General features: G+C 67.0%; 51 protein-coding genes, 1 tRNA gene and 1 pseudogene (1 of these 53 cut by a window edge). 27 read left to right on the top strand and 26 right to left on the bottom strand.

All coding sequences use genetic code 11. The features are described 5' to 3' along the window. The 4 genes from DBZ45_RS01045 to DBZ45_RS01030 form a co-directional block, all read right to left on the bottom strand. Positions 1-117, bottom strand: the beginning of a protein-coding gene (locus DBZ45_RS01045; protein ID WP_111902130.1) for a Ppx/GppA phosphatase family protein. Its footprint begins 876 nt before the window's first position; only the first 117 of its 993 coding nucleotides appear in the window; its start codon is at positions 115-117; its stop codon lies off the left edge, out of view. 84 nt (positions 118-201) lie between these two features. Beyond that, a complete protein-coding gene (locus DBZ45_RS01040) occupies positions 202-651 on the bottom strand; it encodes an SseB family protein (protein ID WP_111902129.1) in 450 nt (149 codons plus the stop codon). 50 nt (positions 652-701) lie between these two features. Continuing rightward, entirely contained in the window at positions 702-3,425 is a 2,724-nt protein-coding gene (gene topA / locus DBZ45_RS01035) for a type I DNA topoisomerase (protein WP_111902128.1), read from the bottom strand. 174 nt (positions 3,426-3,599) lie between these two features. Continuing rightward, a complete protein-coding gene (locus DBZ45_RS01030; RefSeq protein ID WP_111902127.1) occupies positions 3,600-4,268 on the bottom strand; it encodes an ArsR/SmtB family transcription factor in 669 nt (222 codons plus the stop codon). A gap of 185 nt (positions 4,269-4,453) precedes the next feature. Here DBZ45_RS01030 and DBZ45_RS01025 point away from each other — a divergent pair, with 185 nt between their 5' ends. Next, on the top strand, positions 4,454-4,771 hold the full coding sequence (locus tag DBZ45_RS01025) for a hypothetical protein (protein WP_111902126.1): 318 nt from the start codon (positions 4,454-4,456) through the stop codon (positions 4,769-4,771). A 110-nt stretch (positions 4,772-4,881) separates the two neighbouring features. Here the strand turns inward: DBZ45_RS01025 and DBZ45_RS01020 are convergent, their stop codons facing one another. Continuing rightward, positions 4,882-6,501: a DUF7059 domain-containing protein gene (locus DBZ45_RS01020; protein ID WP_111902125.1), complete on the bottom strand. Its 1,620-nt coding sequence runs from the start codon at positions 6,499-6,501 to the stop codon at positions 4,882-4,884. Between the two features lie 146 nt (positions 6,502-6,647). On the opposite strand from DBZ45_RS01020, the gene DBZ45_RS01015 reads away from it, so the two are divergent. The 3 genes from DBZ45_RS01015 to DBZ45_RS01005 all read left to right on the top strand — a co-directional run bounded on the left by DBZ45_RS01015 (position 6,648) and on the right by DBZ45_RS01005 (position 8,378). Beyond that, complete coding sequence (locus DBZ45_RS01015) at positions 6,648-7,238, top strand: hypothetical protein (protein WP_111902124.1); 591 nt, start codon at positions 6,648-6,650, stop codon at positions 7,236-7,238. 10 nt (positions 7,239-7,248) lie between these two features. Then, complete coding sequence (locus DBZ45_RS01010) at positions 7,249-7,692, top strand: hypothetical protein (protein ID WP_111902123.1); 444 nt, start codon at positions 7,249-7,251, stop codon at positions 7,690-7,692. Positions 7,693-7,814: 122 nt separating this feature from the next. Further along, positions 7,815-8,378, top strand: a complete 564-nt coding sequence (locus tag DBZ45_RS01005; protein ID WP_111902122.1) for a hypothetical protein — start codon at positions 7,815-7,817, stop codon at positions 8,376-8,378. Positions 8,379-8,407: 29 nt separating this feature from the next. Here the strand turns inward: DBZ45_RS01005 and trhO are convergent, their stop codons facing one another. Next, positions 8,408-9,301 (bottom strand): oxygen-dependent tRNA uridine(34) hydroxylase TrhO, encoded by an 894-nt coding sequence (gene trhO / locus DBZ45_RS01000; RefSeq protein ID WP_111902121.1) that lies wholly within the window; start codon positions 9,299-9,301, stop codon positions 8,408-8,410. A gap of 124 nt (positions 9,302-9,425) precedes the next feature. On the opposite strand from trhO, the gene DBZ45_RS00995 reads away from it, so the two are divergent. Both DBZ45_RS00995 and DBZ45_RS00990 read left to right on the top strand, forming a co-directional pair. Next, positions 9,426-10,118 (top strand): GNAT family N-acetyltransferase, encoded by a 693-nt coding sequence (locus DBZ45_RS00995; RefSeq protein ID WP_111902120.1) that lies wholly within the window; start codon positions 9,426-9,428, stop codon positions 10,116-10,118. Between the two features lie 142 nt (positions 10,119-10,260). Continuing rightward, positions 10,261-12,657, top strand: coding sequence for a DEAD/DEAH box helicase (locus tag DBZ45_RS00990; protein WP_111902119.1), 2,397 nt, complete (start codon positions 10,261-10,263; stop codon positions 12,655-12,657). A gap of 37 nt (positions 12,658-12,694) precedes the next feature. Here DBZ45_RS00990 and DBZ45_RS00985 read toward each other — a convergent pair whose 3' ends face one another. The 7 genes from DBZ45_RS00985 to ssd all read right to left on the bottom strand — a co-directional run bounded on the left by DBZ45_RS00985 (position 12,695) and on the right by ssd (position 18,283). Beyond that, positions 12,695-13,099, bottom strand: a complete 405-nt coding sequence (locus DBZ45_RS00985) for an Rv3654c family TadE-like protein (RefSeq protein WP_440130484.1) — start codon at positions 13,097-13,099, stop codon at positions 12,695-12,697. Continuing rightward, complete coding sequence (locus tag DBZ45_RS00980; RefSeq protein ID WP_223256862.1) at positions 13,087-13,494, bottom strand: TadE family type IV pilus minor pilin; 408 nt, start codon at positions 13,492-13,494, stop codon at positions 13,087-13,089. The genes DBZ45_RS00985 and DBZ45_RS00980 overlap by 13 nt, the downstream gene beginning before the upstream one ends. A 110-nt stretch (positions 13,495-13,604) precedes the next feature. After that, positions 13,605-13,892 carry a DUF4244 domain-containing protein gene (locus DBZ45_RS00975; protein ID WP_111902117.1) on the bottom strand — a complete coding sequence of 96 codons (288 nt, stop codon included), beginning with the start codon at positions 13,890-13,892 and terminating at the stop codon, positions 13,605-13,607. 264 nt (positions 13,893-14,156) lie between these two features. Continuing rightward, the gene (locus tag DBZ45_RS00970; protein WP_111902116.1) at positions 14,157-14,771 is read right to left on the bottom strand and encodes a type II secretion system F family protein; all 615 of its coding nucleotides are present in this window, start codon (positions 14,769-14,771) and stop codon (positions 14,157-14,159) included. A gap of 43 nt (positions 14,772-14,814) precedes the next feature. Further along, a complete protein-coding gene (locus DBZ45_RS00965; protein ID WP_440130483.1) occupies positions 14,815-15,420 on the bottom strand; it encodes a hypothetical protein in 606 nt (201 codons plus the stop codon). A 194-nt stretch (positions 15,421-15,614) separates the two neighbouring features. Continuing rightward, positions 15,615-16,976 (bottom strand): TadA family conjugal transfer-associated ATPase, encoded by a 1,362-nt coding sequence (locus DBZ45_RS00960; protein ID WP_111902114.1) that lies wholly within the window; start codon positions 16,974-16,976, stop codon positions 15,615-15,617. Beyond that, complete coding sequence (ssd, locus tag DBZ45_RS00955; RefSeq protein ID WP_317616938.1) at positions 16,973-18,283, bottom strand: septum site-determining protein Ssd; 1,311 nt, start codon at positions 18,281-18,283, stop codon at positions 16,973-16,975. Before ssd ends, DBZ45_RS00960 begins: the two co-directional genes overlap by 4 nt. 206 nt (positions 18,284-18,489) lie before the next feature. On the opposite strand from ssd, the gene DBZ45_RS00950 reads away from it, so the two are divergent. Both DBZ45_RS00950 and DBZ45_RS00945 read left to right on the top strand, forming a co-directional pair. After that, entirely contained in the window at positions 18,490-20,307 is a 1,818-nt protein-coding gene (locus DBZ45_RS00950) for a bifunctional 3'-5' exonuclease/DNA polymerase (protein WP_111902113.1), read from the top strand. 343 nt (positions 20,308-20,650) lie between these two features. Beyond that, positions 20,651-20,842, top strand: coding sequence for a YegP family protein (locus DBZ45_RS00945; protein ID WP_111902112.1), 192 nt, complete (start codon positions 20,651-20,653; stop codon positions 20,840-20,842). A gap of 14 nt (positions 20,843-20,856) precedes the next feature. Here DBZ45_RS00945 and DBZ45_RS00940 read toward each other — a convergent pair whose 3' ends face one another. Genes DBZ45_RS00940 through DBZ45_RS00930 form a run of 3 tightly spaced genes read right to left on the bottom strand, consistent with a single transcriptional unit; the run spans position 20,857 to position 24,113 of the window. Next, positions 20,857-21,534: an NUDIX hydrolase gene (locus tag DBZ45_RS00940; protein WP_111902111.1), complete on the bottom strand. Its 678-nt coding sequence runs from the start codon at positions 21,532-21,534 to the stop codon at positions 20,857-20,859. After that, complete coding sequence (nth, locus tag DBZ45_RS00935; protein WP_223256861.1) at positions 21,531-22,508, bottom strand: endonuclease III; 978 nt, start codon at positions 22,506-22,508, stop codon at positions 21,531-21,533. The genes DBZ45_RS00940 and nth overlap by 4 nt, the downstream gene beginning before the upstream one ends. A 9-nt stretch (positions 22,509-22,517) precedes the next feature. Further along, positions 22,518-24,113 (bottom strand): hypothetical protein, encoded by a 1,596-nt coding sequence (locus DBZ45_RS00930; RefSeq protein WP_111902110.1) that lies wholly within the window; start codon positions 24,111-24,113, stop codon positions 22,518-22,520. 403 nt (positions 24,114-24,516) lie between these two features. On the opposite strand from DBZ45_RS00930, the gene acs reads away from it, so the two are divergent. The 5 genes from acs to DBZ45_RS00905 all read left to right on the top strand — a co-directional run bounded on the left by acs (position 24,517) and on the right by DBZ45_RS00905 (position 30,744). Further along, positions 24,517-26,529 (top strand): acetate--CoA ligase, encoded by a 2,013-nt coding sequence (gene acs, locus DBZ45_RS00925; RefSeq protein ID WP_111902174.1) that lies wholly within the window; start codon positions 24,517-24,519, stop codon positions 26,527-26,529. A 185-nt stretch (positions 26,530-26,714) separates the two neighbouring features. Next, complete coding sequence (locus tag DBZ45_RS00920; protein ID WP_111902173.1) at positions 26,715-28,025, top strand: ABC transporter substrate-binding protein; 1,311 nt, start codon at positions 26,715-26,717, stop codon at positions 28,023-28,025. A gap of 15 nt (positions 28,026-28,040) precedes the next feature. Next, positions 28,041-29,012: a carbohydrate ABC transporter permease gene (locus DBZ45_RS00915; protein WP_111902109.1), complete on the top strand. Its 972-nt coding sequence runs from the start codon at positions 28,041-28,043 to the stop codon at positions 29,010-29,012. Further along, positions 29,009-29,920, top strand: coding sequence for a carbohydrate ABC transporter permease (locus DBZ45_RS00910; protein WP_111902108.1), 912 nt, complete (start codon positions 29,009-29,011; stop codon positions 29,918-29,920). The genes DBZ45_RS00915 and DBZ45_RS00910 overlap by 4 nt, the downstream gene beginning before the upstream one ends. A 44-nt stretch (positions 29,921-29,964) precedes the next feature. Further along, positions 29,965-30,744 carry a DeoR/GlpR family DNA-binding transcription regulator gene (locus DBZ45_RS00905; RefSeq protein ID WP_111902107.1) on the top strand — a complete coding sequence of 260 codons (780 nt, stop codon included), beginning with the start codon at positions 29,965-29,967 and terminating at the stop codon, positions 30,742-30,744. Between the two features lie 11 nt (positions 30,745-30,755). On the opposite strand, the gene DBZ45_RS00900 is transcribed toward DBZ45_RS00905, so the two are convergent. Both DBZ45_RS00900 and DBZ45_RS00895 read right to left on the bottom strand, forming a co-directional pair. After that, positions 30,756-31,775 (bottom strand): LacI family DNA-binding transcriptional regulator, encoded by a 1,020-nt coding sequence (locus DBZ45_RS00900; RefSeq protein WP_111902106.1) that lies wholly within the window; start codon positions 31,773-31,775, stop codon positions 30,756-30,758. 14 nt (positions 31,776-31,789) lie between these two features. Next, complete coding sequence (locus DBZ45_RS00895) at positions 31,790-33,004, bottom strand: Gfo/Idh/MocA family protein (protein WP_111902105.1); 1,215 nt, start codon at positions 33,002-33,004, stop codon at positions 31,790-31,792. Positions 33,005-33,219: 215 nt separating this feature from the next. Here DBZ45_RS00895 and DBZ45_RS00890 point away from each other — a divergent pair, with 215 nt between their 5' ends. The 6 genes from DBZ45_RS00890 (at position 33,220) to DBZ45_RS00865 (ending at position 40,553) form a co-directional block, all read left to right on the top strand. Then, positions 33,220-34,170, top strand: coding sequence for a carbohydrate ABC transporter permease (locus tag DBZ45_RS00890; RefSeq protein ID WP_111902172.1), 951 nt, complete (start codon positions 33,220-33,222; stop codon positions 34,168-34,170). A gap of 10 nt (positions 34,171-34,180) precedes the next feature. Next, complete coding sequence (locus DBZ45_RS00885) at positions 34,181-35,122, top strand: carbohydrate ABC transporter permease (protein WP_111902104.1); 942 nt, start codon at positions 34,181-34,183, stop codon at positions 35,120-35,122. 47 nt (positions 35,123-35,169) lie between these two features. Further along, positions 35,170-36,510: an ABC transporter substrate-binding protein gene (locus DBZ45_RS00880; RefSeq protein WP_111902103.1), complete on the top strand. Its 1,341-nt coding sequence runs from the start codon at positions 35,170-35,172 to the stop codon at positions 36,508-36,510. 133 nt (positions 36,511-36,643) lie between these two features. Further along, positions 36,644-38,851, top strand: coding sequence for an alpha-galactosidase (locus DBZ45_RS00875; protein WP_111902102.1), 2,208 nt, complete (start codon positions 36,644-36,646; stop codon positions 38,849-38,851). A gap of 155 nt (positions 38,852-39,006) precedes the next feature. Continuing rightward, on the top strand, positions 39,007-39,483 hold the full coding sequence (gene aroQ / locus DBZ45_RS00870) for a type II 3-dehydroquinate dehydratase (protein ID WP_111902101.1): 477 nt from the start codon (positions 39,007-39,009) through the stop codon (positions 39,481-39,483). A gap of 2 nt (positions 39,484-39,485) precedes the next feature. Beyond that, on the top strand, positions 39,486-40,553 hold the full coding sequence (locus tag DBZ45_RS00865) for a DUF2332 domain-containing protein (RefSeq protein ID WP_111902100.1): 1,068 nt from the start codon (positions 39,486-39,488) through the stop codon (positions 40,551-40,553). A 56-nt stretch (positions 40,554-40,609) separates the two neighbouring features. Here DBZ45_RS00865 and DBZ45_RS00860 read toward each other — a convergent pair whose 3' ends face one another. Then, positions 40,610-41,797: a MarP family serine protease gene (locus DBZ45_RS00860; RefSeq protein ID WP_111902099.1), complete on the bottom strand. Its 1,188-nt coding sequence runs from the start codon at positions 41,795-41,797 to the stop codon at positions 40,610-40,612. Between the two features lie 192 nt (positions 41,798-41,989). On the opposite strand from DBZ45_RS00860, the gene DBZ45_RS00855 reads away from it, so the two are divergent. Beyond that, the gene (locus DBZ45_RS00855; RefSeq protein WP_003797871.1) at positions 41,990-42,667 is read left to right on the top strand and encodes a Crp/Fnr family transcriptional regulator; all 678 of its coding nucleotides are present in this window, start codon (positions 41,990-41,992) and stop codon (positions 42,665-42,667) included. A gap of 357 nt (positions 42,668-43,024) precedes the next feature. On the opposite strand, the gene DBZ45_RS00850 is transcribed toward DBZ45_RS00855, so the two are convergent. The 3 genes from DBZ45_RS00850 to DBZ45_RS00840 are packed head-to-tail and all read right to left on the bottom strand — an operon-like array spanning position 43,025 to position 44,642. Beyond that, entirely contained in the window at positions 43,025-43,936 is a 912-nt protein-coding gene (locus DBZ45_RS00850; RefSeq protein WP_111902098.1) for an NUDIX hydrolase, read from the bottom strand. Between the two features lie 15 nt (positions 43,937-43,951). Further along, positions 43,952-44,485, bottom strand: a complete 534-nt coding sequence (locus tag DBZ45_RS00845) for a RidA family protein (protein WP_111902097.1) — start codon at positions 44,483-44,485, stop codon at positions 43,952-43,954. A 1-nt stretch (position 44,486) separates the two neighbouring features. Continuing rightward, the gene (locus DBZ45_RS00840; protein WP_003797879.1) at positions 44,487-44,642 is read right to left on the bottom strand and encodes a DUF4177 domain-containing protein; all 156 of its coding nucleotides are present in this window, start codon (positions 44,640-44,642) and stop codon (positions 44,487-44,489) included. 37 nt (positions 44,643-44,679) lie between these two features. Here DBZ45_RS00840 and DBZ45_RS00835 point away from each other — a divergent pair, with 37 nt between their 5' ends. The 5 genes from DBZ45_RS00835 (at position 44,680) to DBZ45_RS00815 (ending at position 51,921) form a co-directional block, all read left to right on the top strand. Beyond that, on the top strand, positions 44,680-47,025 hold the full coding sequence (locus DBZ45_RS00835; RefSeq protein WP_111902096.1) for a transglycosylase domain-containing protein: 2,346 nt from the start codon (positions 44,680-44,682) through the stop codon (positions 47,023-47,025). A 2-nt stretch (positions 47,026-47,027) separates the two neighbouring features. Next, complete coding sequence (locus DBZ45_RS00830; RefSeq protein ID WP_111902095.1) at positions 47,028-47,975, top strand: metallophosphoesterase; 948 nt, start codon at positions 47,028-47,030, stop codon at positions 47,973-47,975. Between the two features lie 94 nt (positions 47,976-48,069). After that, positions 48,070-49,887: an ABC transporter ATP-binding protein gene (locus tag DBZ45_RS00825; protein WP_111902094.1), complete on the top strand. Its 1,818-nt coding sequence runs from the start codon at positions 48,070-48,072 to the stop codon at positions 49,885-49,887. Next, positions 49,884-51,761, top strand: a complete 1,878-nt coding sequence (locus tag DBZ45_RS00820; protein WP_111902093.1) for an ABC transporter ATP-binding protein — start codon at positions 49,884-49,886, stop codon at positions 51,759-51,761. The genes DBZ45_RS00825 and DBZ45_RS00820 overlap by 4 nt, the downstream gene beginning before the upstream one ends. Before the next feature lie 83 nt (positions 51,762-51,844). Beyond that, a tRNA-Pro gene (locus DBZ45_RS00815) sits at positions 51,845-51,921 on the top strand. 77 nt (positions 51,922-51,998) lie between these two features. On the opposite strand, the gene DBZ45_RS00810 is transcribed toward DBZ45_RS00815, so the two are convergent. Together DBZ45_RS00810 and DBZ45_RS00805 are read right to left on the bottom strand one after the other, a co-directional pair. Further along, positions 51,999-52,352 carry a hypothetical protein gene (locus DBZ45_RS00810; RefSeq protein ID WP_111902092.1) on the bottom strand — a complete coding sequence of 118 codons (354 nt, stop codon included), beginning with the start codon at positions 52,350-52,352 and terminating at the stop codon, positions 51,999-52,001. Positions 52,353-52,469: 117 nt separating this feature from the next. After that, a complete protein-coding gene (locus DBZ45_RS00805) occupies positions 52,470-52,703 on the bottom strand; it encodes a hypothetical protein (RefSeq protein WP_111902091.1) in 234 nt (77 codons plus the stop codon). 133 nt (positions 52,704-52,836) lie between these two features. Between DBZ45_RS00805 and DBZ45_RS00800 the strand changes: the two genes are divergently transcribed. Then, positions 52,837-54,099, top strand: coding sequence for a helix-turn-helix domain-containing protein (locus DBZ45_RS00800; protein WP_111902090.1), 1,263 nt, complete (start codon positions 52,837-52,839; stop codon positions 54,097-54,099). Between the two features lie 70 nt (positions 54,100-54,169). On the opposite strand, the gene DBZ45_RS00795 is transcribed toward DBZ45_RS00800, so the two are convergent. Beyond that, positions 54,170-55,108 (bottom strand): phosphoribosylaminoimidazolesuccinocarboxamide synthase, encoded by a 939-nt coding sequence (locus tag DBZ45_RS00795; protein WP_111902089.1) that lies wholly within the window; start codon positions 55,106-55,108, stop codon positions 54,170-54,172. Between the two features lie 3 nt (positions 55,109-55,111). Next, entirely contained in the window at positions 55,112-56,446 is a 1,335-nt protein-coding gene (purD, locus tag DBZ45_RS00790; RefSeq protein WP_111902088.1) for a phosphoribosylamine--glycine ligase, read from the bottom strand. Positions 56,447-56,551: 105 nt separating this feature from the next. Here purD and DBZ45_RS00785 point away from each other — a divergent pair. Continuing rightward, a pseudogene (locus tag DBZ45_RS00785) lies at positions 56,552-57,178 on the top strand (molybdopterin-dependent oxidoreductase); the annotation flags it as partial.

Genomic DNA, 57,178 nt, shown 5'->3' with positions numbered 1-57,178 from the left:
CACCAGCGAGAGGGGGCGCTTGTGCGAGGCGAAAGGCACAGGCCGCGCGCCGGGGTGGGCATCCACCAACAGGAGGTGGACAGTGTTGGAACCGATATCGAGGACGCCTAGCCGCATCCTGCCATTATTCCTCCCGCCGGCGCAGCGGACGCAACCCGCCGCCTACATTGCGGGCTTGAGTCCGCGGACGGCCGCGCGGGGTTACTCGCCCTCAAGGCCCGCGGGGTTGGGGTCCACTTCGTCGGCGCGCTTGAAGTCGCGCTTGATGTTGGCGATGCCCTCGGGATTGATCTCGAAGCCGTAGGCCGCACCCGGGTTAATGACCATTCCCAGCTCATCGCCAATGTTGGCGATGATTGCGGCGCCCTGCGTGCCCAGCACGTTCGGAGCCGCCTCCAGGTACTGCGAGTCCACGCGGCTGGGGTGCGAGAACACCGCCAGGACCGGCTGGCCGTCAGCGTTGCCCAGCACCAGCGGCTCAACCTGGGAATCCTCGCCCTCGAGCGCGTCGGAACTGACGATGTAGACCTCGTTGTTGAGGAACGACAGGATGACGTCCACCGGATCGGCGTCCGGCTGGCCGCCCTGGGCCAGCTTTTCCTCAAGGTCGTTCAGCGGGGTGGTGTCTGCGGGTTCCGGCTGTTCAGTCATGCATCTACTCGACCACGTTGCACGGCACGGCGCAATTCCCGCAGGTCCCCCTACTTCTTCGCTGCAGCCTTCCTCGCCGGGGCCTTGCGCGTGGTGGCGCGTTTGACCGGGCCCTTTGCCCGCTTTTCGGCGAGGAGTTCGACGGCGCGTTCCCGGGTCAGTTCCTCCAGCGACGTGTCGCGGGGGACGGTGATGTTCGTGATGCCGTCGGTGATGTACGGACCGAAGCGGCCCTCCTTCACCACGATGTTCTTCTCCGACACCGGATCCGGACCGAACTCGGCCAGCGGCGGCACGGCGGCGCGGGCACCGCGCTGCTTGGGCTGGGAGTAGATCTCCAGCGCCTGCTCCAGCGTGATGGTGAAGATTTCCTCTTCGGAGCCGATGGACCGTGAGTCCGTGCCCTTCTTCAGGTACGGGCCGAAGCGGCCGTTCTGCACCGTGACTGGGTTGCCCTCGGCATCCTCTCCGAGCACCCGGGGAAGGCTCATGAGCTGCAGCGCCTCGTCGAGCGTGACAGAGTCCACGGTCATGGACTTGAACAGCGATCCGGTCCGCGGCTTGGCCTTGACGGGCTTCTTCGGCGGCTTGGGCTTGCCGTTCTTGTAGTACTCCACGGGCTGGTTGGCCAGCTGTTCCTCGGTCATCTCCGGGATGACCTCGGTGACGTAGGCGCCGTACCGGCCATTCTTGGCAACAACCGTGTGGCCGGTGTGGGGATCGGCGCCCAGGACCCGTTCCTCAGGGGCGGCCGTTTCCATGAGCTCCACTGCCTTCTGCGCAGTGAGCTCATCCGGAGCGAGGTCTTCCGGCACGTTGGCGCGGGCGGACTCCACCACTTCGCCGGTCTTCGGGTCGACCGTGGGCAGGGAGCTCTCCAGGTACGGACCGAATTTGCCGACGCGCAGCGTGATGCCGTCTGCGATGGGCACGGAATTGATCTCGCGGGCGTCGATCTCGCCCAGGTTGTTCACGATGCTCAGCAGGCCGGGGTCGGCGTCTTCACCGTAGTAGAAGTGCTTGAGCCAGGCGGCACCCACGGCCTGGCCGTTGGCGATCTTGTCCAGGTCGCCTTCCATGTCGGCCGTGAACTCGTAGTCCACATAGTCCGTGAAGTGCTGTTCAAGGAGCCGCACCACGGAGAACGCGATCCAGCTCGGCACCAGCGCCGAGCCCTGTTTCCGCACGTAGCCGCGGTCCTGGATGGTGGAGATGGTGGAGGCATAAGTGGACGGGCGTCCGATGCCCTTCTTTTCCAGCTCGGCGGTCAGGGAAGCTTCCGTGTAGCGCGGCGGCGGCGAGGTCTCGTGGCCGACGGCGATGATCTCCGAGGCGGTCAGGCCGTCACCCTTGGCGACGTTCGGAAGGCGCCGGGCCTCGTCGGAGTCGTCGTCGCCGCGGCTTTCGTCCTTGCCCTCTTCATAGGCGGCCAGGAAGCCGGGGAACGTGATGACCGTACCGGAGGCGGAGAACTCGGCGTCGCGGCCGTCGGCGGCCACTGCGCCCAGCCGGATGGTGGCGGTGGATCCCTTGGCGTCGCCCATCTGGGAGGCGACGGTGCGCTTCCAGATCAGCTCATACAGGCGGAATTCGTCGCCGCTGAGCTGCTTGGCCACCTGGGCCGGAGTGCGGAACGAGTCACCGGCGGGACGGATGGCCTCGTGGGCCTCCTGCGCGTTGGCGGCCTTGCTGGTGTAGACCCGCGGTGACTGCGGAACGTATTCAGGACCGTACAGCTCGGCAGCCTGCCGGCGCGCGGCCGTGACGGCCTCGTCGCTCAGGGCCGAGGAGTCCGTACGCATATAGGTGATGTAGCCGTTCTCATACAGCCGCTGGGCGATCTGCATGGTGCTCTTGGACGAGAACCGCAGCTTGCGGCCGGCCTCCTGCTGCAGCGTGGAGGTGGTGAAGGGCGCGGCGGGGCGGCGCGTGTACGGTTTGGTGTCCACGGAGCGGACCCTGAAGTCGGCGTCCTGCAGGGCGGCGGCCAGCGAGGTGGCTAGCTCCTCGTTGAGGTGCGCAACATTGCGCGAGGTGAGTTCGCCGTCGTCGTTAAAGTCCCGCCCCGTGGCCACCTTGGCGCCGTCAACGGCGGCGAGTTTGGCTTTGAAGGAGCCGGCGTCGGCACCAAACTGCCCGGTCAGGTCCCAGTAGGACGCGGACCTGAACGCCATGCGCTCGCGTTCGCGGTCCACCACCATGCGCGTGACCACGGACTGCACGCGGCCGGCGGACAGTCCGCGCGCCACCTTGCGCCACAGCACCGGAGAGATCTCGTAGCCGTAGAGGCGGTCCAGGATGCGGCGGGTTTCCTGCGCATCAACCAGGGCGGCATCGACGTCGCGCAGGTTGTCCATGGCGCGGTGGATGGCTTCCTTGGTGATTTCGCCGAAGGTCATCCGGTACACGGGGACCTTGGGCTTCAGGACCTCCAGGAGGTGCCACGCGATGGCTTCGCCCTCGCGGTCCCCATCGGTTGCGAGATAGAGCGCGTCGGCGTCTTTGAGCTGGGCCTTGAGCTCGGCCACCTTTTTCTTCTTGTCCGGGGAGACCACGTAATAGGGCTTGAAGTCGTTCTCGACGTCGACGGCGAACTTGCCCAGGGAGGTTTTCTTCAGGTCCGCGGGGAGCTCGGACGGCTGCGGCAGGTCGCGGATGTGACCGATGGAGGCCTCAACGATGAAGCCCTCGCCCAGATACTTGGCGATGGTCTTGCTCTTGGCCGGAGACTCCACGATCACGAGTTTCTTGCCGGTTTTGGCCTTGCTTGGCACAGTGCTCCTACAGAAAAAGATTGCTCGGGCAGATCAGCCCATACTGGCCTAGTTCACCATATTTTGCAGAATTCTGCGCTGTCATGTGGAAAACGGTGGCGCCCGTCACGGCTGTGGATACCGGCCGACCGGGCGGGTTCCCGACGGCCAGCCCACGCCCGTCCGCCGCGCCGGTCAGGTGCCGCCCTGGCCGCCTGAGGCCCCTGGCAGGGTGCGGTCGTCCGGAATCATTGACCACATGGTGGCAATCCGCTCGGCGCCCGGTGGAATGCAGTTTGGATCCTCCAGCTCGTAGTTCCGGAGCAGCTCAAAGACCCTTTCCGTCAGTTCGCTGCGCTGCTCGGCGGTCAGATAGAGAAGGTTGTTGGCGAGCAGCACGGCCGACGCCGGCTCGGCGGACTCACCGCGTTCGCGCTGTTCGTCGCGGGTCCGGGCATAGGATCTGGCGCGGCGCCGGAATGCGTCCAGTTCGAGATCGATCACCGCGAAGTCCGGACCGGCCACCGCCCCGCCGGAGTTGATCGCAAAATCCGTGCCCGCCGCCTTCCACCGGCGTTCGCGGGCGTCGGCCGACGCCTCGGCCGGGACCACGATGCCCCACTTCTGCAGTGCCCGCAGGTGGTAGCTCATCGCGCTGGGGGTGAGCCCGGTCTGCTGGGCAAGTTCCGTGGCCGTGCGGCTGGACTGCGTGGAGTACAGCTCGGAGATGACCTCCAGGCGGGCGGCATGGGCCAGGGCCCGGATCGCCTTGGGGTCGGTGATTTCCACTTTCTTTTCCGGCCGGTTCCTGCGGCGCGGCGCGGCCTCAGGCGCCGGTCCCGGGGACGGCGTGTCAGTACTCACTTCATCAGTTTACGCAGCACCAGGGAGCTCTGAAACAAATGCTTGATAACCACTGTCCATGTCCCGCCGGCTTGCCCCGGAAATACTAAGCATGCTTTGCTTACATGCGTAAACAGACCTCCCGCAAGCAGTTCGCGGCGGGGCCGCCAGCGTTGGCAGCCCCGTGAGAAGCCCAAAGGATGACCATGATTACCCTCGACGAAGACGCTTTGATGCCGGCAGCCCAGTCCGCCGGAGAACGGACAGGCTCAAGCCTGGACACGGGCGCGGCCACCGACAGCTCCCTGCTGTCGGCGGGAACGGGCACCCCGCGGCACTGCCGGCGGTCCATGAAGCGCCTGGATCAGGAGTTCTCCCTGGAAATGGCCATCAGGGTGGACGGCCAGCGCCTGATCCGCTCCATGAAGGCCGTGGGCACCGCCGACGCCGTGACCTACCGCTGCATGTGCGGCTTCACCATCGACGTCCCTGCTCCCGGGATGGGCCGTGCCCTGATTAACTGAAAGCGTCTCGGCGCTCCCAGCGCGAAAAGTACGGCGCGAACGGACAGTTGCGGCCCCGGATCCGTTGAGATCCGGGGCCGCAACTGTCCGTTCGCGCTATGGGACCGACGTCAGTCCGGAGAAGCCGGCAGCAGGAATCCGTCCCGGACGAGGTTGGCCACTTCGGTGAGCAGAGCAGCCCGGAAGGTCTCGCCGTCGAATCCCTCCGTTCCGCCCAGCAGCGCCTCAAGGGCGCCGATAATCTGCCCGGCGGTCAGGTCGCCGTCGCACGCGGAGACAAAGCCCGCCAGTTCGGTGCTCAGCAGGTTGGTGCGGCGGAGGCCGGCTCCCTGGCGCAGCAGGATGACGCCGGGGTGTTCCGCGCCGGGGCGCTGGTGCCGCTCCTCGGTGACGTCCTCGGCCACAAGAAGGTGGGCCGCGGACACGTCGTGGTCCGCCAGCCAGTCGGCCCGTTCCACCGCTGCCGCCAGGTGGGGGCCGACGGGCTGTTCAATCGGATAGGTGATCTCCTCGAACCGGCGGATCCGCCGTTCACCCACCGGCCGGCGCAGGAAGACCATGCCGAAGCCGATCCCGCCGACATTCCGCGACGCGAAGTCCGCCAGGTACGCGGCATAGGCCTCCTGGTAGTGCCGGCGGTCCCGGGTTTCGGAGGCATCCTGCAGCCAGGTCTCGGCGTACTGCTCCGGCCCCACCTGTTCGCGCTGGATGAACCAGGCGTCCGTATCCGGACCGGCCCAGCTTTGCGGCCGCTCATCCCATGCCGAGCCGTCCGGGATTTCCCAGTTACCCAAAAGCTGGGCCGTTCCGCCCGGCGCGAGCACCTCGGGCATGGAGCGGATGAGCGACGCGACGATGTCGTCCCCCGGCAGGCCGCCGTCGCGGTAGGTGAACTGGTCCACCGCGGCCTCCCCTGCAGTGCGCGGTGTGATGACGAAGGGCGGATTGGACACGACGAGGTCAAAGGCCTCGCCGGCAATAGGCTCGAGGAGCGATCCGATCCGCAGGCTGACCCGCTCTTCCGGCCTTGCCGGGTCGATCTTTAGGGCCTCGGCATTGAGCAGGAGGTTGAAGCGCGTGAACGCAAGGGCACGCTTCGAGATGTCAGTGGCGGTGACATGGGCGCTGTGCTGCAGGAGGTGGAAGCTCTGGATGCCGCAGCCGGTGCCCAGGTCCAGTGCTCTTTCGGCAGGGCGTCGGATGGTCGTCTGAACAAGGGTGGTGGATGCCTGCCCGATGCCCAGGACGTGGTCGTGCCGGAGGACGCCGGGCCGCTGGTGCGCCGCGAGGTCGCTGGCCACCCAGATTTCGACGCCGCCATTGCCGCCCGACTCCCAGCCGTAGGGGCGCAGATCCGCTTCCGCGGCCACCTCGGTCCCGGTGGTTTTCGCCAGGCCAAGGGCCACCAGGCCTTCGGCGCGCGTCCGCGGCAGCGCGGCGTCGAGCACCTCCGCTTCCTGCGGAACGGCCAGAAGCCAGAAACGCACGACGGCGGCCAGCGCCGCGGTGCCCGGCTCGCCGGCGGCTGCTGCTTCAGTCGCGATCAGTGCCGGGATGAGCTGGTCCCGGTTAAGGGCCGCGTAGGCCGAGTCCCCCAGCAGATCTGCCACGCCTTCCAGGGTGTAGCCGACGTCGCGGAGGTCTGAGGCCAGGGCATGCAGGAGGTCGGGCTGGTCGCTGCGCGGTGCGTCGGGAGTGTTGCCGGCGGTGAAGTGCGTTGGTTCGGTCACCGGCCAAGTCTATTTCCCGGCCATGACCGTGTGCCCCGACCCTCCCGGCTCCGCCGGCCGCAGCATGCCGAGGACCCGGGCAAGGCGTAGGGTGCCTGACTATTCCGCGACTGATTATTGTCGGGGCGTGAAGCTACAGTTGGGCCATGCTCGGAACACAGGCAGTGGCGGCTGATCCCGATGGGTTGCGGTACGCGGCGGCATTCGCACCGCTGCTGGCCGCCGTCATTGCTGCCTGGATCGCCTGCCGCACGCTCGCCCAGCGCCGCCAGGCGGACCGGCGGGACCAGTGGTGGAAACGGACCCAGTGGGCCATCGACCTTGCCATGGACCGCGATTTCAGCAGGGCAATCGTGGGCCTGGTCGCACTGAAGCATCTGGCGGCCAGCGATCTGTGCACGGACGAGGACTACGAGATGCTGGACAAAATCGGCGGTGCCAAGATCGATGCCCTGACCCTGTCCGAGGAGAGCGCCAGTCGCGAGGCCGCGAAACCCCCACCCCCGGAACCGCAGGGGCCGGAACCACAGCCCCCACCTCACCAAACTGCGGGGCCGCCCGGCGCTGCGCGGCGCACGGTCATCCCCGTGACCCTGGAGTCCCGGGGCGAGCGGGTGCTGTCGTCCTCCGCAGGCACGGCCAAAGTCCTGGCAGAGGCAGACAGACTTGTCTCTTTTGTGGCCGCGCGGCGGATCGGGAGCAGAGGGAGGTCAACCGGCGGCACCTCAAACGGGTAAGTTTGAAGTCATGCCTGACCGTTCTCCACTGATTTCCCGTGCCCTGGGTGGGGCGGCCGCGTCCGCCGTCATACTGCTGGCAACTGCTGCCTGCTCCCCCGTGGTGTCGATCGAAAATGCCGATGTTCCGCAGTGGCGGGCCACCGCCCTGCCCTCCGACGGCCAAGCAGTGCTGGAGGATTCCGGCAAGATCCTCAACCGGGACCGGATCATCCAGGCGGCGGCCAGCGTCCCGGCGGGCGACTACACGCTGACCATTACCTGCGACGGCGGCGGGAAGGCGTTCTTCGCGGTGACGCTCGCCGGCAACGAGCTGGCGGAAGCCGGAGCAGCCTGCAACGGCAGCCGGGAAACCGCGGATATCACGGTACCGAAGGCCGGGCGGATGGAAATCAGCGCCTCCAGCGTGGACGCGCCGCTCCTGTACGCCTACCATCTGGTTCCAGCGCGCTAGTTCGGGCCAAGGTCGGCAGCAGGGCCGCATGGACGCCCCAGCTCCGGGACGGCCCGGCATAATTTTTCATCGCGGCGGATTGCCATCTGTACCGGCGCCTCCGGCAGGCCTAAAGTCGGGATATGCCCACGGTGCGGATGGCCTCCGCGCGTCGTTTCCTGGGGCGGGCGCAACGCACGCTTTGGCTGCGGGCGCCGACAGCCGCCGTCGTGCTTTTCCTTGTGCTGATTGCCGTGGTCCTCGGCGGCTGTGAATACAGCTATGACGACGGCCGGGGCGAACTTCCAGATGCCAGCCCTGTGGTGACGGATCCAGTGTTGCCCCGGGACCCGCTGGAGAACGAGCCGGTGTCGGGCGAGGAGCTCACGGATTGGGCGAAGGAGGTCATGCCTGACGCTGAGGGACAGGTTTTCAGTACGAACTACGGCAGCGTTGAGGGGGGACACAGCAAGACGGAGTCCACCGGCCAGCTGCCGAGCGGCACGTACTCCCTCACCCTCGCCTGCCGCAGCGAGCGCCGGGTCTCATTCACAGTCCGCGACGCCGAGTTCGCTCTGGTTGACCTGAGCCTCCGCTGCGGCACGTCCCGCGTCAATGTGGTGCACCTGTCCAAGGACTCCGTGCTTCGGGTGACGGTGGAGGTGCGCTCGGACGCCAATTTCGCCTACCGGATCAGCCGCATCTGACTGAACGGCCTTCCAGCCGTCCCTGCAGTTCAGGCGGCGCAGCCGTCCGGGCAGCGCAGCGTCTCGGGGTTGGCCGCGCACGCGGCGCAGTAAAGGGTGAGCGTGCGGCAGCTCGGGTTAGAGCAGTTCTCGAACTTGCTCGTGGGCGCCTGGCACCGGACGCACTCGCCGATGGTCTTGGCATCCTCGCTGAATTCGAGGTGCATGCGCTTGTCGAAGACGTACAGCGAGCCTTCCCAGAGGCCCTGGTCCTTGAACTTTTCTCCGTAGCGCACGATGCCGCCGTCCAGCTGGTACACCTCTTTGAAGCCGCGGTTCACCATAAGGCTGGACAGCACCTCGCAGCGGATGCCTCCGGTGCAATACGTGACGACGGGCTGGTCCTTGAGGTGGTCGTACTTGCCGGAGTCGAGCTCGGTGATGAAGTCGTGGGTGGTGGCGACGTCAGGGACAACGGCGTCCTTGAACTTGCCGATCTGCGCTTCAAAGGCGTTGCGGCCGTCAAAAAACACGACTTCCTGGCCGCTGGCCTTCCGCGCGTCGACGAGTTCGTGGAGTTCCTCGGGCTGCAGATGCGTCCCGCCTCCCACGACGCCGTTATCGTCCACCTTCAGTTCGCCGGGCGCACCGAACGAGACGATCTCGTCGCGGACCTTGACGCTCAGGCGTGGGAAGTCCTCCGCACCGCCGTCGGACCACTTGACGTCGATACCGTGGAAGCCCCGGTATTCACGGGTGGTTTTCACGTACTGCTTGACGGCCCCGATCTCCCCGCCGACGGTGGCGTTGATGCCGTCCTTGGAGATGAGGATCCGTCCGGTCAGGCCGAGCTTTTCGCACAGGGCACGCTGCCAGAGCCGGACAGCGTCCGGGTCTGCGATGGGAGTAAAGCCATAAAAGAGTACGATTCGGTTCAAAGCCACGTATTTAAGGGTACTTGGTGGCCGCAGGGGACGGATTCGGACCCGGGAAGAGCCTCCTATCACAATTGCATAAGCAAGCGCCCAAGCCCTGTTGCTTATGACAGCGCTGGAATACTCTCATCACATGACGCCAGAAGCCATGGTTGGAGACATCACTCATCTGCTTGAAGTCTGGGTAGCCGGTTGGGCTGGTTGCCGGGGCTATGAGACGCGTACCGAGGGACGGTTCCCCGCCGCCCTGCGTGCGGACACCACCGGGGACTGGGAATACTTCGCCTCTGATCCGACGGACGCCGAATTCGCAGACCTGGCGGCAAAGACTGCCGAGGCCCCCAAGCGGGTCCTGACCATCCTGACCAATGATGTGGGACGCTACAAGCTCCTGGCTGAACAACACAACCTCAACGCCACGTCCGCATCCCAGACCATGATGGTCGTGGATATGGAAACCCAGGATTCCGAGGACCCGTGGCTCTCGGACGACGACCTGTCCCTGAAAACGTGGGAGTCCGACGGGGTCCACTTTGCCGAAGTGAGATCCGGTGACACGCTGGCCGTAAGCGGCCGCGTGGTGGTCATCAACGGCACCGCGGTGTTCGACAAGATCGTCACCGAACCCTCCTTCCAGCGCCGGGGCCTGGGCAGCTTCATCATGAAGGCGCTGGCGGCGCAGGCGTTTTCGCACGACGTGGAGGACGGCCTCCTGCTGGCCTCTCTGGACGGGCAAAAGCTGTACTCACATCTGGGCTGGTCCTCGGTGTGCCACGTCCTGATGCTCTCTGCCTCCGATGAGGGCTCCGACCTCTCCGTGGTCTGACCCTCCCCTGCGTATGCCCCTGCCGGGTTCCGTCCCGGGCCAAGCAGGCGTGCGCCGGTTCGCTGGTCCGTGCCCGTTGGCTGTTCCGGGCCGGTTCGCTGTTCCGTGCGGGCGATTTTTGCCCGGATGAAACAATGTTGGGGTGAACCCCCATGACTCGCTGATTCCGTTGCTGGGCCGTGGCCCGGACCCGGAGCAGCTTCGGCATGTCCGCACCATCCCGGCCCGCAACGCCGTGCACGAACCGTGGCCGGCCTGGGCTCACCCGGACCTTGTCACGGCCTACGGGAAACTCGGCATCCACCAGCCCTACCGGCATCAGATCCAGGCGGCGGACATTGCCCACGGCGGCGGACACGTGGTGATTGCAACCGGGACGGCGTCCGGGAAATCCCTGGCCTACCAGCTTCCGGCGCTGGATGCGATTCACCGGTCAGAACTACGCGTCGTGTCGGATCCCGGAAAAATCCACGACGACGGTGCGGTGACGCTTTACCTCTCCCCCACCAAGGCGCTGGCTGCTGACCAGCTCGCGGCCATCCGGTCCCTAAACCTGCCCACCGTCCGGGCTGAAACCTACGACGGCGACACCGACCAGGCCTCCCGCCGCTGGATCCGCGACCACGCAAACTTCATTCTGGCCAACCCCGACATGCTGCACTTCGGCATCCTGCCGAACCATGCCTGGTGGGCGGGGTTCTTCCGCCGCCTGCGCTACGTGATCGTGGACGAGGCGCACAGCTACCGTGGTGTCTTCGGCTCCCACGTGGCCAACCTGATGCGCAGGCTGCGGCGCATCTGCGCTTACTACGCGGCCGATGGCAACTCCGCCGGACCGGTGTTCCTCGCGGCGTCCGCCACCGCTTCCGAACCGGAAAAGTCCTTTGGCCGGCTCATTGGCGCCGCCGTCCAGGCAGTCTCGGAAGACTCCTCGCCCCACGGGTCGACGACGGTGGCGTTCTGGGAACCCGCACTCACCGAGGTGCGCGGCGAAAACGGGGCCAAGGAACGCCGGACGGCGGTGGCCGAGACCGCGGACCTTCTCGCGAACCTTGTCTCGTCACGGGTCCGCACCATCGCCTTCATCAAATCCAGGCGCGGCGCCGAAACCATCTCTTCCATCACCAAGCGGCTCCTGGACGAAGTCGACCCAAGCCTGCCGCAACGGGTGGCAGCTTACCGCTCCGGGTACCTCCCCGAGGAACGCCGCGCCTTGGAAAGGGCGCTGCGGACCGGGCAGTTGCTGGGCATTTCGAGTACTTCGGCCCTCGAACTGGGCATCGACATCTCAGGGCTGGACGCAGTGCTGGTGGCCGGCTGGCCCGGCACCAGGGCGTCCCTTTTCCAGCAGATCGGCCGGGCGGGCCGTGCCGGACAGGACGCCATCGCCGCCTTCGTGGCCAGCGATGATCCGCTGGACACCTACTTGGTCAATCATCCTGAAGCCATCTTCGATGTGTCCGTTGAGGCGACTGTATTTGATCCGTCCAACCCCTATGTCCTGGGCCCGCACCTCTGTGCGGCGGCCGCTGAGCTCCCGCTCGGCGTGGCCGAGCTGCCGCTGTTCGGAGCCACAGCAGAGAAACTCCTCGGGCAGCTGGTGGCGCAGGGGTACCTGCGGCGGCGCCCGGCCGGCTGGTTCTGGACCCACCCGCAGAGCGCGGCCGCAATGGTGAACCTGCGCGCCGACGGCGGCGGGCCGGTGAGCATCGTGGATGCCGACACGGGTTCGCTGCTGGGAACCATGGATTCGCCGCAGACGCACTACCAGGCCCACACGGGGGCCGTGTACGTCCATCAGGGCGCCAGCTACGTGGTGGAGGACCTCAACGAGGACGATCACTGCGTGGTGGTACGCCGGGCCAACCCCGACTACTACACGACTGCCCGGGACATCACGCAGATTGAGGTACTCGAGACCCAGCGGACGGAGCAGTGGGGTGATGTCACCGTGCACTTCGGCGACGTCAAGGTCACAACGCAGGTAGTTTCCTTTCAGCGGAAGGCCCTGATCTCTAATGAAGTCCTGGGCGAGGAACCCCTCGAACTGGGAGCCAGGGACCTGTTTACGAAGGCCGTGTGGTTTGTGGTGGAGAACCGGTCACTCACAGGCGCCGGACTCATCGAAGCGCAGTTCCCCGGAGCCCTCCACGCGGCCGAGCACGCCGCCATCGGACTGCTGCCACTGGTTGCCTCGAGCGACCGCTGGGACATCGGCGGGGTTTCGACCGCAATCCATGCCGACACCGGTGTGCCGACGATTTTCGTGTACGACGGGCACCCAGGCGGTGCTGGCTTTGCCGAGCGGGGCTTCGAGAAAGCCAAGGTGTGGCTCTCGGCCACGCGCGACGCGATCGAGGCCTGCGAGTGCGAATCAGGTTGCCCCTCCTGTGTCCAGTCACCGAAATGCGGCAACAAAAACAACCCGTTGGACAAGGACGCAGCTGTCACGCTGATCGGTGTCCTGCTGAAGGACGCGCGGGACGCGGCAGCGCCACAGGATTTCTGGGCGGACGCGGCGGCACCCAACGCGGTCTAGGGAAGGAACACGGTCAGGGTAACGAACGGCGCCTAAGTTAGGGCGGCGGTCCCGCCCTGGCACGGCCGGTGGCGACGCCGAGGAGGGGCCCGGCAGTCAGCTCGGTGCTGACTTCGACGGACTGGTCGCCTCCCGGGGTGCAGCTGGTGAGCTTTGCTTTGTGGCGGGCAGCCACCGCGGCAGCCACGAGGCAGGGCTCTCCCGCTGAAACGCCGCGGAGCGCGTCAGCCGCGGCCAAAGCGGCGAGGTCGGCCGCGGCGGCGGCCCTGGACGCCGCCGCCGACGCCTGCGCCAGCAGGAGGAGCAGTGACATGACCATGACAAGCACCATGCCGAGCCCCGCGGCCAGGACGGTGCCAGATCCGCGTTCGGATCCGACTTCCAGCACCGGATTCCTGCGCTGGCCGAGGCGCCGTTTGTGCCGCCGGTTCACAGGAGCCACCCGGCAGGAACACCGTGACCAAGCTCTGCCGGTGCCGCCCGCACCGCCTGCACAGTTCCGGGAGGCGGGGCCGATGATGCCGTTTCGCTGCGGGCCTCGGCCCTGGCGGTCAGCGTCCACGGCACCATGCGGCCCAATGGTCCCGCGGCCCGGTCGGACACTGTGACGCTCATCCATTCGCCGCCGGGCACCACTGCCGACGAGGCCGACGGGCCTGCCAGCTTCCGGACAATACCGTCGACGGCATCGGGATCCTCACCCCTCGCGAGTGCCCTGGCGCCGGCCCGGGCCGCATCCTCCAGCCGCAGCTGAGTGATCCCCGCCGCAGACCCCGCCAGCAGCATGGCCAGAAGCAGCAGGACCGCCGGAAGCGCGACCGCAAACTCAGCGGTCACCGCGCCGCGGGCCTTCCCCTGGCCGCGGCTGCCGGTTTCATCTCCGGTTGGGTTCCTGTGCTGCCGGCGGGACACAAGTCCGGCCGCCGTAAGGGTCTGCGGAGCGGGTGTCACGGCAGGGCCAGCGCCGTACGGATCAGGTTGAGCAGGAAGCCACGGACTTCGTCGCTTCGCAGGATGAACACCAGGATCCCGGCGAAGCCTACTGCCGCCAGCGTGGCGATGGCATATTCGGCAGTCGCCATGCCGGCTTCCGAGCCTGTAAGGCGCCTGCGTGGCCGTGGCTTCACCCGCGGGGCCATGCTGGCTCCCGGGTAGATCTCCAGCACATCGGCTTCTTCGGAGTCCTTGCGCAAGGGCCGGGCGGCTTCACCCGTGGTGTGGTGGTTGAGGGACATGAATTTTCCTTTCTGGAGTTCCGGCGAGTTGCCGGTGCATTCGACTCTCCCGTGCGCCGCCCGGACCGGTAAGGGTTGATCTTGCCTAAGTGGAAAAGAGACCAGATCGGCCGCTTGTGGAGGGAAAGTACCGGTGTATCCGCGGCGGCCGCACGGGCAGTCTGCCCGCCCGGCAGCGTCCAAATACGAGGCAGCGGTGATGCAGGGCAGCGCTACATCCAGCCGGGCTTCGCTGCGCGAAAAGACTCAGCTGCCTGAGGGGACTCAGCTGCCCGAAGGGATCAGGGCGAGCAGCACTGGAACGACTCCGAGGCAAATGAAGGCCGGCAGCGAACACAGCCCCAGCGGAACCACCAGCTTCACTCCAAGGGAGGCCGCGCGCTTCTCCGCGGCCCGGAAGCGTTCCCGCCTCATCCTGGCGGCCTGGGCATAAAGGATGGACGACGATGGCGCACCAGTCAGCGCGGCGAAGCCCAAGGCGTCGCGCAGGGCCAGTATTTCCGGCGAGCGCACGTCCGAACTCCGCCATGCCGTCTCCCAGTCGGCACCAATGGCCATGGCTCCTACTACCGGCCGCAGGGCGCGGACGTACTCGGGTGCGGCCGCGGCGGCCACCAGTTCCAAGGCTCGTCCAATACCCGCACCCGAATGGAGCATGGCGGCAATCAGCTCGAGCATCATGGCGATATCCCGCAATCCCGGGGACTGCCCTGCCCGATCTTGGGTGTCATCGTCCCCATTCGCAATACCGTCGCCCGTCGACCCGCCGCGCTTGCGGAGGAGCCCTGATCTGCCGTGGGCGGTTCGACTAAAAGCGAGGCCTGCGGCGGCAGCCAGTGCCAGGAAGATAAGGGCAGCAGCCAGAACTGATCCGCTCATCGGGCAGGTCCGGCGGTACAGCGGCGGGCCGCCTGGCGGGTCATCATGACGCAGCCTCGCCGGCCGCTGCCCGGACAAGCCTCGCGGACCAAACGCGGCCGGCAACGGTCAGTCCGATGCCCGCGACCAGCGCCGCCATCCCGAACGGCGTGCCCAGCAACATCGCCAGCGGGTCCACGCCTAGGCAGACACCCAGTCCCAGTCCCAGCAGAGGGAGCCAGGTCAGCAGTGCCACCGTCGCCTTCGGTCCGGCGAGCGCTGTCTGCCGGGCTGCTTCAGCGTCGTCCTCAACCTCCAGCTGAGCCGCAAAGCGCGTCAGGACGTCAGCCAGCGCGCAGCCGCTGGCGGCCGCTATGTCGAAGCAGGCTGCCAACTCAGCCCAGATCCGCGGCTCTCGGCCACCGGCTCCATGACGGGCGGGCGAACTTGCTGACCGTATTGCGTCCGCCACCGGCGCTCCCCGCACGGCCGCTCCCCGGGCGGCAGAGAGTACTGCTGCCGATCCGGGGCTGAGCCGTGGTTGCCGTGCATCGTCATCTGCGGACGCCTGCTCCACGTAAAGCTGCCACAGTTCGTCCCACAGGCGCGAAGGAGATCGGCCACCCTTCAGCAGGGCCGCCAGCTGCTGAACCACAACTGTCAGGGACACGGTGGTCTCCTTGCGGCGGCCCCGGGCGGGGCCCAACCCGCCCCGTCCCGTCGTGGCAGGCCTGCCACCGCGGCGAACACGGCCGTGTGTTGCGCCACCCGGGCCGAAGGCGCTGCGTGCGCGCCGAAGTGGCCCACGCCCGGGGGTCAGGATCAGCCACGCGGCAAGCGCCAGCATGCCAACAAAGACCACGGTCACGACGCACCGGGGACGGAGTCGCGGGCCAGGCCGGCAACGGGGACCGCGCCTGCCTCCAGGGCTAAGCCCGGATCCAGCGCCAAGCCCGGATCGAGTGCCAGGCGCTGGGCAAGGATCTCCCACGCCGGCCCGGGAACCGGCCTGCCGGCTGAAACGTCCAGGGCCACGGCGACGTCGAGGCCACCCGGCCGCTCCGCCAGGACGCCGATGCACGCGACATAACGTCCCTGCCTCGACCGGGCCACATGCACCACCACATCAAGGGCACTGGCGACCTGCAGCCGGACCGCATCCTGCCCAAGCCCGGCAAGGGCTCCGAGAGCGGTGAGCCGGGCCGGAACCGCACCTGCGGCGTTGGCGTGGATGGTGCCGCCGCCTCCGGTGTGGCCCGTGTTCATGGCGGTCAGGAGTTCGCGCACCTCGGCACCACGGCACTCTCCCACAATCAGGCGGTCCGGCCGCATCCTCAGGGCCTGGCGAACGAGTTCCCCGAGGTCCACGGCGCCACCTCCCTCGAGGTTGCCGTGCCGCGACTCCAGCGAGACCACGTGCGGGTGCACCGGGTTCAGCTCCGAGGCGTCCTCGATCAGGACCAGCCGCTCCCCCGGATGGCAGAGCCCCAGCAGGGTGGACAGGAGGGTCGTCTTTCCGGAGCCGGTTGCCCCGCTGACCAGGAAGCTCAGCCGCTGCTCCACCATGCGTTCCAGAACGCATTGAACCAGCGCCCCAAACATCCCCCCGTCCCGGAGCTCGTCCAGGGTGAAAACCTGTTCCCGCCGAATCCTGATGCTGAGCAGCGTGCCGGCCGCCGAGATGGGCGGCAGGACCGCATGGACCCGGTAGCCGCCCGCGAGCCGCACATCCACGCACGGCGATCCGTCGTCCAGCCGCCTGCCGCCCGATGCCACCAGCCTGGCGGCAAGGGCCCTGAGCTGGGCTTCCCCCGCGAAGGTTACGGATGTCCGTTCGATGCCGCGGCCCCTGTCCAGCCAGACGGAGTCCGGGGCGTTCACGAAGATGTCCGTGACCGACGGGTCCCGGACGAGGTGCTGCAGCGGCCCGAGGCCATTGAGCTCAGCACTGATGCGTTCAGCGGCGGCGAGGGAACCAGCTGTGCCGAGCAGCTTCCCGGTGGCCTGCACCGCAGCCGCCACCCGCGACGGGGTCACCGGCCCGGCGTCGGCCATGACCGACTCACGGACGGTCTCAAGAAGCCCTGCGTCCAGGACCCGGGCCGCACGCCGCCGCCCGGCAGTCTCCGCGAGCGCGGCGCGGGAAACCGATGCACCAGGAAAACCGGGGGCGGCGCGGCCGCCGGCATCGGCACCGGCCGGGGGCACTCCCAGATGAGCGCTCACTGGAGGTCCCCGGCCTGCAGGTCGCCGGCGAGGAGGCCCAGCACAGACGAGGCGAAACGCCGAACAGTCTTACGCCTGCCCTGGTCGAGCAGGCGGCCCAGTTCAGTGGCCGAGGCCGTCCCCCGCACCTCCGGCATCACTCCGTGCAAGGGGAGCCCCACGGACTCGGCCACCAGCGCGGCGTCAAGAGCAACCCCGGCCTTTCCCCTGATGACCAGGGCCGATTCGACCGGAGGAAGTTCCTGCAGCAGCCGTGCGGCGGCGACTGCAGCCTTCAGCTGGGCCGGTACGACGACGAGGAGGCGGTCGCAATCCCAGGCGAACGTGCGCAGCGGCTCGGCGTTGCGGCCGATATCGACAACCACCACCTCGTAGCCCCGCCGCGCGGCGTCGAGGACGTTTCCCACGGTAACCGGGTCCACGAGCGGCGGCCGTTCCCTGCTTCCGGGCCAGGACAAAAATGAGAACCCTCCGGCGACGGGTAAGGCGTCCGCGAGCTGCTGCGGGTCAATGCTGCCACTGGCATCGGCCAGGTCCGGCCAGCGGAGACCGGGGGACTCCTCCGCGGCCAGGGCCAGTTCGAGTCCGCCGCCCCAGGGATCGGCGTCGACGAGCAGGACCCGGGCACCGAGTTCAGCTGCGGCCTGCGCGAGCCACGCCGCCGCAGTGGTGGCGCCTGCCCCTCCGCAGCCCCCGGTGATGCCGAGCACCAGGCCTCCTGCCTCCGGTGAACGTGACCGGCTGAGGTACTCGGCCAGCCACGCGGCGGCGTCGGGAAGAACGGCGACGCGTTGTGCCCCCAAGGCGGCTCCCAGATGCCAGAGAGTATCCCCTTCCCCGCTCAGCCCGACGAGGACGGCGGGGGCACGGCGCCGGGGCGGCAGTTCACGGACATCGCTGCCTACCAGGACGTCGGCGGCGGAATCCCAGAATGGCGCGGCCTCCACAACGTCGTCCACCACCCGGAGCCGCCCTCCGGCGGCTGCAACAATCCGCTGCACTTCACCCCGCAGGAACTCAAATGCCGTGACCAGCAGGACGTCGCCGCCGTCAGCGGGGAGCCAGGTTCCGGGTTCAGTGCCGGTCAGTGACTCCACCTGCGCCGGTCTGGGCTGGGCCGCTGGCCGCCGGCTGCTCCAAGGCGCCGGTGAGGGTCCATCCGGGAAGCCGCGCGCCGGCCCTGCCCAAAGACCGTCGGCACCAGGCGCCGCAGCACCGGGCGGCTTGGCCTCTGGCGGCGCAGCATCCGGCAGCGCGGTGTCCGGGTCTGATGGGAGTCGCCGGTTCCGGGCGTGATGCCTGCTCATGCAGCAACTGTGCCCAAAGGACCGGCTGCCCGTTAGAGACGAGTGAGTGTATGTGGAAAAACCAGCCCTCGACTCGGACGAGGAAAGCCCGGCTCCCGTGGATGTCAGAGGCAGAGGACAGGAGCGGGGGCGGCGCGGACAGTCCGGTGGCACACGAGACGCTATGCACGGCGCCAACAGCGTGGCGACAAGGCAGAATTAGACATATGTATCTGTTGCTCGCCGCCCACCCCGACGGCGCAGCCATTCAGGAACTTACGGCCGAGGGCCTCCCCCACCCGGCCAATCCGGAGCCACGGGTCGTGAGCCTGTGTCCGCGAGCCCACCAGGAAGCCCGGCCACCCGCAGCGCCCCAGACCGCACCCCGAACCGACCCGCAGACCGGAGCGCAAACCGCACCCGGCAGCGGCACCGGGCTAGCCGCCCTCGTCCGCGAGCTCGAGAAGCGCCGCCCGCGCTGGATCTGGCACCGCACCCAGGACTGGTACCCGTCGCTGCTGGCGGCGGGCGTCGACGTGGAACGCTGCTACGACCTCTCGCTGTGCGGCGCCATTTTGGCTCATTCCGAGTTCACGGCCCACACTCCGTACGCGGGAAACGCTGAGAAACTCACCCAGGACGACGAGCTGCAGCCGCCCCGGCTGCTCCAGCCGCCCCCTCCGCCCGCGGACCAGGGAGCCCTCTTCGACGACCCGGGCACGGCAGCCCAACCGCGGCAGACCCTGGCCGAGCTGCGCGCCGAATATGCAGCCCAGCAGGAGGCCCTCGCAGCCGCCGGCGAACCAGACACCGCAGGTGACGGCAACCGGCGGCAGCGGCTCCAGCTCCTCCTCGCCGCCGAGTCGGCTAGCGCCTTAGTCGCGGCCGAAATGCAGCATGCCGGCGTGCCTTGGCGCGAGGAGCTGCACGAACAGATCCTCGCGGAGCACCTGGGTTCCCGGCCCCCACTTGGGCACCGCCCGGCCAAACTCGAGGCCCTGAACACCGAACTCCGGGGCCTGCTAAACGCGCCGTCGCTGAACCCGGACTCGCCGCAGGAGCTGATGCGAGCCCTGCACCGCAACGGCATCGAGGTGAAGTCCACCCGGCAATGGGAGCTGAAGGGATCCAGCCACCCGGCCATCGCGCCCCTGCTGGCCTATAAGAAACTGTCACGGCTGCACACCGCCAACGGCTGGGCGTGGCTGGACGCCTGGGTGCGGAACGGGAGGTTCCGGCCCGAATACGTGGTGGGCGGAGTGGTCTCGGGCCGCTGGGCGTCACGCGGTGGCGGGGCACTGCAAATCCCCCGCCAGGTCCGCGGCGCCGTGCACGCAGACCCGGGGCATAAGCTTATCGTGGCCGACGCCTCCCAGCTGGAACCCCGTGTTCTCGCCGCGCTCGCGCAGGATTCGTCCATGGCCGAAGCCGCCCGGGACCAGGATCTCTACGCGGGAATCGCTGCCAAGGGCTTCGGCGGCGACCGGGCCAAGGCAAAGATGGCCCTGCTGGGCGCGATGTACGGCGCCACCTCCGGGGAGGCGGGCCGGCTGATGCCGCAGCTGGCCAGGATCTACCCCCGTGCGGTGGGCTTCGTCGAGCGCGCCGCCCGCGACGGCGAAGCCGGCAGGACGGTCACCTCGCGCCTGGGGCGCAGCAGCCCGCCGCCGTCTGAACGGTGGTTCCTCAGCCAGCGCTCCACCTCGGCAGAGGAACAGCGCCGCGCGGACTCAATCGCGCGTTCCCGCGGACGATGCACCCGGAACTTCGTTGTCCAGGGTTCCGCGGCAGATTGGGCGGCATGCTGGCTGGCAGAATTACGACGCCGGCTGCGCACCATGCGTGCCGACGGTTCAGTCACCGGGGAACTCGTCTTTTTCCTGCACGACGAGGTGATGGTCCACGCCCCCGACTCCGCCGTGGACGCCTGCATCCGCGCCGTCGAGGACGCCGCCAACGCCGCCAAGGAGCTGCTCTTTGGCCCCATTCCGGTCGAATTCCCGGTGAGCGTCGCCGTCGTCGATTCCTACGACAACGCAAAGTAGCTGCCGACGCTCAGTCCCGGAGAATCGACCAGACCGAAACGGGGCACTTTGACGCGCGACTCGCCGGCCGCCGTCGTAATTCACGACGGCGACACCACCAAAGTGCCCCACGACGGCGTCGTTCGGCCCCGCCCGGGCCTACTTGGTGGCCGCAGACTAGCCCTTCCCCAGCGGAAACAAAAGTCACATCCGCCGCACAGGGAACATGGGGTTGTACTGAGTAATGTACCGGCGAGTAGTTCGCTTCGTGTGGTGTGGGCCACTACGCTCTATGGTGGCCGGGCAGTGGCAATAAGTTGGCCCGGCACGTGCGACGAAGCATCAGCAGGGGGTTTCCACGCCAATGGCGGGCAAGTTTGAAGTTCACCAGGACAGCGATCAGTCTTACAAATTCCGTCTCATCGATGGGGACGGAAACATCGTGGCAGAGTCGCCGCGGTTCAAGAGCGTTTCGGGGGTAGTGGCCGGCATCAACGCATTGCGCGAAAACGCCGCCACCGGCCTGGTGGTGGACCTGCGGAAATCGCAGCACTAAAACCGCAGTAGCGCCTAGAGGTCCAGAGGGTGAAGCCTGGTCCTGTCCCAGGGAACGGCCCAGCCGAGCTGGTCGAACAGTTCGTTCAGGATCATGCCCGTAAAGCCCCAGACCACCAGGCTGTTCACGTTGAACGCCGGGCTCTGAAACGTCTGGTTCATGCGCGTCACAGCAGCCATGGTGCGGTTCTCGGGGTCCAGCAGGTCGCGGACCGGCACCCGGAAGACCTGGGCGGACTCGCCGTAGTCCACCACCCGGACCGGCGACGGGGAGGCCCACCAGGCCAGGACCGGGGTAACCAGAAAGTTTCCGCGCGGGAGGGCCAGTTCCGGCAGGGCACCCAGTACTTCGACGCCGGACGGGTCCACCCCGGTTTCCTCCTCCGCTTCCCGAAGCGCGGCTTCCACCGGCGTCTCCCCCACGTGGATGCCGCCGCCGGGAAAGGCCACCTGGCCTGGATGGTCGTCGAGGGTGTGGGCGCGTTCCAGGAGCAGGACGTCCAAGTCGGCAGCAACGAGCGGCTTGCCGGAGGCTGCAGGCACGTCGTCCAGGGCGCCGAAAAGGATCAGGACGGCCGCCTTACGGGCAACGGACTCGTCAACGGTCAGCCTGCGCCAGTAGGGATTCCGGGCAGGACCGGTACCAGCCCTGATTGAATGGACGAGGTCCACCAGGTCCTGGCGCGCTGTCATGGCGTCCTCCGCTGCGATTCCATCCGGATCTCGGCGGCGCGGTGGGTCTCGGCCAGCAGCCTCGCCAGGAGCTCCTCGCTTCCGGGCGCCAGTTCGTACTTCAGCAGTTTCGCGGCCTTGGCGGGGTTCGTCTCGCCCGAGCCAAAGCTGGGGCACCAGTTGGCCACGGCACAGGCCCCGCAGGCCGGCTTGCGGGAATGGCACACCCTCCGGCCATGAAAGACCACGCGGTGGGACAGCATGGTCCAGTCCCGGGGCTCAAACAGTTCCGCCACGTCGGACTCGATCCGGACCGGGTCATCAGACTCCGTCCAGCCGAAGCGCCGCGCCAGTCGCCCGAAGTGGGTGTCCACCGTAATTCCGGGGATGCCGAACGCATTGCCCAGCACCACGTTCGCCGTTTTCCTTCCAACGCCCGGCAGCGTCACCAGGTCTTCCAGCCGCCCGGGCACCACGCCGTCGAACTCGTCCACCACGCGGTTGGCCAGCGCGAGGAGATTCCTCGTCTTGGCGCGGAAAAACCCGGTCGGCTTGATGATCGCTTCCAGCTCCGCGGTGTCCGCTTCCGCCATGGCGCGCGCGTCTGGAAAGCGGGAGAAGAGCAGCGGCGTGATCAGGTTGACCGTCACGTCCGTGGTCTGCGCGGAAAGCACGGTGGCTACGAGGAGCTCGAAAGGGTTCCGGAAGTCGAGCTCGGCGTGGGCGTACGGGTACTGCTCGGCGAGGGCCCGGTTGATCCTGCGCGCCCGGCGCTTCAGGGCCAGGGGCGACTCGCCCGAGCGGGCCCGCGGGCTGTCCCCGGGCCCACTTCCGGCGGGGAGGGTATCCGCGGGAGCGTCCCCGGAGACGCCCGCGGGAGCCCCGGCGGCCATGTCCGCGGGGGCCTCCCCGGACACGCCCGTGGGAACGTCCCCGGAAGCAGGTGCCACCGGGATGCCCGGCGTGCCGCGCCGGCGCGAAGCGGAATCGGCCACGGCGGCCGGCTAGCCGCGCTCGATATTGCTGAGGTCGCGCAGGACACCCACCCGGCCATCCGTGTGCTGGACCAGGAATTCGTCCCCGCGGTCTTCCAGTGCCAAGACCCAGCCTCCGGGTTCGATGCCGAACAGCGGTGCGCCGGTGCGCTCATCGACGGCAGTGCGGTGCTGGGCCACGGCAAACCAGAAGGCCTCGTGAACCTGCTCATGTTCGGACTCCTCCGGCCAGCTTGCCGGATCGACGGTGGCACCGATCGGTTCCTGCGACCGCACCTGCTGCTGCACATCCACCCTCGGGTGGACGGCGGTGGCAGGCGTGGCAGAGGCAGCCCGCGCAGCCTCTTCCGCAGCTTCACGCCCGGCAGCGCCGGACTTGCCTTCTGCGACGGGGGCTTCCGCTGCGGGCGCCCCGGTGGCAGCCGCCTCCGCTGCCGGCGCTCCTGCGGCAGCCGCCGGGGCGGCCGTGACTCCGTCAAGCTGGGTCTGCTCGGCTTCCGCGGTCCGCTGCGCGGCCGCGTCGGCTTTTGCGGACGGCACTGTACCCCCCTGCGCGGCCGCGTCCACAGTCTGCGCAGAAGGAACGACGGCGGCCTGTCCCGTTTCCGGCGACGCTGCAGCGCTACTCGCGGCGTTAGCGCCGGGCCACATCCCGGTGGCCGGCGCTGCGCCGGCGGTTCCTGCGCCGCCGTTCCCAGCACCGGCAGCAGCTGCACCGGCGGTTCCGGCAATGTCGGCTGTAGCACCGGGAATTACGGCACCGGCGGTGCTGGCCTGGGCGGCACCCTTGCCCGTCTGGCCGACCGCCGTCGCACCGTGGGAAACATGCCCGGAGGAAACCGGACCAGAGGAAACAGGGCCGCGGGCTTCAGGACCCGCTGGGACGGCGGCGCCAGCGGCAGCGGCGCCGGCCCCAGCACCCGCCGCAACAGCCCCCTTAGTGGAACCAGCACCCGGCTTGGCAGCGGCAGGCTTCGGCTCCTTGGGCGCTTTGGGCTTGCGCACGGGAACGGCTGAGTCCCGCGCCATAATGTGGGCCGGGGCGTCGGGGCGGTCCAGGAAGTCGCCGGCGAAGAACGGGATGAACCGGGCCAGCACAGTGGCGGCCAGCAGCACGAGGGAACCGATCAGGCCCACGAGCAGGCTGGGCGTGTAGGCGCCGGCAACGGACAGGAAGAAGAAGGCCACCGCGAACGAGGCCACCACGGAACCGAACTGGTCCACCGAAAGGGACCCGATGCGGACCTTCGTGTCGGGGGCGAGCCGGCGGGCCACAAACAACGCCGCAACAATGAGCGGCAGCACCACGCCGAGCCCCAGGAAGAACAGGCTTCCGAGGTTCCACAGGTTGTAGCGCACAGCGAACATCGGAATCAGGGATGCGATAAAGAGGACAAGGGTGGCCGCGAAGACGGTCAGGTCCCGGACGGTGAAAGGTCCGGCAACGGCCTCATTCCGCACACCCTGCTGCTTCATGAAATTCGGCGCCGCATTGTGTGCTTCCGGCCGCCCGGACGGTCCCGCCCCGAGCGGCGCCTGGCCCTGGCCCGGCTGAGCTGGGTCCTGCCGGGCCGGGCCCGGCTGGCCCTGGCTTTGCTGATTCATTCTGTTCTCCTTAGCGTGGCGGCGCCCGGACGGGTGTCCGCTGCGTGGTTCCGCCTTACGGCCGGAGCCTGACCACAAGCGGTCTGGCTGCATCCGGCCCCTGTCACGAGTCCATCTCAGCCTAGCCAAGTGGAGGGTGCTTCACTAGCTGACTGGCCGCGGTGCGGCGCGCTTACAGAAGCGGCACCGGCCTCCCACAGAACCATTCACCGCTAAATGGACACCGCTCACGGCTCCTCATGTGACGCCGCCCACGCGCGGATGCCGGACGCGCTAGTCTGGTCTCGGAACAGCTCTTTGCGGTTTAACCGTGACGGGCCGTTGCCCGACGCCGTGCAGCGGCGGGGCAGTGGCCGGGACCGGCGCACCGCGCAGGAAAGATCGATGAATGATGAGGTTCACCATGTCCCAGGACACCCCCGGCTCGACGGCCACCGCTGCCACCACCAGCCAGCAGGGCGATGCTCTTGAAAACCTGCTGCATGAGAACCGTAAGTTTGCTCCTTCCGAGGAGTTCGCCGCCGACGCCGTGGTGGGCGCCGACGTATACGCAGAGGCAGCAGCCGACCGGCCAGCATTCTGGGCCAAGCAGGCCCGCGAACTCCTGACCTGGTCCAAGGACTTTGACCAGGCACTGGACTGGTCCAACCCGCCGTTCGCCAAGTGGTTCGTCGGCGGCGAGGTCAACGCCGCGTACAACGCCCTGGACCGGCACGTGGAGAACGGCCTGGGCGACCGGGTTGCCATCCACTTCGAGGGCGAGCCGGGCGATTCCCGCTCCTACACCTACGCGGAACTGACCGAGGAAGTGAAGAAGGCCGCGAACGCCTTCGAGTCCCTGGGCGTGGCCAAGGGCGACCGGGTGGCCGTGTACCTGCCGATGATCCCCGAGGCCGTGATCACGCTGCTAGCCTGCGCACGGATAGGTGCGGTGCACTCGGTGGTGTTCGGCGGTTTCTCCGCCGACGCGCTCCGGTCCCGGATCGAGGACGCCGAGGCCAAGCTCGTGGTCACCGCTGACGGCACCTACCGGCGCGGCAAGCCCAGTGCCCTGAAAACCGCAGTCGACGCCGCCCTCGAGCAGGAGGGCCACACCGTGCAGAACGTCGTGGTGGTCAAGCGCAACGGCCAGGACGTGGACTGGCACGAGGGCCGGGACCACTGGTGGGCAGACACCGTCGGGGCAGCCTCCGCCGAGCACACCGCCGTCGGACACGACTCCGAACACCCGCTGTTCATCCTCTACACCTCCGGCACCACCGGAAAGCCCAAGGGCATCCTGCACACCACCGGCGGCTACCTCACCCAGACCGCCTACACCCACAAGGCCGTCTTCGACCTGCACCCGGAAACGGATGTCTACTGGTGCACGGCCGACGTCGGATGGGTCACCGGCCATTCATACGTCGCCTACGCGCCGCTCATCAACGGCGCAACCCAGGTCATGTACGAGGGCACGCCGGACTCCCCGCACCAGGGCCGCTGGTGGGAGATCGTGCAAAAGTACAAGGTCTCCATCCTCTACACCGCCCCCACCGCGATCCGTACCTTCATGAAATGGGGCCGGGACATCCCGGACAAGTACGACCTCTCCTCCATCCGGGTCCTGGGTTCGGTCGGGGAACCCATCAACCCCGAAGCCTGGATGTGGTACCGCGACGTCATCGGCGGAAACGGCGGCAAGCAAAACCCCGCACCGATCGTGGACACCTGGTGGCAGACCGAAACCGGCGCGCAGATTATCGCCCCCCTGCCCGGCGTGACCGCCACCAAACCCGGCTCCGCGCAGGTGCCCCTGCCCGGCATCGCCGTGGACGTCGTGGACGAGAACGGCGCGTCGGTCCCGGACGGGCACGGCGGCTTCCTGGTGATCCGCGAACCCTGGCCGGCCATGCTGCGCGGCATCTGGGGCGACCCGGAACGGTTCAAGGACACCTACTGGTCCCGCTTCGAAACCATGTACTTCGCCGGTGACGGCGCCAAGAAGGACGAGGACGGCGACATCTGGCTCCTGGGCCGGGTGGACGACGTCATGAACGTCTCCGGGCACCGCCTCTCCACCACCGAAATCGAGTCCGCCCTGGTGAGCCACCCGGCCGTGGCGGAGGCCGCCGTCGTTGGCGCCACCGACGAAACCACCGGCCAGGCTGTCGTCGCGTTCGTCATCCTCCGCGGCGATGCCGTGGACTCCGGGGACGAGATCGTCCAGGACCTCCGCAACCACGTCGGCAAGGAAATCGGACCGATCGCCAAGCCCAAGACCATCCTGGTGGTGCCCGAACTGCCCAAGACCCGCTCGGGCAAGATCATGCGCCGCCTCCTCAAGGACGTGGCCGAGGGCCGCGACGTCGGAGACGCAACCACGCTTGCCGACAACACCGTCATGCAGCAGATCGCGGCGTCCCTGAAGAAGTAGCGGAGCCACAGGAGGGCCCGCCCGGAGCGCAGTTCAGCGCCGGGCGGGCCCTCCTTTTTGCTCTCCTGAGGAGGTCCCGCCGCCGGAACCCCGCGTGTTCTTTTGCGATCTTTCCTGTTCCCTTTTGCAAGGTTATAGTCATTGATATGTGACAGATGTCACAAGGCTCCATCCCGGGAGAGATCATGGCAGCACATCCGGAAACGTCAACCACAGCCGGGCCGGCCCGGCGGACATTCCTCAAAACTATTGGCGTGAGTGCCGCCGGCCTGGCGGGCGTGCCACTGTTGGCGGCGTGCACCGGCGGCAGCGGACCGTCCGCCGGAGGCTCGGAATCCTCCGGCCTCTCGTTCGGCTCAGGTTCCTCCGACGAAGTTCCCAAGAAGGCGTACGAGGCAGTCACCGATGCCTTCACCCAGAAGACGGGCAAGACGGTCCGGACCAACGTGGTGCCGCACAACGACTTCCAGAACAAGATCAACTCGTACCTGCAGGGCTCGCCGGACGACGCCTTTACCTGGTTCGCCGGATACAGGATGCAGTTTTATGCCAGCAAGGGGCTTCTGGCACCGGTTGATGACGTCTGGGCCAAGATCGGGGGCAACTTCTCGGACGCCCTGAAGAAGGCGTCCACCGGCCCGGACGGGAAAATGTACTTCGTCCCCAACTACAACTATCCGTGGGGTTTCTTCTACCGGAAGAGCGTGTGGGCCAGCAAGGGTTACGAGGTGCCGGAAACCTTCGATGCCCTGAAGACCCTGGCGGCCAAGATGAAGGCCGACGGCATCATCCCGATCGGTTTTGCGGACAAGGACGGCTGGCCCGCCATGGGCACGTTCGACTACATCAACATGCGCCTCAACGGTTACCAGTTCCACGTGGACCTGTGCGCCCACAAGGAGTCCTGGGACCAAAAGAAGGTGACAGACGTCTTCGACACCTGGTCCGCCCTGCTGCCCTTCCAGGATCCGGCGGCTCTCGGCCAGACCTGGCAGGACGCGGCGAGAGCGCTGGCTGCCAAGAAGACAGGCATGTACCTGCTCGGCTCCTTCGTCACGCAGCAGTTCACCGATCCTGCGGTGCTGAAGGACATCGATTTCTTTGCGTTCCCGGAGATCGCCACCGAAGGTCGCGATGCGGTGGAGGCACCCATCGACGGGCTGCTGCTGTCCACGAAAGGCGGCGGGAACGCAGCTGCGCACCAGTTCATGGAATACATCGGCACCCCCGAGGGCCAGGACACCTACGCCTCGGTGGACGCCTCCAACATCGCCACGGCCAAGGGCGCGGACACCTCCAAGTTCACGCCGCTGAACAAGAAATGCGCAGACACCATCGCGCAGGCGAAGTCAATCAGCCAGTTCTTCGACCGGGACGCCCTGCCCGCCATGGCCAACAACGTCATGATTCCGGCCCTGCAGACCTTCCTCAAGAACGGCAAGATGGACGTCAAGAACCTTGAGGCGCAGGCCAAGTCACTGTACGCCGCCCAGTAGCAGCCGGGGACTCTCATGAGCGCAACAGCAAGAGACCTCGTCCCGCCGGAGTCCCGGGCTCCGTCCGGGACTCCGGCGAAGCGGGTGGGCAGCGGCAAGGTCCGCCGGCTCTCCAGACGGGACAAGGTGGTTCTGTCGCTCATGGTGGGCCTTCCCACCCTGATCCAACTGGTTTTCATCTGGCTGCCCACGGTGATGTCCGTCGGGCTGAGCTTCACGCGGTGGAACGGCCTGGCGCTGGGCGACATCAGGCCGGCGGGCGGCGACAATTACCAGTACATCTCGCAGGACTACCCGCCGTTCTGGCCTGCCATCCAGCACAACATGCTGTGGCTGGCGTTCCTGGCCCTGGTGGCCACCCCGCTGGGCCTGCTGCTGGCAGTGCTGCTGGACCAGCAGATCCGCGGCAGCAGAATCTACCAGAGCATTTTCTTCACGCCGGTGATGCTGTCCCTGGCACTGATCGGCATCATCTGGCAGCTGTTCTACCAGCGTGACAACGGCCTGCTGAACTTCCTGCTCGGAACCTCGGGGACGCCGCAGGCCGTTGACTGGTTCGGGGATTCCTCAATAAACATCTGGGCAGCCATGGTCGCCGCCACGTGGCGTCACGCGGGCTATGTCATGCTGCTGTATCTGGCGGGCCTGAAGGGCGTGGACCCCAGCCTGAAGGAAGCCGCCGCCATCGACGGCGCCAACGCTGCGCAGACCTTCTTCCGTGTGGTCTTTCCTGCCATGCGGCCCATCAACATCGTCATCGTCGTCATCACCATCATCGAGTCGCTGCGGGCGTTCGACGTCGTCTACGTCATTAACCGCGGCACCAACGGCCTGGAGCTCCTCAGCGCGCTGGTGATCCAGAACCTCGTGGGCGAAGGCCAGGTGATCGGCGTCGGATCCGCCCTTGCCGTGGTCCTGCTGGTCATCTCCCTCGTTCCCATCGTGTTCTACCTCAGCCGCACCTTCGGCAGGGAGAACAGGGCATGAGCGCCGCCGTCTCCCCCGGCACGGCCACGAGCCGGCCGGCAACCCGATCCGGCAGCAGGCCGAAACGGCATTACGGCACGCATATCTTCCTGACGGCCATGGCGGTCATGTGGCTGATTCCCCTGGTCTGGGCCGTGTTCACCGCCCTGCGGCCGATTGCCTCCACCAATGAGCACGGCTACTTCAGCCTGGCCGGCGACTTCAACTTCGACAACTTCATCCAGGCCTGGTCCCAGGGCGGTTTCGCCAAATACCTCTGGAACTCGGTGATCATCTGCGTCCCCGCCGTGCTGCTGGTGCTCTTTTTCGCTTCCATGATGGCGTTCGCCGTCAGCCGGGTCAGCTGGAAGTTCAACGTCACGCTGCTCATCATGTTCACGGCGGGGAACCTGCTGCCGCCCCAGGTGCTGGCGGCGCCGCTGTTCGAGATGGCCAAGCACTTCCAGGTGCCCTACTCCTTCAGCGACTCCGGCAACATGCTGAACACGTACATCATCGTCATCGCGGTGAACATGGCCTTCCAGATGGGATTCTGCACCTTCGTGCTGTCCAACTACATGAAGGCGCTCTCCGCGGACCTGACCGAGGCCGCACTCGTGGACGGTGCCGGGATCTGGCGCCAGTACCGGGAGATCATCATGCCGCTGTGCCGGCCGGCCTTTGCTGCCCTCGCAACCCTGGAAGTCATCTTCATCTACAACGATTTCTTCTGGCCCCTGCTGTTCATCCAGAGCGGCGACCGGCTGCCCGTCACCACCGCGATCAACAACCTCCAGGGCGAGTTCCTGAACAACTACAACCTGCTGGCGGCCGGCGCAGTCATCACGGTCATCCCCACCCTGATCGTCTACCTGCTCCTGCAGCGGCAGTTTGTTGCGGGCCTGACTCTTGGTTCCAGCAAGGGCTAGGCGATGATGGGCAGTACCAGGTTTCGCCTACTGAAAGGATCCCGATGCTTCCCGCGGCCCGCCACCAGTCCATAGTGGACGCCGTCCGGCGCGAGCGGGTGGTCCGCGTGTCGGATCTGGCCCAGCAGCTGGGCGTGTCCCTGATGACGGTGCGCCGCGACATCGAGATGCTGGAGGAGAGCGGGCAGGTGGAACGGATCCACGGCGGTGCCAAGCTGCCCGGGGATGCCAGCACGCATGAGCCCGGGTTCGAGCTGAAGTCCACCCAGCTGACCGCGCAGAAGCGCGCCATTGCCCTGGAGGCCGCCGCGCTGGTCCACGAGGGCATGGCGGTGGCCCTGAGCGCGGGCACCACCACCTGGGCGCTGGCCAAGGAACTCGCCAACGGCCCCCGGATCACCGCGGTGACCAACTCGGTGAAGATCGCCGACCTCTTCCACCATGCCTCGGCGGGGTCCGGGCGCCACGCCTCCACGGTGATCCTCATCGGCGGCGAGCGCACGCCGTCGGACGCCCTCGTGGGTCCCATCGCGACGGCGGCGCTCCGCCAGCTCCACCTGGACCTGCTGTTCCTCGGGGTGCACGGCATGGACGCGGATGCCGGCTACACCACGCCCAACCTGCTGGAGGCGGAAACCAACCGCGCCTTCATCGCAGCGTCCCGCAAGGTGGTGGTCCTGGCGGACCACACCAAGTGGGGCACGCAGGGAATCAGCACCATCGCCAAGCTCGAGGAGGCCGACGAGGTGATCTGCGACGCGGGCTTGTCCCCTGACGCCCAGCGGATCCTCCGCGACCGGGTGGGCCGGCTGAGGCTGGTGTAATTCGTCCAGCCTTACGGGCAGCCGCAGGACTGTCGGACCAGGAGCTTTGTCGGAAAGACGCGGTGCTGGGCCGGAGCGCCCCGGTCCGCGCCAACAAGTGCCCGGACCGCCGCCTCGGCCATGTCGCGCACGGGCTGCTCCACCGTGGTCAGCGTCGGCCAGGAGTACTCGGCGTCCTCCGAACCGTCGAAGGAGACCAGTGCGATGTCCCCCGGGACGGACAGGCCTGCCTCGTGGAGCGCGCGGAGGATGCCGATGGCCTGCATGTCAGAGCTGGCGAAGATGGCGGTGGGCCGGTGCCCCGACGCCAGAAGCCGCTGCCCTGCCGCGTAGCCGCCAACCCGCGTGAAGGCGCTGCGGGCAATGGGGCCCTCCGGCAGGCCGGCATTCCGAAGCGCCTGCACCCAGCCCTCTTCGCGGGCGTCCGCTTCGTTGCCGGTGGTGGTGCCCATGGCCAGGCCGATGTTGGTGTGGCCGTGGCTGATCAAATGCTCGACGGCGGTGCGGGCCCCCTTGGCCAGGTCCACGCCCACCGTGGTGACGCCGGCCGAGCTCCCGCTGTGGCTCAGGAGCACGGACGGGATCTCAGCGGCCTCCAGGTCGGCCAGCTCAGGTTCGAACAGGACGCTGGCAAGCACCACGCCGTCCACCTGCCGGGCTGCCAGGTTCCGGATGTTCCGGCGCTCCTTGGCGAGGTTGCCATCCGAATTGGTCAGCACCAGGGCGTACCCGAGCGCCCCCGCCGCGTCTTCCACTGCGTGGGCAAGCATCGAGAAGAACGGGTTGCTGTTGTCCGGAATGACCAGACCGATCGTCTCGCTGGACCCCAGTTTCAGGGCCCGCGCAGCCGCGTTGGGGCGGTAGCCCAGCTGCCGGATGGCTTCCTGGACCTTCGCCTCGGTGGCGGGTGCCACCTTCTTCGGCCCGCCATTCACTACGTAGCTGACGACGGCGGTGCTCACCCCGGCGTACCGGGCAACATCCTTGCGGGTCACCTGGGTCCGCGGGGCGGGCGCTGCCGGAATGGTCATAGTGTCCATGCTAGCTACAGCACGTCCTGAACCGTGGCCGGAGCGTCGCCGAAGTCGCGGATGGGCAGCCGTTCGCCGTTCCGCCGGGCGGACTCGTGGGCCACGATGCCGGGCAGGGTGAACCTTGCGGCCGTCCAGGCGTTGACCGGCGGCAGGGACCCCGTGTTCACGGCCGTGACAAAGTCGTCCACCAGGAACTGGTGGCTGCCTTCGTGGCCGTTGGGGGCACCGCGGAACTCCTCCGGCAGCCTGCTGCTGTCATGCACCGGCGCCAGCCCGGACACAAAGGCGTCCCGCAGTTCGGGTGCCACGTTTGCGAGCGACGGATCGTCCAGGGACACGCTGGGCCGGGACTCCACCTGCTCAGAGATGTCATGGACGTTGGCCTTGTCCTGCCACACCGTCACCTTGGCCAGCTGCTCAAAGCTGGCCTCGGTGCCGAAGAACCGGAAGCGGGACTCGCGGATATGCGAGGGATAGCCCACCCGGCGCATCTCGTTGGTCCGCATGGCACCGCCGTCGTTCAGTTCGAAGAGGGCCGTGGCGTTGGAGAAGTCGTTCCCGAACATGCTGATGTCCTTGTCGAACACCCCGTCCTGACGGTCGTCCTTCACGCCGACGCAGCTGACGCTCACCGCATGCGACGGCAGGGCGCCGAGGACACCGCCGATCGCGTGGGTCGGGTACAGCATGGGCGGGTAGCTGGCGGTTTCCTTCCAGCGCTCCCCGCCGCTGTACTGGTAGGCGTCGTAAAAGCCCAGGTCCATGTCGTGGACGTAGTCGCCTTCGGAGTAGAACACCCTTCCGAACCGGCCGGCCGCGTGCTGCTCGCGCGCATACACCGTGGCCGGGTTGTAGTAGCTGGTCTCACCCATCATGTAAACGTTGCCGGTCTCACGGACGGCGTCGATGATTTTCGCGATCTCGTCCTCGGTGACGGCCATGGGCACGGCCGAGTAGACATGCTTTCCGGCCCGGAGGGCGCGCTCCACCAGCGGTCCGTGGGTCCACCGCTGCGTGAAGATGGCGACGGCGTCGACGTCGGACGCCAGCAGTTCATCGAAGGTGCCAATGGAACCGGCTAGGCCGTACTGAGCGACCGCCTCGGCCGCGCGGTCCGCCCGCTCGTCCACGACGAAGACCTCACTGACCCCGGGGTGGAGCTTGAAGAGATGGGCGAACTGGCCACCGAACTGCCCCACCCCGACTACACCGATTGAAAACGTCATTGTTCCTGCCTTCCTAGGCATGGTCGGCACCGTCTTCCGGTGCGCGCACTTGTTTACGCCACAGTCTTACAGTGGAATCTACTCGAGTCAACGTCTACAACGCTGCAGAGATTAAAGTCAGTAATCAAGCGGAAAAACACCTTGCACCCCACTGTCTACTCGCGTAGATTTGATGGCGATTGTTAGTTCCATCACACACCCAGGAAGGGTCGATGATGACCACCCTTACTAAGAACCCTGCAGCCAGCAGCGATCAGCGTTCGGCGCGGCCCGGCAGGATCCGCCGAGGCGGCCTCCGCCGGTACGGCGACCTCAAGATCGCACTCTTCTTCATTGCCCCGGCAATGATCGGCTTCGTCCTCTTCTACGTGGTGCCCACCATCCGGGGGATCTACCTGAGCTTCACGGAGTACAACATCCTCGGCGACCCGGAGTGGGTGGGCCTCGACAACTACGCAGCGATTGCCAAGGATCCCCTGTTCTGGAATTCCCTGGCCGTCACAGGGCAGTACGTCCTCATGAACATCGTGCTCCAGACGGTCCTGGCCCTCGGCCTGGCCCTCCTGATGGACAGGGTGGCCAAGTCCACCCTTGTCCGGGGCGCCCTGCTCCTGCCGTACCTGATGTCCAACGTCATCGCGGCACTGCTCTGGTTCTGGATGCTGGACTACCAGATCGGCATCGTGAACCAGTTCATCGAATGGGCAGGCCTCCCCCGTGTCGCGTTCTTCGGCAGCGAGGAGTGGGCCATTCCCACGCAGGCCCTGATCAACACGTGGCGGCACATGGGCTACACCGCCCTGCTGATCTTCGCCGGCCTCCAGGCCATCCCGCAGCACCTCTACGAGGTGGCCAAACTGGATGGCGCGTCACCGTTCCAGACCTTCCGGAAGATCACCATGCCGCTGCTTCGCCCGGTCCTGGTCCTGGTGCTCGTCGTCACCGTGATCGGTTCCTTCCAGGTCTTCGACACCGTGGCAGTGACCACGCAGGGCGGACCGGTCAACGCCACCCGCGTCATCCAGTACTACATCTACCAGCGCGCCTTCACCGAGTCGGATTTCGGCTACGGGTCCGCCATCGCCGTCATCCTCTTCCTCATCCTCGCCCTCGTTGCCTTCATTCAGATGAAGTTCCTCAAGGGCAACGAGTCGGACCTGGACTAAGGAGTCCCGCATGACCACCACCACCAGCCGCGCGCCGCAGCCGGCCGCCGCACGCCGCCCCGCAACCACCCGCCGTCGTCCTTTCAACGCCCGCCGCGCGGGCGCCTGGGCCCTGCTGGCCCTCGCCATCGCCGTCTCCGTGCTCCCGTTCCTTTGGGTGTTCCGCACCGCACTGTCCACCAATGGAGCGCTGGCTACGCAGTCGGCCAGCCTGCTTCCGGCAGACTTCACCGTTGGCGCCTTCATGCGCGTCTTCGGGCTGCAGAGCCCCGCCGACGCCGTCGCGGAGGGCGGTTCCGGTGCCGCCATCGACTTCTGGCTGTACCTGCGCAACTCGATCGTCTTCTCCTCCATCACCACCGCCGGGGCAGTGTTCTTCAGCGCAATGGCTGCCTACGCCTTTGCCCGGCTGCGCTGGAAGGGCCGGAACGCTGTATTCAGCCTGTTCCTGGGCACCATGCTGGTCCCGCCGATCTTCACCGCCCTGCCCAACTTCCTCCTGATCAAAAACCTGGACCTGCTCAACACCATGCTCGGGATGGTCCTGCCGTACGTATTCATGACTCCGTTCGCCATCTTCTTCCTCCGGCAGTTCTTCCTGAACATGTCACGTGAAGTTGAGGAGGCAGCCATGCTCGACGGCGCCAAGCACCTGCGCATCTTCTTCCAGATCGTTCTCCCCAACGCCGCAGCACCCATCGCCACCCTCGCCCTGCTGACCTTTATCGGCCAGTGGAACGAGTACTTCTGGCCCCTGCTGGTCGGATCCCAGGACGAGGTACGCGTCCTTCAGGTGGGGCTCGGCGTCTTCAAGTCGCAGTCCCCGCAGGGGGCACCGGACTGGTCCGGCCTCATGGCCGCCACCCTGGTCTCGGCGCTGCCTGTCCTGGTCCTCTTCGCCGCCTTCGGCAAGAAGATCGTCAACTCCATCGGATTCTCCGGAATCAAGTAAGCACCCGCTCCCTCCTGTCTCCACCCATCCCGAACGGAAAGAAAACAATGAAGAAATCCCTCGGCACCGTCGCCGTCGCCGCGGCCATGGCCCTCTCCCTCTCCGCCTGCGGCGGCTCAGGATCCTCTGCAGAATCGGCCAAGGGCGAAGTCAGCTACTGGCTCTGGGACGCCAACCAGCTTCCCGCGTACCAGCAGTGCGCCGACGACTTCACCAAGGCCAACCCCGACATCAAGGTCAAGATCACCCAGCGCGGGTGGGACGACTACTGGAGCACCCTCACCAACGGGTTCGTCGGCGGCACGGCCCCCGACGTCTTCACCAACCACCTGGGGCGCTACGGCGAACTCGCCGAAAACAAGCAGCTGCTGCCCATTGACGACGCCGTCAAGAAGGACAACGTGGACCTTGCCGCCTACAACGAGGGCCTTGCGGACCTGTGGGTGGGCCAGGACGGCAAGCGCTACGGCCTGCCGAAGGACTGGGACACCATCGGGCTCTTCTACAACAAGGCGATGCTCACCAAGGCCGGCATCTCCGAGGACCAGATGAAGAACCTGACCTGGAACCCGCAGGACGGCGGAACGTACGAGAAAGTCATCGCCCACCTGACCGTTGACAAGAGCGGCAAGCGCGGGGACGAAGCCGGCTTCGACAAGAACAACGTGGCGGTCTACGGCCTCGGACTCAACGGCGGCGGCGACTCCTCAGGCCAGACGGAGTGGAGCTACTTCGCCAACACCACCGGCTGGTCCCACACGGACAAGAACCCGTGGGGCACGCACTACAACTACGACGACCCCAAGTTCCAGGCCTCCATCGACTGGTTCGCCGGACTGGTCAAGAAGGGCTACATGCCGAAGCTCGAATCCACCGTCGGCGCAGCCATGGCCGATACCTTCGCTGCCGGCAAGTCAGCCATCAACGCCCATGGCTCATGGATGGTCGGCCAGTACACGGGCTACAAGGGCATCGAGGTCGGCATCGCCCCGACTCCGACGGGCCCGGAGGGCAAGCGCGCGTCCATGTTCAACGGCCTGGCCGACTCGATCTGGGCCGGAACCAAGAAGAAGGATGCAGCCATCAAGTGGGTGGAATACCTCGCCTCGGCATCGTGCCAGGACGTCGTTGCGTCCAAGGCTGTGGTCTTCCCGGCCCTCAAGGCCTCCTCTGACAAGGCCGCTGCAGCGTTCAAGGCCAAGGGCGTTGACGTCACGGCCTTCACCGAGCACGTCAAGAACAAGACCACGTTCCTGTACCCCATCACCGACAACACCGCCAAGGTCAAGGGCATCATGGAACCCGCCATGGACGCCGTGGTATCCGGCAAGCAGCCCGCCAGTTCCCTGACCGAAGCCAACAACCAGGTCAACGCCCTCTTCAAGTAGGGCCGTAACTGGGCGAAAATCAAAGTCCAGGCATCCGCACAGCACCACACCTGCGGGGCCGGGATCGCACACACCGCGCCCGGCCCCGCAGCACCCCACACACATATCTGCTCATCACGAAAGAGACTTATCTATGGATCCCCTGCACCTCCGTTCCGCCGGCACCAGCCTGGCGATCAGCTTCAGCAGCGGGGAGGCCGAGGTCATCCACTGGGGTGCCGATCTTGGCAGTGAACTCCCTGACCTGTCCATCCTCACGGAGGCCATCCCGAACTCCGCCATCGACGCCACCGTCCCGGCGGGACTGCTCCCCCAGGCGTCCTCCAGCTGGCGCGGGCGGCCGGGCCTGCGCGGGCACCGGATTGCCGACGGCGTCTCCGGACTCGACTTCTCCGTTCGCCTGCGCGCCGTGCGGGCCACAGCTAACGGCCGCTCCGCCGCCATCGTCCAGCAGGACGCCGACGCCGGCATCACCGTGGAATCCGCGCTCACCCTGCACGACGGCGGCCTGCTGGAACTGCAGCACACCGTCACGAACACCGGAACCACGCCGTTCCAGCTCGACGAACTGGCGACAGTCCTCCCGGTGGCTCCGGACGCCGTCGAACTCCTCGACCTGACCGGGCGCTGGTGCCGGGAGCGGCACCCGCAGCGCCGACCCATCCAGCAGGGCACGTGGGTGCGGACCGGCCGGCACGGCCGCACCGGGCACGACTCCTCGCTGCTGTTCGCGGCCGGCACCGCCGGCTTCGGCAACCGCCACGGCCGGGTCTGGGCCACGCACCTGGCCTGGAGCGGCAACCACGAACAGTTCGCGGACACCCTCGCCGACGGGCGCACCATGATCGGCGGCTCCGAACTGCTGGGCCCTGCCGAGGTCATCCTCCAGCCCGGCGGAAGCTACGGCACCCCCAAGCTCTTCGCCGCCTACTCCGACCGCGGCCTGGACGGCATCAGCGAAGCGTTCTACAGCTGGTTCCGCTCGCGCCCGCACCACGTGCTCCCGGCCGCGGGCGGCGGAAAGCCGCGCCCCGTGGTGCTCAACACGTGGGAGGCCGTCTATTTCGACCACAACCTGGACACCCTGATCGAACTCGCGGACTCTGCCGCAGACCTCGGCGTGGAGCGCTTCGTCCTCGACGACGGCTGGTTCCGCGGCCGCCGCGACGACACGGCCGGGCTCGGCGACTGGTTCGTGGACGAGACGCTCTGGCCGGACGGGCTGACGCCGCTCATCGACGCGGTCACGTCCCGGGGCATCGAGTTCGGCCTCTGGGTGGAACCCGAGATGATCAACCTCAACTCGGACGTGGCACGGGCACACCCGGACTGGATCGTTGGACCCGCGGCCGTCTCGCACAAGGACGGCGGACGCCTGCCGCTGGCGTGGCGGAACCAGCACATCATCGACCTGGTGAACGCGGAGGCGTGGCAGTACATCTTTGACCGGATCGACGCTCTCCTGCGCGAAAACAACATCAGCTACCTGAAGTGGGACCAGAACCGGGACCTCACCGAGCACGGGCACACCGGGCGCTCCTCCGTCCACGAGCAGACCCTCGCCGCCTACCGCCTGTTCGATGAGCTCCGGAAGGCCCATCCCGGCGTCGAAATTGAAAGCTGCTCCTCCGGCGGGGCACGCGTGGACCTCGGCATCCTCGAACGCACCGACCGTATCTGGGGTTCGGACTGCAACGACGCCCTGGAGCGGCAGACCATCCAGCGGTGGACCGGCGTCGTAGTTCCGCCCGAAATGGTGGGCGGCCATATCGGCCCCACCACGTCCCACACCACCGCCCGCACCCACGATCTGTCCTTCCGTGCCATCACCGCACTGTTCGGCCACTTCGGCATGGAATGGGATGTCCGGGAGGTCCAGGGCGAGCAGCGTGAGGAGCTCAAGCGCTTCATCGAGCTGTACAAGGAGCACCGCGGGCTGATCCACAGCGGCCGGATGGTCCGGGCCGACGTGCCCGACGAGTCGCTCATGCTCCACGGTGTGGTGGCCGGTTCCGGTGCCGGTACAGTTTCCGATTCCGGTGCCGTTGCTGCGGGCACGACGGCGGCCCTGTTCGCCCTGGTGAGCACGCGCACCTCTTTCGCCGAGCAGCTGGGACGGGTCGCCCTGCCCGGGCTCGAGGCGGATTGCCGCTACCGGGTGGAGGCCATCTTCCCGGCTCCGGTGGACGCCGATTACGCCCACACCTTCACCCAGGTCCAGCCGCCGGCATGGCTGGCTTCCGGCGCGGAGGCCAGCGGCCGCTTCCTGGCCGAGGTGGGACTCCCGATGCCCAGCCTCAACCCGGAGCACGCGCTGGTGCTGAAGGTCACGGCCCTCTGAGCTGCGCGGGCGCTGCCGCCCGCCGTCGTTCTTCCCGCTCAGCAACCTCCGTCCCGCACCGCCGGCACTCCAGCCGGCGGTGCGGGACGCCGCATCTTCCGTAACGAAAGCCCAGCCCTCGGAGCCCGGCAACCCGACGCGATAGATTTGCAGGCATGACTGAAGCCCCCTCCGCCACCGAAGCCGGCCGCGGCACCATCCTCGTCCTCAACGGCCCCAACCTGAACCTCCTCGGCACCCGCGAGCCGGAAAAGTACGGCACAGCCACGCTGGCCGACGTCGAGCAGCTCGCCAAGGACACCGCCGCCGCCCACGGGCTCGACGTCGAGTGCTTCCAGTCCAACCATGAGGGCGCGCTGGTGGACGCCATCCACGCCGCCCGCGGCAAGGCCATCGGCATCGTTCTGAACGCCGGGGCCTACACCCACACCTCGGTGGCAATCCGGGACGCGATCTCCGCGGTCCAGCTCCCCGCAGTGGAAGTCCACATCACCAACGTGCACGCCCGCGAGGAATTCCGCCACCACTCCTACCTCTCCGACATCAGCAAGGCCGTGATCGCCGGTGCCGGGATCATGGGATACCGGTTCGCCGTGGAGTACCTCGCCGACCTGAATACCGGCAAGGCCTGACCATGCCGGCGGCGGCCCTCGGCACCGCAGAGTGGTACCGGCACTTCGGCACGGTTGATGCCCCCGGTTCCTCGCCCTGCTACGCCGGCTGGTCGCTGCACATCGCCGACGATCCTGAGCTGATCGCCCGGATCGACCGCTGGCCGTACAACAAGCGCCAGCCCCTGCTGATGCTGGCCGCCGCCCGTTTCCTCGGCGCCAAGGTCTCCCCGTACCCGGAGTTCCGGGCCTTCCTGGACGACCACTGGGCCGAGGTCTCGCGCACCGTCATGTCCCGCGCCACCCAGACAAACGAGGTGGGCCGCTGCGCCGCCTTGCTTCCGTCGCTCGCGGCCATCGCGGCCGCCGAGGGCCGGCCGCTCGCGCTGATCGAGGTGGGCGCCTCCGCCGGCCTCGCCCTGTTCCCGGACCGCTACAGCTACGAGTTCGACGACGGCGCGTCAGTCACGCGGCTGGATCCCGGCGCCTCCGGCGAACTGCAGGCCGGGTCCGGCGGTCGGCCCGGGCCTCCCGTCCATCGGCCGGAGCCTCCCGTCCTGCGCTGCAGGACGGCAGGCCCGGTTCCCCTGCCTGACAGCTTGCCTTCTGTGGTGTGGCGGGCCGGGATCGACCTCAATCCCCTGGACGTGCTGAATCCCGACGATGTCGCCTGGCTTGAGGCGCTGATCTGGCCGGAGCAGGAGTTCCGCCGTGAGCGGCTGCGCCGGGCCATTGCCGTGGCGCGCCAGGAACCGCCTTTACTCGTTGCCGGCGATCTCAACGAACAGCTGCTGTCGCTGGCCGGGCAGGCCCCTCCCGACGCCGCACTAGTGGTGTTCCACAGTGCCGTCATGGGCTATGTCAGCGCTGACGGGCGCGCCAGGTTCCGGGCCATCATGCAGAGCCTGGCGCGGGACCGGGGTTGCCACTGGCTGTCCAACGAGGGCGAGACCGTGATCATCCAGGAGGACGGCTCGGTGGTCGTACCGGAGATGGATCCCGCCCGGCTCCGCGGCAACTTCCTGCTGCTGCACAACGGCCAGCCGGTGGCCATCACCGGCCCGCACGGCCAGAGCCTGGACTGGCTGTAACCGGCTGATCCTCTCGCTGGATGCCCGATTGCCGGTGCCGCTACTGCTGGATGCCGCTACTGCTGGATGCACTCCCCCGACGACACGGGGCTGGACAGGCTCGGTGCCTCTGCTGCCACCGGACGGAGATCGATCATCGGAATCGCGAACCCCAGAGCTGCGTTGGAAGTCGTCTTTGCAAAGATGACGCCTGCCACCTCTCCGTTGGTGGTGAGAAGCGGGCCGCCGGAGTTGCCGGGCTGGACGTCGCCGGCAAGCTTGTACACCTCGTCCGGAACAGGGTTGTTGCCGTAGATGTCCGGCACCAGCACCGTGGAAATGCCCTGCACAGTGGCCGGCTTGGACTGGTAGGGGCCGCCATGCGGGTAGCCGGCAAACGCGGCGGCGGTTCCCGCGGGCAGGTCGGAGCTCAGGGGCAGCGCCTCGGTGGGCAGTCCGTCTACGGCCAGGACTGCCAGGTCCCGCTTGCTGTCGAAGTAGACCACCCGGCCCGGCATGGCACCGCCGCCGGGGACCTCCACAACAGGCTGTGACACCCCCGCAACGACGTGCGCGTTGGTCACCACGCGTCCTGATGACACCACGAAGCCTGTTCCGGTCTGGTTCTGCCCGCACTGGAACGCGGTCCCAGCGATCTTCAGGACCGAACCGGCTGCCTTGTTCAGGGCCGGCGTGTCCGTGCTGGCATCCGGAACCGGGAGCTGCTGCTGGTCCTGGCCGATGCCCTCAATTAGCGTGGGGATGCCGTCGCCCATAACGGCGGAGCGCAGCTGCGCCATCGCCGATTTGACCGGGTTGGGCGTCAGTCCGTCTATGAAACGGATCACCTTGGACTCGGCCAGCTGCTGCGAGACGAAGGGCACACCAAGCGCGCTGATACTGAACGCCAGCATGGACATGACCAGCGCGGACACGGCCAGGTTGACCGCCCCGCCAATGAGTCTGTCCACAGCCCGGAGCGGCCGCATGCGAACGGCGCTGCGGATACTGCGCCCGATCATGGTTCCGAGCGCGTTGCCGAGGACCACCAGTAGGACTGCAGTGCCGATGATGGCGGTCAGGCGCCACCCACTGTCCTCAACGAAGTCGCTGACCAGCGGAACGGAGAGGAATGCGGCCACGGCGCCCGCCGTGAAGCCGGCCAGTCCGCCGACGGTCACCAGGAAGCCGTTGCGCAGGCCGTAGATCAGATAGGACAAAAGCGTGAGTATCAACGCAAGGTCCAGAACGGTCAGGCCAAACACCGGGTCTCCTCACAAGCAGCTAAGCCCCGATTCTACTGGCGAAGTCTGACAAATTGCCGTGGATGCGTGGAGCCTGCGCCGGTCTCGCGGCGTCTTTTAGGGCGTTTCAGCTGCCAAGTACGTCACAGAACGTTGAAAATTCTGAAACAATGGCACAAGCGCCCCAGACGACACTTTTACTCAGGAGAATTTATGGACATCGAGGTATTGCGACGCGCACCCCTTTTCGCCACGCTGGACGACGACGCGTTCCGCCTGCTGACGGACGAACTGACCGAGGTCGATCTGTCCCGCGGTGCATCCGTCTTCCGCGAGGGCGACCAGGGTGACCAGCTCTACTTCATCGTCTCCGGCAAGGTGAAGCTCGGCCGCACGTCCCCCGACGGCCGCGAATCCCTGCTGGCCATCCTCGGCCCGGGTGAGCTCTTCGGCGAGATGGCCCTGTTCGACCCGAGTCCGCGCACCGCCACGGCCACTGCCGTCTCGGAGACCCGCCTGGCCGGCCTCAAGAACGAGAGCCTGAACTCCCTGCTGCGGACCCGTCCCGAGGTTTCGGCCCAGCTGCTGCAGGCGCTGGCCCGCCGCCTCCGCCGCACCAACGACTCTCTCTCCGACCTGGTCTTCTCCGACGTGCCCGGCCGCGTGGCCAAGGCCCTCCTGGACCTCGCCGACCGCTTCGGCCGCCCCGCCACCGACGGCGTTCTCGTGGCTCACGAGCTCACCCAGGAAGAGCTGGCCCAGCTCGTCGGCGCGTCCCGCGAAACTGTCAACAAGGCTCTGGCCGAGTTCGTCCAGCGCGGTTGGCTGCGCCTCGAAGCCCGCGCCGTCGTGATCTTGGACATGCAGCGCCTCCGCCAGCGCTCCCGCTAAGTCCCGCTAGCAGCAAAGGCCGCCCCGCTCGTTTGGGGCGGCCTTCGCTTTTTAACTCACCAGCAGGCGGAAGGCGGCTCAGCAGTGGCCAGGGGCGAGAGGGTTGAAGGAAAACCGGTAGAAACTGCGCGAGCGTCCGGGGAGATACGCACGAGCCGGGCTGCGGGTCTTCGGATAGGAGCGCATCGCGGCGCATCGGGGCCGGAGGTCGCCCAGCGACCGGAGGGGCCCCTATGCGTCGTAAGCGTCGTCCCGAGGGCCCCGACGCGAGCTTGCGAGTGTTGGGAAGGGACCTACGCGCTAAGCGACGCCGAAGGGCCGCCGCCCGGCGGACGGAACCACGGAGGGGGCGGGAGCTTAGCGCTCGCGCTGGGGCTCTCCGGCTACCGTTTTGGCTGCCTCTACTTCGAGCATCAGCGTCCCGTTTTCGTCGACGAGCCGGGGCTGGTAGACGTGCGGGGTGCGCTTGTAGCTGAGGTAGGCGATGCAGCCGTTGGCTTTGGCCATTTTCTCCAGCATGATCTCGGAGCCGGGGACCATGAGCTGACCGAGGGTGAGGCCTACGGTGTTTTCCTGGCCCACCTCGTCGCCCAGCACTGTCGTGTCGCGCTCGGCGATCGCCTTGGTGGCGCACACCCACCGCCCCCAGACGCCTTTGCTCTCCAGGATGGAGGGCTGCTGGTTCATGGGGACGGTGGCGGCGAAATACCGGGTGTTGAAGCGCCGGTGCGCGAAGTCCGGGCTCAGCCAGTTCACGAGCGGCTTGAGCAGGTCGGTGCGCAGGGACAGGCCCCGCTTGGCCAGCTCCTCGGTGAACGATTTTTCCTGCGACGCGACCGCTTCGCGGGCCTTCATCCACTCCACCGTGGACGTTGCCTCCACGGTGGAGGACAGGTCCGGGCCTGCCAGCAGCACGCCGGTCTCCTCGAACAGCTCGCGGACCGCACCCACCACGTGGCGGCGGGCCAGGCCGACGTCGTCCGTCCCCATCTGCTCGGCCCAGTGCTGGGGCGAGGGCCCCAGCCAGCCGACGGCGTCGTCGTCGGAGGGGTCCAGGGAGCCGCCCGGGAAGGCGAGGACGCCCAGCGGGGACGAGCCCGGACGGTACCCGAGCCAGGTTTCCAGTCCGGTGGGCGAATCCCGCAGGAGTACCACGGAGGACGCGAAACGGGGCTTGCGCGGAGTCCGTTCGCCGTGTTCGAGCCAGCTTTGCGCCGCCCCCTCAAGATCGGGAGGAAGAACAAAGAGCCGGCGTGCTAGTTGGGGCAAAGGAACCTACTGCTCCTAGCTGAATTCGGCGATCAGTTCGACTTCCACGGGAGAGTCGAGCGGCAGGACGGAAACGCCGACGGCGGAACGGGCGTGCTGGCCCGCGTCACCGAAGACCCGGCCCAGGAGCTCGGACGCGCCGTTGATGACACCGGGCTGGCCGGTGAAGGACGGGTCGGAGGAGACGAACCCCACAACTTTGACAATGCGCGTGATGCGGTCGAGGTCGCCGATGACGCTCTTCACGGCGGCCAGGGCATTCACGGCGCAGACGGCGGCGTATGCCTTGGCGTCTTCCGGGGACACAGTCGGTTCGTCCGAGGTGCCCTCGGTGCCGGCGGACACCTTGCCCGTAGCTTCGAGTTTGCCGTTAATAAACGGCAGCTGTCCCGAGGTGTAAACGTGGTTGCCAGTGACGACCGCCGGCACGTAGGCGGCGACGGGGGCGGCAACTTCGGGGAGGGTCAGCCCGAGCTCGGAAAGACGCTGTTCGACGGCGGACGACGGCGTCAGATCAGCGCTGGAAGCGGTTTCCTGGGGGGTGGTCATGCTACTGCTTCTCCCTCTTGAGGTAGGCGACAAGTCCGTTGCCGTCGGGTCCGGGGACTACCTGGACAAGCTCCCAGCCGTCGTCTCCCCACTGGTCCAGAATCTGCTTCGTGGCGTGGATGATGAGCGGAATCGTGGCGTACTCCCATTTGGTCATGAAATAAAGCCTAATCGTTGCCGGTAAACTGGAGAACATGGCGACTCGTAAGAACCCCATATTCGACACGGCCACCACCCTCGGAAAGATTTTTGGCTTCCTTGGCGTGAGCGCTATTTGTGGCGTCCTCGTGGCCGGCCTGCTGGTTCCCGCAGCCGCCGTCTCAGGCAGCACGGCCAGCGGCTCGATCGAATTCTTTGACACCCTGCCCGCTGAGCTTCAAGTGGACCCGCCGAGCCAGTCCACCAAGGTCCTGGCCGCCGACGGGAGCGTGATCGCCAACCTGTACGCGGAAAACCGTACCCGCGTTCCGCTGGACCAGATCTCCCCGTACATGAAGGACGCGGTGATCGCCATTGAGGACAGCCGGTTCTACGAGCACGGCGGTGTGGACACCACCGGCATCCTCCGCGCCCTGGTCAGCACGGCGCGGGGCAACAAACAGGGTGCCTCCACCATCACGCAGCAGTACGTTAACAACGTCCTCAACGCCAACCTCGAAGCCGAAGGCAACTCCGACGCGATCAAGCTCAACGGCGTTAACAAGGGCGTCGGCGACAAGCTCCGCGAAATGAAGCTCGCGATCGCCCTGGAGAAGAAATTCACCAAGGAGCAGATTCTTGAGGGCTACCTGAACATCGTCTTCTTCAACCGTGACGCGTACGGTATTGAGGCCGCCTCCAAGTTCTTCTTCAGCACCACCGCGAAGAACCTCACGCTCCCCCAGGCCGCACTGCTTGCCGGCCTGGTGAACAGCCCTTCGGCCTTTGACCCGATCACCAATCCGGACAACGCCAAGAAGCGCAGGGACCTGGTGCTGAGTGCAATGCTCACGCACAACAAGATCACCAAGGCCCAGTACACCGCCGCCGTTGCCACGCCTGTCGCACCCAAGGTGACCCCGGCGCGTCAGGGCTGCGCGTATTCGCCCACTGCCCCGTACTTCTGCGACTACGTCCTGCACCTCCTGCTGAACAACCCGGCCTACGGAGCGGACGCCACCGAACGCGAGAAGAAGGTGTTCCGCGGCGGCCTGACCATCAAGACCACCCTGGACCCGAAGGCGCAGAAGGCCGCGCAGGACCAGGTCAACTCCGCTGCCGGCTCGAACCCGGACAAGTGGGGCGCCGCGCTGGTTTCCCTTGAGCCGGGCACGGGCAAGATCGTCAACATGGCCCAGAACACCTCGTGGTTTGCGGGCAAGGGCAAGTTCGACTCGCAGATCAACTTCAGCGTGGACCAGTACGACGAGCAGGGCAACGACCTGAACGGCCTGGGCGGTGCACAGCCCGGCTCCACCATGAAGCCGTTCACGTTTGCCGAGTGGCTGAACGAGGGCAAGTCGATGAACACCATTGTCAACGCCTCCCAGCGCCGTTACCCGCAGGATTTCCCGTGGACGAACACCTGTGAGACCCCCACCGTGGGCTGGTATGACAGCACTAACGGCACGGAGGACCTCCAGAACGCCGAAGATGGCTACTACCGGCCCATGACTGTGCTGGACGGCCTGAAGAACTCCATCAACACGGCGACGTTCGCCTCGGCCTCGCAGGTTGATCTGTGCGGCATCCAGAAGGTTGTGGATGCTGTCGGACTGCACGAAGGCCTGCCGACCCGCGACAAGGAAACCAACGCGGTGGTGGATCCGAACCCGAAGATCACCATGACCACCATCGGCAACCTGCTGGGCTCCCGGCAGACGGCCCCGCTGACCATGGCCGCGGCCTTTGCCACGTTCGCCAATGACGGCAAGTACTGCGCGCCTATCGCGATCACGTCGGTGACGGACCAGACCGGCGCCCAGCTGCCGGCGCAGGCCCCTGCCTGCCGGGACGCACTCAAGCCCGAGGTGGCGCGCGGCGTGAACTACGCCCTGCAGCAGGTCCTGAACGAGGGATCCGGCTCCCTGATTGAACCCCGGATCTCCACGCGGACCAGCTTCCCGATCGCCGCCAAGACGGGTACGTCCAACAACAACGGCTCCACCTGGGTTGTCGGCCACACCATGGGCCTCGCGACGGCCGCGTGGTTCGGTGATCCACTCGGTAGCCAGCAGCGCGCCGGCCAGAACGTGACCATCAACGGCAAGTTCTACACCGGCATCGACGGCTACATGATCGCCGGGCCGATGTTCTCGAACTTCATGTCCCAGATCGCTCCGGGCTACGGCACGGACCCCTTCCCGGAACCGCCGTCGAACCTGCTCTACGGCACGCCGCAGTTCCAGCCCACGGTTCCAAACATTCCGAACATCCCGTCCCAGGGCGGGAACACCGGCGGAAACACAGACACCGGCAACAGCGGTGGAAACACCGGCGGCACGGGCAACAACGACAACAAGAGCAATGGAAACGGCAACAGCAACAAGGGGAACGGCTGACCGTGACTGACCTTTCACAGGTGGCGAGCCGCGTCCGTAGCATCGGGCGCGGCTTTGCCGTCGCCGCCGGCGCCGGGACCGCGGCCGCCCTCGCCGCCACGGCCTACGGGCTCTGGGAAAAGAACCAGTTCGTCCTCCGCGAGGAGACCGTCCCGATCCTTCCCGAGGGCAGGGCCCCTTTCCGGATCCTGCACCTGAGCGACATCCACTTCGTGCCGGGCCAGAAGGCCAAGGCCGAGTGGCTGCAGTCGCTCGCGGCGCTCAGGCCCGATCTTGTGGTGAACACCGGTGACAACCTCAGCCACCCCAAGGCCGTGGACCCGCTGCTCAACGCCTTGGCACCGCTCATGGAGTTTCCGGGAGTGTTTGTTCCGGGATCCAATGACTACTACGCGCCGAAGCTGAAGAACCCGGCCCGCTACCTGTTGGGCCCCTCCAAGGCGGCAGCCGACAGGGAGGAACTGGACTGGCCCCGCCTGCGGTCCGGCTTCGGAATGGGCGGCTGGATCGACCTGACCAACCGGCAACAGTCCATCGTCCTCAACGGCCTGCGGTTCGATTTCTCGGGCGTGGATGATCCGCACCTCAACCGTGAACGGTATGCCGGCTGGCCCCGCGGCACCCGAGGCCAGAACGCCAAGGACCACCTGCGCGTCGCCGTCATCCATGCCCCCTACCAGCGGGTCCTGGACCACTTCACCGAGGACGGCGCGGACCTTCTCCTGGCCGGCCACACGCATGGCGGCCAGCTGTGCATCCCGGGGTACGGCGCCCTCGTCGCGAACTGCGACATCCCCACCTGGCGGGCCAAGGGACTCAACGACTGGAGCAGCAACGGGCGTACGACGCCGGTCAACGTCTCAGGCGGCATCGGCACCTCGCGCTTTGCGCCGGTCCGCATCGCCTGCAAGCCCGAGGCCGTCCTGCTGACGCTCACCCCCCGCGCCTGACGAGCCACCTGCGAAGGGTGTCACCCATGGCATAGGGTAGTTGCTACGGGAAACTACACCAGAGCCTTCACAGAGCTGAGTTCAAGAAGCGGGCATGGCCAAGCAGAGTTCATTTTTTCGATCCGTCAGCCGTCTCTATCCGCACGTGAAGCCGGTCCTGCCACGCCTGCTTATGGGCCTGCTCTCGGCGCTCCTGGCCAGTGTTGTTGCCCTTGCCATCCCGCAGGTGCTGCGCGTACTCATCAACGATTCCCTCCGGCCCGGGGCCACCGCGGAAGCCGTCTGGGGCTCGGCCGGCCTCATCCTTGCCCTGGGCGTCGCCGAAGCCGTGCTGGTCGCCCTCCGCCGCACCTTCGTGATCAATCCGGCCACCACCGTGGAGACCAGGATGAGGGTCTCGCTCTACGGCCATCTGCAGGACCTTCCCGTCTCCTTCCATGACCGCTGGGGCTCGGGCCAGCTGCTCTCCCGCGCCATGACGGACCTCAACTTCATCCGGCGCTGGATGGCATTCGGGGCCATCATGCTGGTGGTAACCACCCTGACGGTGGTGATCGGCGTCGTCGTCATGTTCACCATGAGCTGGCAGCTTGCCCTGATCTTCCTGGCCGCAGCAGGACCCGTGATGGTCTACGGTTTCCGGTTCCGTACCCGCTTCAGCAAGGTTGCCCGGCGCAGCCAGGACCAGGCCGGCGACCTCGCCACCACCGTTGAAGAGTCCGTCCACGGCATCCGTGTCCTGAAGGCCTTCGGCCGCAGCCGCGAAGCTCTCCAAACCTTCAACGGCCAGGCCGAGGAACTGCGCCAGACGGAGATTGCCAAGGCCCGGCACCAGGCCGTCTTCAGCATGGTGGTGACGCTGCTGCCCGAGCTGGCGCTGGGCGCGGGCCTGGTCACTGGAATCATGCTCGCAGCCAGCGGCCGGCTCAGCATCGGCTCCCTCGTGGCCTTCTTCGCCACCGCCGCCGTCGTCGCTGCGCCCGTCGAGTTCTCCGGGATGCTGCTGGCCATGGCGCTGACGGCGAAAACCGCGCTGGACCGGCACTTCGAGGTCATGGATTCCCAAAACACCATTACCGGCGCGGCCGAACCCCGCCGCCCGGCCGACGTCAAAGGCGCGCTGAGCTTCAACAACGTAACGTTCGCCTTCGACGACGCCCCGGACAAACCGGTGCTGAAGGACGTCCGGCTGGACATCTGCCCGGGCGAAACGATGGCACTGGTGGGCATCACCGGCAGCGGCAAGAGTGCCCTGCTGCAGCTGGTGCCGCGGCTCTACGATGTCACGGCAGGTTCCATAGAGCTCGACGGCGTGGACCTGCGGGACTTCAGCATCGAGGAACTCCGCACCCTGGTGGCCGTGGCCTTCGAGGACACCACCCTGTTCTCCAGTTCGGTGCGCGACAACGTGCTGCTCGGCGTCCAGTCCGAAGACACCGAAACCCGGGAAAAGATCCTTGCCGAGGCCCTGGACACGGCGCAGGCACACTTCGCTTACTCGCTGCCCGAGGGGCTGGACACCCTCATCGGCGAGGAGGGCCTCAGCCTGTCCGGCGGCCAGCGCCAGCGCCTCGCCCTGGCCCGGGCCATCGCAGCCGCGCCCGCTGTGTTGGTTCTGGACGATCCCCTCTCCGCCCTGGACGTGAACACGGAGGAGCTCGTGAAAAACCGGCTGCGGGAGATGCTGGCCGGCACCACGACGCTGATCGTCGCCCACCGCCCGTCCACCGTCGCGCTGGCCGACCGGGTGGCGCTGCTGGAGGACGGCCGCATCGCCGCCGTCGGAACCCACGCCGAACTGCTGGCCGGCAACAGCCATTACCGTCACGTGATCGCGAGCCTGGAAACGGAGCCCCGCGACCTGGACTCCGAGCTTTCGGCCCTCGACGACGCCGAGGAGGTCAGCCGGTGAGCAACACAGCCTTCGGTACCGCCAATGAGGACGACGCCAACCTCAGCAAGAGCGACAGCAAGGCCGTACGACGCCGGTCGCTCGCCTTGCTGGGGTCGCTGATCCGTCCCGTGCGGCTGCGGTTCTGGCTCACGATCGCCACGGTGGTCCTGTCGCAGGCGGCCAGGGTGGCCGGCCCGGCGCTGATCGCCTTCGGCATCGACCACGCGTTGCCCGCCCTCCGTGCGGGCAACAGCCTTCCGCTGGTGCTGGCCGGCGTGGCCTACCTCATCACGGCGCTGGCAGCCGCCGGGCTCACCGCCCTGTACGTAACGTCGACGGCGGCACTCAGCCAGGCGATGCTGCTGGACCTGCGGCTGTGGGTGTTCCGCCACACCCAGCGGCTCAGCCTCGAGTTCCACGAGAAGTACACCTCGGGGCGGATTATCGCCCGGCAGACGTCGGACCTGGAGGCTCTGCGTGAACTCCTGGACTCGGGGGTCAGCTCGCTCGCCTCGGGTGCGCTGTTCATGCTGTTCACGGCCGTCACCGTATTCGCCCTGGACTGGCGCAGCGGACTGGTGGTGCTGGCCGCGGCCGTCCCCATGTTCTTTCTGGCGCGCTGGTACCAGAAGCACTCACAGATGGCGTTCCGCCAGTCCCGGGTGGTCTCGGCCCGGCTCATCGTGCACTTCATCGAGACCATGACCGGCATCCGGGCGGTCAAGGCCTTCCGCAAGGAACGCGAAAACGCCGGCCGCTACGGCGAACTCGCCGAGGACTACCGGCGGGCGACCGTCCGGTCCATCAACCTGAACGGCGTCTTCCAGCCGGGCCTGGTGCTGATCGGTAACGTCTGTGTGGCCGCCGTGCTGCTGTTCGGCGGCTTCCGGGTGCTGACCGGTGAGCTGGCCGTGGGCGTGCTGCTGGCCCTGATGCTCTCCACGAAGCGCTTCTTCCAGCCCGTGGACCAGATGGCCATGTTCTACAACTCCTTTCAAAGCGCGCAGGCTGCGCTGGAGAAGGTCTCGGGCCTGCTCGAGGAGGTGCCTACGGTGCGCCCGCCGCGGAACGCGGTGGAACTCCGCGATGCCCGTGGCGCCGTTGAATTTCGGAACGTCGAGTTCCGCTACGGCGCCGGGCCTCTCATCATTCCCACGCTGAACCTCAGCATTCCGTCGGGACAGACCGTGGCGCTGGTGGGCCAGACCGGGGCCGGCAAGTCCACGCTGGCCAAGCTGATTGCCCGCTTCTATGACGTGTCCGCCGGTTGCGTGACGCTCGACGGTGTGGACGTCCGGCAGCTGGCCACCGCGGACCTGCGGCGGAACATTGTGATGGTGACTCAGGAGGCCTTCCTGTTTAGCGGCTCGGTGGCCGACAACATCGCCCTGGGCCGGCCGGGGGCAGCGCGCGAGGAGATCGAGGCGGCCGCTAAGGCCGTGGGTGCGCACGAGTTCATCATGGAACTCCCCGAGGGATACGACACTGACGTCAACAAGCGCGGCGGCCGTGTCTCCGCGGGCCAGCGCCAATTGATCAGCTTCGCGCGCGCGTTCCTTGCCCGGCCGGCGGTCCTGATCCTGGACGAGGCCACATCCTCGCTGGACATCCCCTCCGAACGGCTCGTGCAGAGCGGCCTCGCGGGGCTCCTGCGCGGACCGGACGGCACCGGCGACGCAACTGGGGGAACGCCGACCGCCGACGGAACGTCCCGCGGAACGGCCCGCACGGCGCTGATCATTGCGCACCGGCTGTCGACCGTGGAGACGGCGGACAGGGTGCTCGTGGTCCATGACGGACAAGTGGTGGAGGACGGAACCCCGGATGAACTGATCGGCGGCAACGGCCGCTTTGCTCGGCTGCACAGCGCCTGGAAGGACTCGCTGGTCTGAGCCACCCCGGCTCTTCCAGACCCCGATTTCACTTGTTGGTCAGTATCGGATATTCTTGTTCAGTTGCTTTCGCAGCAGCGGATCGGGATGTAGCGCAGCTTGGTAGCGCGCTTCGTTCGGGACGAAGAGGTCGCAGGTTCAAATCCTGTCATCCCGACCAAAAGGAAAGAGGGTCTCCCCCAGAGGAGGCCCTCTTCCTGTTTCTTCGGGGTACGGCTCACGCCCACCCGTGCGGGCTTAGTTTCCGCCCAGGCTCTGGTTGCGGATGTTCTGGGTCGCCTGCCCGTCGCCCAGCAGGGGGATCCTCGGCCGGCTGGACCCGTCGTCCGCCAGGTAGTCGCCGCGGCTGTCGTAGCTTTGGACCTGGTTCAGGTAGCGGTGGCGCAGACGCAGGCCGACGGCGAAAAGCACCAATGACTCCAGCAGCGCCGCAATGCCGATCATCCCCCAAACGAAAGTCCCGGCGTCGGCCGTTCCCCTGAACACCTCAACCACGGCTGCTCCGGCAGCGGCTGCCACAATCAGTGACGTGCCGGCGATCGTCCAGAGGAAAAAGGCCCGCTGCAGGCCCCCGGCTGCTTTCCGTGTCATGGTCCCCACTCCTTAGTTACGGCTGCTGTTCCTGGCAAGAAAGCATTTCTGGTAAGAAAAACGGCCCCGGAACATGATGTGCGCATGCTCCGGGGCCGTTTTCCTCATGGAAGCTGTTTACATGGGATCGGGCCAGTTGCCAATGGTGGTCTTTGACACCATGGGATCAGGCCAATTGCCGATAGTGGTCGTGTTCACGTCCTTGACGCGCATCGGATCCGGCCAGTTGCCAATGGCAACAGAGGTGCCCGCGTTGTCCGCGATCGAGCCTGCAGACAGAACGGCGGGAGCCGCAGCAGAAAATGCGAGGGCCCCCGCCAAAACGGCAGCGGCTGCTATCTTCTTCAACATGTGAGAGTTCCTCAATACGAGTCGGATTCGTTACCAAGTCAGCACAGTCCTTGTTGACATATATTGTAAAATGTTTTCCACAGAGGGTGTCAAGCATTCTGTACAAAGGCTGTCCGGAATAGGAGGAACCCCAGTGGGTAACGGATTCGGGGAGAAGCTCCGCGCTGAGCGGCTGGAGCGCGGACTGACTCAGGCCGAACTCGGCCGGGACCTCTACTCCCCCAGCTACATTTCCCTGCTGGAAACCGGCCGGCGGGAACCCACAGCCGACGTCATCGAAGAGCTCGCCCGCAGGCTGGAGCTCGCGCCGAAAGCGCTCGAAGCATGGAGCCAGCCCATCTCGGTCAGCGACGCCGAATACGTGCTGGCCGGCCTCTATGCCCGGCAGGCCTGGGACCTGCGCGACTACGCCCTCGCCGCCGAGCACGCCGCCAACGCGGCCCGGATCGCACTCGACGGCAAGAACACCAGCGCCTGGTGGAACATGACCTACATGCAGGCCGAATGCCTCATGAAGCAGGGCCAGCTCAAGGAATGCCAGAAGATCATGGAGCACCTGTCCGAGCACCCCATGGCCACCGAGTCGGCCGGCCTCGGTGTCCGGGCACGCCAGATGCTCGCCGCCCTGTGCCACGGACAGGGACAGCTGGGCACCGCCGTCGAGCACGCCGAGAAGGCGGTGGAACTGTGCGCGCAGCTGCCCAAGGGCTCAACGCTGATCATCGGCGCGCTCCGGGCGCTGATTGGCGCCCTGGCCGAGAGCGGGCGGCTGGACGAGGCCTGGAAGTACTGCCAGGACATGAACGAGCAGATGGACGAGCGTTCGATGTCCCAGCTCGCAGGTGAGGTGGCATGGGTGATCGGCAATGTCGCGTTCATGCGGCACGACTACCCGGAGGGCATCAAGCACCACGAGCGGGCGGCGAAGCTGCTCTCGCCCGCCAACGACATTGAGCTGTGGGCCCGCTTCAACAAGGCGTCAGCCGCCGTCCGCCTCTCCTCCGGAATTGTTGAGCCGGAGACCCTGTCCGCCATTGAACGCGCCGAACTCGCGCTGTCCATCGTCGGCGGGAACAAGACGGACCAGCTGGAAGTCGCCTTCATCCGTGCCCGCTGGCTGTACCTCACCGGCGACATCGTGGCCGCCGTCCAGAAGCTCCGCGACATCCACGCCGAACGCAAGGACCTTGCCAAGCACACGGCCGGCGAAGTTTCGCTGCTTCTCGGTAAATCATTGAAGGCTGCGGGCGAAGGGGATGAGGCGCTGGTGCATTTGGAGGAGGCGCAGAAGGAATTCAGTGCCGCCGGCGCACAGGACCGGGTCCAGCAGGCCCTCGATGCCGTGCTGGAGATCCGGCTCGCCCAGCGCCGTGCGGCAGCGGCCGAAGCCAGCTAGCAGGCACCACGCAAAAGCGTCAGGCGCCCCCGGAACAGTCCCGGGGGCGCCTGACGCGTTCTTGCAAGCGCTAGCCGAACGTGCGGCCGGTCAGCTTCTCGTAGGCCTCGACGTAGCGGGCCCGGGTGCGGTCCACGATGTCCGCGGGCAGGGCCGGCGGCGGCGTGTCGGAGGCCTTGTCCCAGCCGGATTCGGCGGACGTCAGCCAGTCCCGGACGAACTGCTTGTCGTAGGAGGGCTGCGCCTTGCCGGGCTCGTACGTGGCGGCGTCCCAGAACCGGGACGAGTCAGGCGTCAGGACCTCGTCGCCCAGGGTGATGGCACCGTTCACGACGTCGTAGCCAAACTCCACCTTGGTGTCGGCCAGGACGATGCCCCGTTCACGGGCGATCCTCTCGGCCTTGGTGTAGATATCCAGCGTCAGTTCGCTCAGTCGCGCGGCAATATCGTCTCCCACGATGGACACGACGGCGTCGTAGGTGATGTTCTCGTCGTGCTCGCCCACCTCGGCCTTGGCCGACGGGGTGAAGATGGCGTGCTCCAAGCGGGAGCCGTCCACCAGGCCCTCGGGCAGCGGGATCTCGCAGACGGTGCCGGACTGCCGGTACTCCACGAGGCCGGAGCCGGTGAGGTAGCCGCGGGCGATGCATTCCACCGGGAACATTTCCAGCTTCTTGCAGATCATGGCGCGGCCCTCGACAGCTGCGGGCACGCCCTCCTCCACCGTGGACGCCAGGACATGGTGTTCGACATCCAGCTGGTCGAACCACCAGAGGCTCAGCTGGGTCAGGATGCGTCCCTTGTCCGGGATTTCGCTGCTGAGCACGTGGTCGTACGCGCTGATGCGGTCGCTCGCGACCACCAGCACGCATTCCTGCCCGAACTGCTCGTTGATGGCATCGCTGGCCGGCTCGTACAGGTCGCGGACCTTGCCCGAGTACACGTGCTTCCAGCCTGGCAGCTCCGCGTGGGGGGTGTCCAAGCCGCGGGTGTTTTCCTGTTCAGCCACCGGTTACGCCTTTTCTTCCGAAGCGGAGCCGGCCTGGGCAGCAGCCGACGGGGCGGCGACGGCGGACGACACCTTGATTTCGCCGCGTGCGGCCTTGCCTGCGATGTCCGTGCGGAACTGGGCGCCTTCCAGCTGAACCAGCTCCACGCCGTCGTACGCCCTTTCCCGTGCCTCCACGAGGTCGGATCCGAGCGCCACCACGGCCAGAACCCTTCCGCCGGCGGAGACCACCTTGCCCTCGCCGTCGAGCTTGGTGCCGGCGTGGATCACGTGGACGCCGTCCAGCTCGTCAACCTTCTTAAGGCCGCGGATCCGGTCACCCGTGCGCGGAGTGTCGGGGTAGTTTTCAGAGGCAACGACGACGGCGACTGCCGTGTCCTTGGACCAGCGCAGCTCTTCTGCCTGGTCCAGTTCGCCCTTGGCGGCTGACAGGAGCAGGGAACCGAGGGGCGTCTTGAGCCGTGCGAGCACGGCCTGGGTTTCGGGGTCGCCGAAGCGGACGTTGAATTCGATGACGCGCGTGCCGCGCTTGGTCAGCGCCAGGCCGACGAACAGCACGCCCACGAACGGGGTGCCGCGGCGGGCCATCTCGTCCACGGTGGGCTGGGCGATGCGTTCGATGACCTCCTGGACAAGGCCCTCAGGAGCCCAGTCAAGCGGGGTGTACGCGCCCATGCCGCCGGTGTTGGGGCCTTCGTCGTTGTCGTAGATGCGCTTGAAGTCCTGCGCCGGGGACAGTGCCACGGTGTTGCGGCCGTCGCACAGGACGAACACGGAGACCTCGGGGCCGTCCAGGAACTCCTCGATGACCACCGTTCCGCCGGCGTCGAAGCAGCTCTGGGCGTGGGCCAGGGCGTCGTCCCGGTTGTTAGTGACAACCACGCCCTTGCCTGCGGCGAGACCATCATCCTTGACGACGTACGGAGCGCCGAAGGTGTCCAGCGCCGCCGCTGCCTCGTCCGCGTTGGCAGCCACCAAAGCCATCGCCGTCGGAACGCCGGCTTCGGCCATGACCTGCTTCGCATAGGCCTTGGAGGCCTCGAGCTGGGCGGCGTCCTTGCTGGGCCCGAACACCGGGATGCCGGCGGCGCGCACGGCGTCGGACACACCGGCCGCAAGGGGAGCTTCGGGGCCAACGACCACCAGGTCAACGTCCAGCCGGGTGGCGAGCGCCGCCACCGCCTCCGGATCATTCCCGTTGATCGCGTGCGTGGGGACGAGCTTGCTGATGCCCGCGTTGCCCGGAGCCGCGTGGACTTCGGAAACGTTGGGGTCGGCAAGGAGGGAGCGGACAATGGCGTGTTCGCGGCCGCCGGGGCCAATGACGAGTACCTTCACAGTCCCCAAGGGTACTTTGTGCACCCTGCTGGCTCCTAAGCTGTGACCGGCCCTCAGGTCCGGCCGGCGGACAATCCGCGCAGCCCGCCGCTACGAACCAATGGCATGAAGAAGCTCATGAGGTGGTTCAGGGGACCGGCCGCGTTGGCGGCCCTCGCCGGGGTGGCCGCCGCCGCCGTCGTACTTTCCGTTGCGGAACTGGCGGGGGCGTTCTTTACCGCCCGCGCCACTCCCCTGTTTGCCCTCGGTTCGACATTCATCGACTTCACGCCGCCATGGCTGAAGGACTTCGCGATTGCCACGTTCGGCACTAATGACAAGGCCGCGCTTTTCGTGGGCATGGGCCTGACAATTTTCGTGCTGGCGTGCGTGCTGGGCGTGGTGGCGTACCGGAGATGGGCGCTGGGCGCGGCCGGCGTGCTGTTCATGGGCGCGGTGACCGTGGCCAGCGTGGTGACCCGCGCGGGCGTCAGGCCGCTGGACGCAGTGCCCTCGCTCCTAGGAACCGTGGCCGGGCTGGTGGTGCTGCGGATGCTGGTGTCGCGGCTGTGGCGGCTGCAGGCATTTCCGGATGCTCCGTCGGATGTGGCGGCCAAAGCACCGGAGCGCCCGGCCACCTCCCGGCGGGCTTTCTTCGCGGCGACCGGCTTAACGGCAGCCGCCGCGGGCATCGCCGCCACCGGGGGCCGGCTGCTCAGCGCCGCGCGCAGCAACGTGGCGCAGGCACGCGAG

Source organism: Arthrobacter globiformis, assembly GCF_003261175.1.
GTDB classification, from domain to species: domain Bacteria; phylum Actinomycetota; class Actinomycetes; order Actinomycetales; family Micrococcaceae; genus Arthrobacter; species Arthrobacter globiformis_A.
The sequence above is the reverse complement of the archived record's forward strand: the minus strand, read 5'-3'. Positions and strand labels throughout refer to the sequence as shown.

What these genes read in the sequence shown, in the direction of transcription:
- DBZ45_RS00825 (WP_111902094.1), top strand. Translation starts at nt 48,070, where the DNA reads ATGGCCAAGCAGAGTTCATTTTTTCGATCCGTCAGCCGTCTCTATCCG.
- DBZ45_RS00840 (WP_003797879.1), bottom strand. Translation starts at nt 44,642, where the DNA reads ATGACCAAATGGGAGTACGCCACGATTCCGCTCATCATCCACGCCACG.
- aroQ (WP_111902101.1), top strand. Translation starts at nt 39,007, where the DNA reads ATGACTGAAGCCCCCTCCGCCACCGAAGCCGGCCGCGGCACCATCCTC.
- DBZ45_RS01040 (WP_111902129.1), bottom strand. Translation starts at nt 651, where the DNA reads ATGACTGAACAGCCGGAACCCGCAGACACCACCCCGCTGAACGACCTT.
- DBZ45_RS00915 (WP_111902109.1), top strand. Translation starts at nt 28,041, where the DNA reads ATGAGCGCAACAGCAAGAGACCTCGTCCCGCCGGAGTCCCGGGCTCCG.
- DBZ45_RS00900 (WP_111902106.1), bottom strand. Translation starts at nt 31,775, where the DNA reads ATGACCATTCCGGCAGCGCCCGCCCCGCGGACCCAGGTGACCCGCAAG.
- DBZ45_RS00805 (WP_111902091.1), bottom strand. Translation starts at nt 52,703, where the DNA reads ATGTTGAAGAAGATAGCAGCCGCTGCCGTTTTGGCGGGGGCCCTCGCA.
- DBZ45_RS00875 (WP_111902102.1), top strand. Translation starts at nt 36,644, where the DNA reads ATGGATCCCCTGCACCTCCGTTCCGCCGGCACCAGCCTGGCGATCAGC.
- DBZ45_RS01010 (WP_111902123.1), top strand. Translation starts at nt 7,249, where the DNA reads ATGCCTGACCGTTCTCCACTGATTTCCCGTGCCCTGGGTGGGGCGGCC.
- DBZ45_RS00920 (WP_111902173.1), top strand. Translation starts at nt 26,715, where the DNA reads ATGGCAGCACATCCGGAAACGTCAACCACAGCCGGGCCGGCCCGGCGG.
- DBZ45_RS00855 (WP_003797871.1), top strand. Translation starts at nt 41,990, where the DNA reads ATGGACATCGAGGTATTGCGACGCGCACCCCTTTTCGCCACGCTGGAC.
- DBZ45_RS00950 (WP_111902113.1), top strand. Translation starts at nt 18,490, where the DNA reads ATGTATCTGTTGCTCGCCGCCCACCCCGACGGCGCAGCCATTCAGGAA.
- DBZ45_RS00945 (WP_111902112.1), top strand. Translation starts at nt 20,651, where the DNA reads ATGGCGGGCAAGTTTGAAGTTCACCAGGACAGCGATCAGTCTTACAAA.
- DBZ45_RS00940 (WP_111902111.1), bottom strand. Translation starts at nt 21,534, where the DNA reads ATGACAGCGCGCCAGGACCTGGTGGACCTCGTCCATTCAATCAGGGCT.
- DBZ45_RS00890 (WP_111902172.1), top strand. Translation starts at nt 33,220, where the DNA reads ATGACCACCCTTACTAAGAACCCTGCAGCCAGCAGCGATCAGCGTTCG.
- DBZ45_RS00885 (WP_111902104.1), top strand. Translation starts at nt 34,181, where the DNA reads ATGACCACCACCACCAGCCGCGCGCCGCAGCCGGCCGCCGCACGCCGC.
- acs (WP_111902174.1), top strand. Translation starts at nt 24,517, where the DNA reads ATGTCCCAGGACACCCCCGGCTCGACGGCCACCGCTGCCACCACCAGC.
- DBZ45_RS00905 (WP_111902107.1), top strand. Translation starts at nt 29,965, where the DNA reads ATGCTTCCCGCGGCCCGCCACCAGTCCATAGTGGACGCCGTCCGGCGC.
- DBZ45_RS00880 (WP_111902103.1), top strand. Translation starts at nt 35,170, where the DNA reads ATGAAGAAATCCCTCGGCACCGTCGCCGTCGCCGCGGCCATGGCCCTC.
- DBZ45_RS00970 (WP_111902116.1), bottom strand. Translation starts at nt 14,771, where the DNA reads ATGAGCGGATCAGTTCTGGCTGCTGCCCTTATCTTCCTGGCACTGGCT.
- DBZ45_RS00895 (WP_111902105.1), bottom strand. Translation starts at nt 33,004, where the DNA reads ATGACGTTTTCAATCGGTGTAGTCGGGGTGGGGCAGTTCGGTGGCCAG.
- DBZ45_RS01015 (WP_111902124.1), top strand. Translation starts at nt 6,648, where the DNA reads ATGCTCGGAACACAGGCAGTGGCGGCTGATCCCGATGGGTTGCGGTAC.
- DBZ45_RS00930 (WP_111902110.1), bottom strand. Translation starts at nt 24,113, where the DNA reads ATGAATCAGCAAAGCCAGGGCCAGCCGGGCCCGGCCCGGCAGGACCCA.
- DBZ45_RS00845 (WP_111902097.1), bottom strand. Translation starts at nt 44,485, where the DNA reads ATGACCACCCCCCAGGAAACCGCTTCCAGCGCTGATCTGACGCCGTCG.
- ssd (WP_317616938.1), bottom strand. Translation starts at nt 18,283, where the DNA reads ATGAGCAGGCATCACGCCCGGAACCGGCGACTCCCATCAGACCCGGAC.
- DBZ45_RS01005 (WP_111902122.1), top strand. Translation starts at nt 7,815, where the DNA reads ATGCCCACGGTGCGGATGGCCTCCGCGCGTCGTTTCCTGGGGCGGGCG.
- DBZ45_RS00865 (WP_111902100.1), top strand. Translation starts at nt 39,486, where the DNA reads ATGCCGGCGGCGGCCCTCGGCACCGCAGAGTGGTACCGGCACTTCGGC.
- DBZ45_RS00975 (WP_111902117.1), bottom strand. Translation starts at nt 13,892, where the DNA reads ATGTCCCTCAACCACCACACCACGGGTGAAGCCGCCCGGCCCTTGCGC.
- DBZ45_RS00910 (WP_111902108.1), top strand. Translation starts at nt 29,009, where the DNA reads ATGAGCGCCGCCGTCTCCCCCGGCACGGCCACGAGCCGGCCGGCAACC.
- DBZ45_RS00835 (WP_111902096.1), top strand. Translation starts at nt 44,680, where the DNA reads ATGGCGACTCGTAAGAACCCCATATTCGACACGGCCACCACCCTCGGA.
- DBZ45_RS01025 (WP_111902126.1), top strand. Translation starts at nt 4,454, where the DNA reads ATGATTACCCTCGACGAAGACGCTTTGATGCCGGCAGCCCAGTCCGCC.
- DBZ45_RS00810 (WP_111902092.1), bottom strand. Translation starts at nt 52,352, where the DNA reads ATGACACGGAAAGCAGCCGGGGGCCTGCAGCGGGCCTTTTTCCTCTGG.
- DBZ45_RS00995 (WP_111902120.1), top strand. Translation starts at nt 9,426, where the DNA reads ATGACGCCAGAAGCCATGGTTGGAGACATCACTCATCTGCTTGAAGTC.